Annotated in this window: 54 protein-coding genes and 1 pseudogene (1 of these 55 running past the window's edge); 35 read left to right on the top strand and 20 right to left on the bottom strand. The window is 59.6% G+C overall.

All coding sequences use genetic code 11. The features are described from left to right. Positions 1-70: 70 nt before the first annotated feature. Positions 71-1,717 carry a calcium-binding protein gene (locus tag RD1_RS18295; RefSeq protein ID WP_011570059.1) on the bottom strand — a complete coding sequence of 549 codons (1,647 nt, stop codon included), beginning with the start codon at positions 1,715-1,717 and terminating at the stop codon, positions 71-73. Positions 1,718-1,975: 258 nt separating this feature from the next. Next, on the bottom strand, positions 1,976-2,662 hold the full coding sequence (locus tag RD1_RS18290; protein ID WP_011570058.1) for a GntR family transcriptional regulator: 687 nt from the start codon (positions 2,660-2,662) through the stop codon (positions 1,976-1,978). Positions 2,663-2,843: 181 nt separating this feature from the next. Here RD1_RS18290 and RD1_RS18285 point away from each other — a divergent pair, with 181 nt between their 5' ends. From RD1_RS18285 to RD1_RS18265, 5 genes are all read left to right on the top strand, one after another. Further along, the gene (locus RD1_RS18285) at positions 2,844-3,587 is read left to right on the top strand and encodes an SDR family NAD(P)-dependent oxidoreductase (protein WP_011570057.1); all 744 of its coding nucleotides are present in this window, start codon (positions 2,844-2,846) and stop codon (positions 3,585-3,587) included. Positions 3,588-3,607: 20 nt separating this feature from the next. Beyond that, a complete protein-coding gene (locus tag RD1_RS18280) occupies positions 3,608-3,919 on the top strand; it encodes a cupin domain-containing protein (protein WP_011570056.1) in 312 nt (103 codons plus the stop codon). A gap of 273 nt (positions 3,920-4,192) precedes the next feature. After that, a complete protein-coding gene (locus RD1_RS18275) occupies positions 4,193-5,173 on the top strand; it encodes a TRAP transporter substrate-binding protein (protein WP_011570055.1) in 981 nt (326 codons plus the stop codon). A gap of 77 nt (positions 5,174-5,250) precedes the next feature. Then, a complete protein-coding gene (locus tag RD1_RS18270; RefSeq protein WP_011570054.1) occupies positions 5,251-5,778 on the top strand; it encodes a TRAP transporter small permease in 528 nt (175 codons plus the stop codon). 9 nt (positions 5,779-5,787) lie between these two features. Beyond that, positions 5,788-7,071 carry a TRAP transporter large permease gene (locus RD1_RS18265; RefSeq protein WP_011570053.1) on the top strand — a complete coding sequence of 428 codons (1,284 nt, stop codon included), beginning with the start codon at positions 5,788-5,790 and terminating at the stop codon, positions 7,069-7,071. 43 nt (positions 7,072-7,114) lie between these two features. Here the strand turns inward: RD1_RS18265 and glyA are convergent, their stop codons facing one another. After that, entirely contained in the window at positions 7,115-8,410 is a 1,296-nt protein-coding gene (gene glyA / locus RD1_RS18260) for a serine hydroxymethyltransferase (RefSeq protein ID WP_011570052.1), read from the bottom strand. Between the two features lie 223 nt (positions 8,411-8,633). Between glyA and RD1_RS18255 the strand changes: the two genes are divergently transcribed. The 3 genes from RD1_RS18255 to RD1_RS18245 all read left to right on the top strand — a co-directional run bounded on the left by RD1_RS18255 (position 8,634) and on the right by RD1_RS18245 (position 11,027). Beyond that, entirely contained in the window at positions 8,634-9,395 is a 762-nt protein-coding gene (locus RD1_RS18255) for an NAD kinase (RefSeq protein WP_011570051.1), read from the top strand. Then, positions 9,395-10,603: a Coenzyme F420 hydrogenase/dehydrogenase, beta subunit C-terminal domain gene (locus RD1_RS18250; RefSeq protein ID WP_011570050.1), complete on the top strand. Its 1,209-nt coding sequence runs from the start codon at positions 9,395-9,397 to the stop codon at positions 10,601-10,603. The genes RD1_RS18255 and RD1_RS18250 overlap by 1 nt, the downstream gene beginning before the upstream one ends. Positions 10,604-10,817: 214 nt before the next feature. Then, positions 10,818-11,027 (top strand): CsbD family protein, encoded by a 210-nt coding sequence (locus tag RD1_RS18245; protein WP_011570049.1) that lies wholly within the window; start codon positions 10,818-10,820, stop codon positions 11,025-11,027. A 170-nt stretch (positions 11,028-11,197) separates the two neighbouring features. On the opposite strand, the gene RD1_RS18240 is transcribed toward RD1_RS18245, so the two are convergent. From RD1_RS18240 to RD1_RS18230, 4 genes and pseudogenes are all read right to left on the bottom strand, one after another. Beyond that, a complete protein-coding gene (locus RD1_RS18240; RefSeq protein WP_011570048.1) occupies positions 11,198-13,090 on the bottom strand; it encodes a propionyl-CoA synthetase in 1,893 nt (630 codons plus the stop codon). A 97-nt stretch (positions 13,091-13,187) separates the two neighbouring features. After that, positions 13,188-13,445: a hypothetical protein gene (locus RD1_RS21020; protein WP_143090270.1), complete on the bottom strand. Its 258-nt coding sequence runs from the start codon at positions 13,443-13,445 to the stop codon at positions 13,188-13,190. A gap of 75 nt (positions 13,446-13,520) precedes the next feature. Beyond that, a complete protein-coding gene (locus RD1_RS21015; protein ID WP_105880282.1) occupies positions 13,521-13,772 on the bottom strand; it encodes a hypothetical protein in 252 nt (83 codons plus the stop codon). 109 nt (positions 13,773-13,881) lie between these two features. Next, positions 13,882-16,153, bottom strand: a pseudogene (locus tag RD1_RS18230) (NADP-dependent malic enzyme). 173 nt (positions 16,154-16,326) lie between these two features. On the opposite strand from RD1_RS18230, the gene RD1_RS18225 reads away from it, so the two are divergent. From RD1_RS18225 to upp, 6 genes are all read left to right on the top strand, one after another. Continuing rightward, complete coding sequence (locus RD1_RS18225) at positions 16,327-16,995, top strand: hypothetical protein (protein WP_245897319.1); 669 nt, start codon at positions 16,327-16,329, stop codon at positions 16,993-16,995. After that, positions 16,992-18,083 carry a cupin domain-containing protein gene (locus RD1_RS18220; RefSeq protein ID WP_011570045.1) on the top strand — a complete coding sequence of 364 codons (1,092 nt, stop codon included), beginning with the start codon at positions 16,992-16,994 and terminating at the stop codon, positions 18,081-18,083. Before RD1_RS18225 ends, RD1_RS18220 begins: the two co-directional genes overlap by 4 nt. A gap of 78 nt (positions 18,084-18,161) precedes the next feature. Then, entirely contained in the window at positions 18,162-18,551 is a 390-nt protein-coding gene (locus RD1_RS18215; protein WP_011570044.1) for a cytidine deaminase, read from the top strand. 1 nt (position 18,552) lies between these two features. Next, a complete protein-coding gene (locus RD1_RS18210) occupies positions 18,553-19,863 on the top strand; it encodes a thymidine phosphorylase (protein WP_011570043.1) in 1,311 nt (436 codons plus the stop codon). Then, on the top strand, positions 19,863-21,086 hold the full coding sequence (locus tag RD1_RS18205; RefSeq protein ID WP_011570042.1) for a phosphopentomutase: 1,224 nt from the start codon (positions 19,863-19,865) through the stop codon (positions 21,084-21,086). The genes RD1_RS18210 and RD1_RS18205 overlap by 1 nt, the downstream gene beginning before the upstream one ends. Before the next feature lie 24 nt (positions 21,087-21,110). After that, positions 21,111-21,743 (top strand): uracil phosphoribosyltransferase, encoded by a 633-nt coding sequence (gene upp / locus RD1_RS18200; protein ID WP_011570041.1) that lies wholly within the window; start codon positions 21,111-21,113, stop codon positions 21,741-21,743. A gap of 7 nt (positions 21,744-21,750) precedes the next feature. Here the strand turns inward: upp and RD1_RS18195 are convergent, their stop codons facing one another. The 8 genes from RD1_RS18195 to RD1_RS18160 form a co-directional block, all read right to left on the bottom strand. After that, the gene (locus RD1_RS18195; protein WP_044033253.1) at positions 21,751-22,764 is read right to left on the bottom strand and encodes a hypothetical protein; all 1,014 of its coding nucleotides are present in this window, start codon (positions 22,762-22,764) and stop codon (positions 21,751-21,753) included. Between the two features lie 107 nt (positions 22,765-22,871). Further along, the gene (locus tag RD1_RS18190; RefSeq protein WP_011570039.1) at positions 22,872-24,494 is read right to left on the bottom strand and encodes an AMP-binding protein; all 1,623 of its coding nucleotides are present in this window, start codon (positions 24,492-24,494) and stop codon (positions 22,872-22,874) included. Positions 24,495-24,736: 242 nt separating this feature from the next. Further along, complete coding sequence (locus RD1_RS18185; protein ID WP_011570038.1) at positions 24,737-26,935, bottom strand: 3-hydroxyacyl-CoA dehydrogenase NAD-binding domain-containing protein; 2,199 nt, start codon at positions 26,933-26,935, stop codon at positions 24,737-24,739. A gap of 32 nt (positions 26,936-26,967) precedes the next feature. Beyond that, positions 26,968-28,179, bottom strand: coding sequence for an acetyl-CoA C-acetyltransferase (locus tag RD1_RS18180; protein ID WP_011570037.1), 1,212 nt, complete (start codon positions 28,177-28,179; stop codon positions 26,968-26,970). A 40-nt stretch (positions 28,180-28,219) separates the two neighbouring features. Continuing rightward, positions 28,220-28,858 (bottom strand): glutathione S-transferase family protein, encoded by a 639-nt coding sequence (locus RD1_RS18175; RefSeq protein ID WP_011570036.1) that lies wholly within the window; start codon positions 28,856-28,858, stop codon positions 28,220-28,222. Positions 28,859-28,899: 41 nt separating this feature from the next. Continuing rightward, positions 28,900-30,048, bottom strand: coding sequence for an acyl-CoA dehydrogenase family protein (locus tag RD1_RS18170; RefSeq protein WP_011570035.1), 1,149 nt, complete (start codon positions 30,046-30,048; stop codon positions 28,900-28,902). A gap of 125 nt (positions 30,049-30,173) precedes the next feature. Next, complete coding sequence (locus tag RD1_RS18165) at positions 30,174-31,955, bottom strand: acyl-CoA dehydrogenase C-terminal domain-containing protein (RefSeq protein ID WP_011570034.1); 1,782 nt, start codon at positions 31,953-31,955, stop codon at positions 30,174-30,176. A gap of 40 nt (positions 31,956-31,995) precedes the next feature. Next, positions 31,996-32,397 carry a MerR family transcriptional regulator gene (locus RD1_RS18160; RefSeq protein WP_044033531.1) on the bottom strand — a complete coding sequence of 134 codons (402 nt, stop codon included), beginning with the start codon at positions 32,395-32,397 and terminating at the stop codon, positions 31,996-31,998. Between the two features lie 219 nt (positions 32,398-32,616). Between RD1_RS18160 and RD1_RS18155 the strand changes: the two genes are divergently transcribed. Then, positions 32,617-33,363, top strand: a complete 747-nt coding sequence (locus tag RD1_RS18155; protein WP_011570032.1) for a LuxR family transcriptional regulator — start codon at positions 32,617-32,619, stop codon at positions 33,361-33,363. A 75-nt stretch (positions 33,364-33,438) separates the two neighbouring features. Continuing rightward, the gene (locus RD1_RS18150) at positions 33,439-33,684 is read left to right on the top strand and encodes a hypothetical protein (RefSeq protein WP_011570031.1); all 246 of its coding nucleotides are present in this window, start codon (positions 33,439-33,441) and stop codon (positions 33,682-33,684) included. Here RD1_RS18150 and RD1_RS18145 read toward each other — a convergent pair. Continuing rightward, a complete protein-coding gene (locus RD1_RS18145) occupies positions 33,681-34,052 on the bottom strand; it encodes a MerR family transcriptional regulator (RefSeq protein WP_011570030.1) in 372 nt (123 codons plus the stop codon). The genes RD1_RS18150 and RD1_RS18145 overlap by 4 nt on opposite strands. 129 nt (positions 34,053-34,181) lie before the next feature. Between RD1_RS18145 and RD1_RS18140 the strand changes: the two genes are divergently transcribed. From RD1_RS18140 to RD1_RS18130, 3 genes are read left to right on the top strand one after another with little or no spacing between them, the layout of a single operon-like run. Continuing rightward, a complete protein-coding gene (locus tag RD1_RS18140) occupies positions 34,182-34,604 on the top strand; it encodes a PaaI family thioesterase (protein ID WP_011570029.1) in 423 nt (140 codons plus the stop codon). Then, positions 34,601-35,119 (top strand): PaaI family thioesterase, encoded by a 519-nt coding sequence (locus RD1_RS18135; protein WP_011570028.1) that lies wholly within the window; start codon positions 34,601-34,603, stop codon positions 35,117-35,119. Before RD1_RS18140 ends, RD1_RS18135 begins: the two co-directional genes overlap by 4 nt. Further along, positions 35,109-36,449 carry an MATE family efflux transporter gene (locus tag RD1_RS18130; RefSeq protein ID WP_011570027.1) on the top strand — a complete coding sequence of 447 codons (1,341 nt, stop codon included), beginning with the start codon at positions 35,109-35,111 and terminating at the stop codon, positions 36,447-36,449. Before RD1_RS18135 ends, RD1_RS18130 begins: the two co-directional genes overlap by 11 nt. Here the strand turns inward: RD1_RS18130 and RD1_RS18125 are convergent. Then, positions 36,446-37,498, bottom strand: a complete 1,053-nt coding sequence (locus RD1_RS18125) for a quinone-dependent dihydroorotate dehydrogenase (RefSeq protein ID WP_011570026.1) — start codon at positions 37,496-37,498, stop codon at positions 36,446-36,448. The two genes, RD1_RS18130 and RD1_RS18125, sit on opposite strands and share 4 nt — an antisense overlap. Continuing rightward, positions 37,495-37,845: a DUF952 domain-containing protein gene (locus RD1_RS18120; RefSeq protein ID WP_011570025.1), complete on the bottom strand. Its 351-nt coding sequence runs from the start codon at positions 37,843-37,845 to the stop codon at positions 37,495-37,497. Before RD1_RS18120 ends, RD1_RS18125 begins: the two co-directional genes overlap by 4 nt. A 124-nt stretch (positions 37,846-37,969) precedes the next feature. Between RD1_RS18120 and RD1_RS18115 the strand changes: the two genes are divergently transcribed. Next, the gene (locus RD1_RS18115) at positions 37,970-39,526 is read left to right on the top strand and encodes a bifunctional metallophosphatase/5'-nucleotidase (protein ID WP_011570024.1); all 1,557 of its coding nucleotides are present in this window, start codon (positions 37,970-37,972) and stop codon (positions 39,524-39,526) included. A 103-nt stretch (positions 39,527-39,629) separates the two neighbouring features. Continuing rightward, on the top strand, positions 39,630-40,295 hold the full coding sequence (locus RD1_RS18110; protein WP_011570023.1) for an SOS response-associated peptidase: 666 nt from the start codon (positions 39,630-39,632) through the stop codon (positions 40,293-40,295). Between the two features lie 254 nt (positions 40,296-40,549). Here the strand turns inward: RD1_RS18110 and RD1_RS18105 are convergent, their stop codons facing one another. Then, positions 40,550-41,437 carry a LysR substrate-binding domain-containing protein gene (locus RD1_RS18105; protein ID WP_011570022.1) on the bottom strand — a complete coding sequence of 296 codons (888 nt, stop codon included), beginning with the start codon at positions 41,435-41,437 and terminating at the stop codon, positions 40,550-40,552. Positions 41,438-41,544: 107 nt separating this feature from the next. Between RD1_RS18105 and RD1_RS18100 the strand changes: the two genes are divergently transcribed. The 14 genes from RD1_RS18100 to RD1_RS18035 all read left to right on the top strand — a co-directional run bounded on the left by RD1_RS18100 (position 41,545) and on the right by RD1_RS18035 (position 56,473). After that, positions 41,545-42,768, top strand: a complete 1,224-nt coding sequence (locus RD1_RS18100; protein ID WP_011570021.1) for an acyl-CoA dehydrogenase — start codon at positions 41,545-41,547, stop codon at positions 42,766-42,768. Between the two features lie 298 nt (positions 42,769-43,066). Beyond that, positions 43,067-44,122, top strand: a complete 1,056-nt coding sequence (locus RD1_RS18095; protein ID WP_011570019.1) for an ABC transporter ATP-binding protein — start codon at positions 43,067-43,069, stop codon at positions 44,120-44,122. Between the two features lie 84 nt (positions 44,123-44,206). After that, positions 44,207-45,427 (top strand): ABC transporter substrate-binding protein, encoded by a 1,221-nt coding sequence (locus tag RD1_RS18090; protein ID WP_011570018.1) that lies wholly within the window; start codon positions 44,207-44,209, stop codon positions 45,425-45,427. Positions 45,428-45,551: 124 nt separating this feature from the next. Further along, on the top strand, positions 45,552-46,577 hold the full coding sequence (locus tag RD1_RS18085) for a carbohydrate ABC transporter permease (RefSeq protein ID WP_011570017.1): 1,026 nt from the start codon (positions 45,552-45,554) through the stop codon (positions 46,575-46,577). After that, a complete protein-coding gene (locus RD1_RS18080) occupies positions 46,577-47,734 on the top strand; it encodes a carbohydrate ABC transporter permease (protein ID WP_011570016.1) in 1,158 nt (385 codons plus the stop codon). The genes RD1_RS18085 and RD1_RS18080 overlap by 1 nt, the downstream gene beginning before the upstream one ends. A gap of 28 nt (positions 47,735-47,762) precedes the next feature. Beyond that, complete coding sequence (locus RD1_RS18075; protein ID WP_011570015.1) at positions 47,763-48,293, top strand: ester cyclase; 531 nt, start codon at positions 47,763-47,765, stop codon at positions 48,291-48,293. Positions 48,294-48,305: 12 nt separating this feature from the next. Continuing rightward, complete coding sequence (gene hisD / locus RD1_RS18070) at positions 48,306-49,634, top strand: histidinol dehydrogenase (RefSeq protein WP_011570014.1); 1,329 nt, start codon at positions 48,306-48,308, stop codon at positions 49,632-49,634. Positions 49,635-49,791: 157 nt separating this feature from the next. Next, positions 49,792-50,841 carry an ester cyclase gene (locus tag RD1_RS18065; RefSeq protein WP_011570012.1) on the top strand — a complete coding sequence of 350 codons (1,050 nt, stop codon included), beginning with the start codon at positions 49,792-49,794 and terminating at the stop codon, positions 50,839-50,841. Then, entirely contained in the window at positions 50,838-51,599 is a 762-nt protein-coding gene (locus RD1_RS18060; RefSeq protein WP_011570011.1) for an SDR family NAD(P)-dependent oxidoreductase, read from the top strand. The genes RD1_RS18065 and RD1_RS18060 overlap by 4 nt, the downstream gene beginning before the upstream one ends. Positions 51,600-51,615: 16 nt before the next feature. Then, positions 51,616-52,632 (top strand): LacI family DNA-binding transcriptional regulator, encoded by a 1,017-nt coding sequence (locus RD1_RS18055; protein ID WP_011570010.1) that lies wholly within the window; start codon positions 51,616-51,618, stop codon positions 52,630-52,632. After that, on the top strand, positions 52,629-53,597 hold the full coding sequence (locus tag RD1_RS18050; RefSeq protein WP_011570009.1) for an ester cyclase: 969 nt from the start codon (positions 52,629-52,631) through the stop codon (positions 53,595-53,597). Before RD1_RS18055 ends, RD1_RS18050 begins: the two co-directional genes overlap by 4 nt. A 36-nt stretch (positions 53,598-53,633) precedes the next feature. Continuing rightward, complete coding sequence (locus tag RD1_RS18045) at positions 53,634-54,608, top strand: cupin domain-containing protein (protein WP_011570008.1); 975 nt, start codon at positions 53,634-53,636, stop codon at positions 54,606-54,608. 45 nt (positions 54,609-54,653) lie between these two features. Next, a complete protein-coding gene (locus RD1_RS18040; RefSeq protein ID WP_011570007.1) occupies positions 54,654-55,778 on the top strand; it encodes a cobalamin-independent methionine synthase II family protein in 1,125 nt (374 codons plus the stop codon). Then, positions 55,778-56,473 (top strand): RraA family protein, encoded by a 696-nt coding sequence (locus RD1_RS18035; RefSeq protein WP_011570006.1) that lies wholly within the window; start codon positions 55,778-55,780, stop codon positions 56,471-56,473. The genes RD1_RS18040 and RD1_RS18035 overlap by 1 nt, the downstream gene beginning before the upstream one ends. Before the next feature lie 8 nt (positions 56,474-56,481). Here RD1_RS18035 and RD1_RS18030 read toward each other — a convergent pair whose 3' ends face one another. Continuing rightward, positions 56,482-57,077, bottom strand: the 3' end of a protein-coding gene (locus tag RD1_RS18030) for a mandelate racemase/muconate lactonizing enzyme family protein (RefSeq protein WP_011570005.1). Its footprint extends 646 nt past the window's final position; the window shows 596 of its 1,242 coding nt (coding positions 647-1,242); the start codon falls outside the window, past its right edge; the stop codon is at positions 56,482-56,484.

Raw genomic sequence — 57,077 nt, 5'->3', positions numbered from 1 at the left:
GGCCGGGCAGATAACGTAACCCCGCCAGCCAAAAGCTGACGGGGCCACTCGCCTCGGAAGTACTGGTTAACTATACAATCATGAAATCGTCGGCGTTAAAGTCGGAAACCACAGTGTCTTCGAATGTGATCACCTTGTTGTTGAAGGCCAGTTCCACGTCGTCCCCGGTCTGCGTCAGGTTCGACAGCAGGCTGTCGGTTGTGACCTCCGGATCGTTGGTGAGGAACAGAAGGCTGTCCACGCCGATCTCGAAATCGAGGATGATGTCGACGCCCGCGTCTTCTTCGAAGAAGACGAACGTATCTGCACCCGCACCGCCTGACATCACATCATTTCCGGCACCACCGCGGATCACGTTGTCCTGATCGTTGCCGATGATCGTGTCGTTGAAATCGGTGCCGGTGACGTTCTCGAAATTGATCGCGGTGGATGTGTTCGCCCCGTCGGTGATGGTGCCTGCCGCAAGATCAACAGTGACCGCCGATGCTGCGTCGCTGAGGTCGAGAAGGTCCACGCCATCGCCGCCATCCAGTTCAAGTTCGATCCGCTTGAGGATGTTGTCCTTGATCACGGCCGCGTCGTCGCCGCCGCCAAAGTTCGTCTCCAACACTTCAATGTTGCGCACGTCGAGTTGGAACAGGCCAGCCTCTGACTGATCATTCACCTCGGTACGCGCAAATTGCAGCCCGATGTCCGCCACGGAAAACTCGGCGACATCCTTGTTTTGCAGATCGTCATTCACAAGGTCCGTGTCAAAGTTGACCTGCAAGCGGTCATATCCGTTGCCGCCGTGCATCAGGTCCGACCCGTCGCCATTGTTCCAGATCAGCAGATCATCGCCGTCCCCGCCAAAGACCTTGTCGTTGCCCTTGTTGCCGATCAACGTGTCATTGCCGGCCCGACCGCCAAGCTGGTCATCGCCGCCAAGGCCCGAAATGACATTGTCCTGCGCATCGCCCCTGAGCAGATCCTGATACTCGGTGCCAATGACGTTTTCGAAGTTTTCGGCCTTGGAATGCGCCAGTTTGCCAGCGGCAAGGTCCACCTTGATGCCCGAATCAACCTGGGACAGATCGAGCGTGTCGATGCCGTCCCCGCCATCAAGGTCCAGAGCGATCTTTTCAAGCACATCGCCCTTGATCACTGCGGTATCATCACCGCCGCCGAAATTCGTCTCCAGCACTTCGGTTTCGCGAATGTCGAGTTGGAACAGACCGCGTTCGGATTGGTCATTCACTTCGGTGCGGGCGAACTGGACGCCTGTTTCAGTCGTCTCAAATTCAGCGACGTCCTTGTTTTGCAGATCATCATCCACAAGGTCGGTGTCGAAATTCACCTGTACCTTATCATACCCGCTGCCGCCGTTCATCAGGTCCGACCCGTCGCCGTTGTTCCAGACCAGCTTGTCGTTGCCGGATCCGCCGAACATCTTGTCGTTGCCTCTGTTGCCGACGATCACGTCATTGCCGTTGTTGCCATAAAGGGCATCTTCGCCCTCGCCGCCTTCGACGATGTCACGGCCTGCACCTGCAAAGATCCTGTCGTCGCCCAGACCACCGGACATCTTGTCATTGCCAAACAGACCGAACATCAAATCATCACCACCGTTTCCGGCGATCTTGTCATTGCCAAAGGAACCGATGATCAGGTCACTCTTGTTTGAGCCCTTGATGTCGAGGCCGTTGGAAAAAAGGTTGAAAAGATTAAAAATCGACATTGGATTCTCCATGCTAATATCATCGTTGTTTTCAATTTCACCGCCGCCTGTCCGAAGCCTGCCCAAGGTGTTCTGGCCTTGTGTCAGTGCCCCGCAACTGGCGAGATACCCATTGGTCGCGCCACTGCCGCGTTGGGTTCAAAAAAAGAAACAGAAAATGAAAAAGCCCGTGCTGCGCCTGACTGCAGCCGCATCGTCATACGCCGTTTGATGGTTTGAAAGACGGTGCGCGAAGCGCGGCCTGATCAGGTTGCGGGATTATTCGCGCTCGAAGTAATTCGCATTTGTGATCGAAATCTGTTCGATCGTTGCATCCAGCCGGGAAAGGTGGCGCATGCCGTTTTCCATCGCACTTTGCGCATCATGGGTTTTGACAGCTTGCGCGATACGCCGGTGATCGGCCACAAGATCAGGCATCCGATCCCCTTTTGACAGGCTCAGAATGCACAGACGGTCGACGTTTGATTTCTCTTTGCGGATGACGTCAAAGGCGAAATCCACCTGTGCGATCTGGCACAGGGTCTCATGGAACGCGTAATCCAGCGCCCCGAATGTTTCGAGGTCATCCTGTTTTATTGCCCGTTCCTGTGCCGCAAGTGCCGCGTCGAGGTCTGCTGCGCCGCTTGCATCACAGTAGCACGCCGCGCGGCGCAGAACTTCCTGTTCCACGGCGGCGCGCACAAAACGTGACTTGGCAATCTCACGCGCTGAAAACCGTTTCACTTCGGTGGCGCGTTGCGGGCGGATCACCAACAGGTCGAGCGTGGCCAGCCGGTTGAAAGCGTCCCGCACCGGCTGTCTGGACACGCCGAACCGGGCGGCGATATCCGCTTCGGAAATCTTGTCACCCGGTCGCAGGCGCAAGGACAGGATTTCCGCGTGAAGGTGGTCAAATATGTCGTCAACGCTGGTGCGCCGCTCGCCAAGTTGTGTGGCCTGAGCCATAGCATCACCTCCTTCGTCTTTCTGCGCCTCAGGGGTCCTGCCAGAAATGGTTTCGCCGCAGGGCAGGGTGGGACTCATGCGCAACCCCGTTGCGATCCTTGGGCGCGCCGTGGACTTGACACTGGTATACCAGTTAAATGACTAGTATACCAGTATGACGTAGCAGCGGAAAGGGCGGGCCATGAAACTTGCAGGGCAAACGGCAATTATAACAGGTGGGGGGCGTGACATCGGTCAGGCCGCAGCGCTCAAGCTGGCATCGGAAGGGGCCAAGGTGGCCATCAATTACTTTTCCAGCAGTACCGGTGCGGATGCCGCCGTGGCGCAGATCAAGGCGCAGGGCGGACAGGCCTTTGCCCTGAAAGGTGATTTGACCAATCCTAAAGACGTCGCGGCATTGGTTTCGAAAACCGTCGCTGAATTTGGCGGAATTGATGTTCTGGTCAATAACGCGGGCGGCCTGATCGCGCGTAAAACAATCGCCGAGATGCCGCTGGAACATTGGAACGCCGTTATGGATCTGAACCTGACCAGTACGTTCCTGATGACCAAAGCCTGTCTTGAGCATATGAAGACGGGCGCAATCGTGAACCTCGCCAGTCAGGCGGGGCGCGATGGCGGCGGTGCCGGTGCGGTGGCCTATGCCACGTCCAAGGGTGCGGTCATGACCATGACGCGCGGTCTTGCGAAAGAACTAGGGCCGGACATCCGTGTGAACGCCCTGTGCCCCGGCATGATTGATACTGATTTCCACAACGTACACACACCTGATGCCGGTCGGCGCGGTTTTGAGGCGGCGGCCCCCGTCAAAAGGCAGGGCACGACCGAGGACACGGCCAATCTGATCCTGTTTCTCGCCTGTTCGGATTCCGCCTTCATCACCGGTGCGAATATCGACATCAACGGCGGCATGGTGTTTTCCTGATTGTCCTGAAAGGGTCCGATATGTCTGATTTTCCAATTGTATCAACCGGCGAAAACGTTACCCGCCAGGTGCTTTCGGACCACCCGGATCTGATGGTGGTGGCCTTTCGTTTTGCCAAGGAAGGTGCCACGGGCGCACTGCATCATCACCCACATGTTCAGTCGACCTATGTCGAAAGCGGGCGTTTCCGCTTTACCCTTGGTGACAGCACGCGCGAGGTCGGGCCGGGCGACAGCTTTGTCGTCGCATCCAATCAGGAACATGGCTGCGTCTGTCTGGAACCCGGCACCCTTGTCGATTGCTTCACGCCGCGCCGGGATGATTTTCTGTAAAGAACGCCACCTGTGGATGGACAACCGCGCTCCGTCACGCGTGGTTGTGCCTGCTGCAACGACCGTTTTCAGCCTTTGCGTTCTCGTCGTTTCTGGCACGCATGTGTTGCCTGTGCTGGATGCATTCAGAGTTGACAATTCTGGTATACTAGTCTTCCTTTACGTATCGAACCACGACACCTGATCAGGGAGGGGAGCCGTGCGCTGCATTTTACATGCATATGCGCGAGGTATACCGGCAGGGTCGCACAGATAAAACCAAGGGAGGACATCATGTTCAACAGAATAACCAAAACACTCGCGGGCGCCGTGGCGCTGGCCGCACTGGCAAGCGTGGCAAGTGCCGACAACTGGCGTGGCTGGAACATCCATGTTGACGGCTATCCAAACACCGTCGCCATGGATAAATTCGCAGAACTGCTCGCGGTCAAGACCGGCGGGGAATACACGCTGCAGATGTTCCACGGCGGCACCCTCGGCAGCCAGCCCGACGCCATTGAACAGGTGCGTGCCGGCGCGCTGGAGATTGGAAACTTCAACCTTGGGCCCATCGGGCCGCTGGTGCCGGCGGCCAATGTGGTTTCATTGCCCTTCATCTTCAAGGATGTACCGCACATGTTCCGCGTTCTGGATGGCGAAGCGGGCAAGATCATTGCCGCAGGCATGGCCGAAAAAGGCATCCAGCCCCTTGCGTGGTATGATGCGGGCGCGCGGTCCTTTTACAACGGCGAAAAACCGATCAACACGCCAGCCGACGTCGAAGGCATGAAGGTGCGTGTGATGAACAACGAATTGTTCACGGGCATGATCGCGGAACTGGGTGGCAATCCGTCGCCCATGGCCTTTGCCGAGGTCTATCAGGCGCTGAAAACCGGTGTTGTGGATGGGGCCGAAAATAACTGGCCTTCCTATGAATCCACTGGTCACTTTGAAGTCGCAGGTTTCTATTCCCTGTCGCAGCACCTGATCATTCCGGAGTGTATCTGCATCAATATCGGCACGTTCAATGCGCTGTCGGATGAAATGAAAACCGCCGTGCTCGAAGCGGCACAGGAATCTGCACTCTATCAGCGTGACCTCTGGAACAAGCGCGAAGCGGCCAGCCGTGCCGCAGTTGAAGCCGCAGGCGTGGTTGTGAACGAAATCGCCGACAAGGCGCCGTTCCAGGCCGCGATGGCCCCGGTGTACGAAGCCTATTTCGAGGCCAACCCGGACCTGCGCCCACTGGTCGAGCTTATTCAGGCCACAGAGTAATCTCTGGTGCTGATCCATGCTGAAAACGTCTGGTGCCCGATCTCGGGGGCCAGACACGTCCACGGTGGGGATTTCAGGTGATTGACGCGCGTCCGCTTCCCATATTTGTCAAACGCATGGTGGCGGTTCTGGATGCGCTGGCCCTGATCTGCCGCGTCCTGACCGGTGTTGCACTGGTTGTTCTGACGATCATATTCGGCTGGCTGGTATTCGGGCGTTACGTGCTGAACGCGACACCCACATGGGTGGAACAGGCGGCGCTGTTGCTCGTCATGCTGATCGCCTTTCTGGGGGCCGCTGTCGGGGTGCATGAAAACACCCACCTCTCCGTATCGCTGTTGCGCAGTTCTGTCCCGCCAAAGGTCCGCAGCTTTTTCGTGGTGATCTCGGATGTGCTTATGGCTGGCTTCGGCGCGCTGATGCTCTGGTTTGGCGCACAGCTTACAATGTTCAAATGGGGATCCCTGATCCCGTTGATCCAATTGCCCGAAGGGCTGCGATCATTGCCGCTGACAATTGGCGGCGGGCTGATACTGCTGTTTTCGGTTGGTCACCTCATCCGCCTGTTTCTGGGCGTGGATGACCGCAGTGACACCATAGAATAAGGATATAGCGTGGGCATTTTGTTTCTGCTGGGGGTCTTCGCGTTCTGCGTCGTGATCGGTACGCCCGTCGCTTTCGCGCTTGGTATTTCCGCCCTTGCCGCCTTCTGGTTCGAAGGGCTGCCCCTGATGATCGGCTTTCAGCGCATCGTGAGCGGGATCAATGTTTTTGCCCTGATGGCCATCCCGTTCTTCATCTTTGCAGGCGAGTTGATGTTCCACGGTGGCATTGCCATGCGGCTGGTCAAATTCGCCTCTGCCGCTGTTGGCGCGGTGCGCGGCGGTCTGGGGATCGTCAATGTGTTTTCCTCCATGCTGTTTGGTGGCATCTCCGGCTCGGCGATTGCCGATATCTCCGCGCTCGGCTCCATTCTGGTCCCTGTGATGAAGGAAAAGGGCTATGATGCGGATTACGCTGTCAACGTCACCGTGACCTCCTCCATCGCGGGCATCATCATCCCGCCCAGCCACAACATGATCATCTTTGCCATTGCGGCGGGGGGCGGCATTTCCATCTCAAAGCTGTTTCTGGCCGGTGTGGTACCCGGCATCCTGATGTGCATCTGCCTTGCACTGGCGGCCTATCTTGTGGCGGTAAGACGTGGCTATCAGGCCGAAGCCTTTCCCGGCTGGACAGCACTTGTCATCGCGTTCTTCGGCGCGATCCCGGGGCTTCTGACGGCGGTCATCATCGTTGGTGGCGTGTTGTCCGGTGTCTTTACGGTCACTGAGTCCGGGGCTTTCGGAGCGCTTTATGCCTTCTTTGTGACCCTGTTGGTCTACCGTTCGATCACCTGGCTCAAATTCCGCACGGCGGTGACGCAGGCGGTCAGGACCACGGCCATGGTGATGATCCTGATCGCCTGTGCCGGGGCCTTTGCCTATATGCTGACGTTTTATCAGGTGCCGCTCAAGACCGTGGACCTTTTGACCGGCATGACGGAAAACCCGATCCTGATATTGCTGATGATCAACCTGATCTTGCTGGTGCTTGGCATGATCATGGACATGGCGGCGCTGATCCTGATCTGCACGCCGATCTTTTTGCCGGTGGCCCACAGCCTCGGGATAGACCCGATACAGTTTGGCATGATCCTGCTTGTCAATCTGGGGCTTGGTCTGTGCACGCCGCCGGTCGGGTCCTGCCTTTTTGTCGGCTGTGCGGTCGGTAAACTGCCGATGGAGAAAGCCGTGCGTACGATCTGGCCGTTTTACATCGCGATCTTTATCGCGCTGATGCTGATTACCTTTGTGCCCGCCATCTCGCTGACCTTGCCAAACTGGGTTGCGGGCTGAACCGGTCCGGCCCCGCATGTGATCATGCGGGGCCGTGAGGTGCTTAGAGGTTCGGATACATTGGGAATCTTGCGCAGAGTTGTGCGACTTCTGCTTTGACCTTGGCTTCGACGGCGCTGTTGTTGTCTTCGCCGTTGGCGGCGAGGCCGTCGACCACTTCGATGATCCAGTCGGCGATCTGGCGGAACTCCGGCTCGCCGAACCCGCGCGTCGTCCCGGCAGGGCTGCCCAGACGGATGCCGGAGGTCACCATCGGCTTTTCCGGATCAAAGGGCACGCCGTTCTTGTTGCAGGTGATATGCGCACGCCCCAGCGCCTTTTCGGTCGCATTGCCCTTCACGCCCTTGGGGCGCAGGTCGACCAGCACCACATGGGTGTCGGTGCCATGCGTGATCGTGTCCAGCCCGCCCTTGATCAGCTGGTCGCTCAGGGCCTGCGCGTTGGCGATGACCTGCTTGGTGTAGGATTTGAAATCGGGCCGCAGCGCCTCGCCAAAGGCCACGGCCTTGGCAGCGATCACATGCATCAGCGGGCCGCCCTGAATGCCGGGGAAGATGGCGGAGTTGAACTTTTTCGCCAGCGCCTCGTCGTTCGTCAGGATCATGCCGCCGCGCGGGCCGCGCAGGGTCTTATGCGTCGTGGTGGTGGCCACATGGGCGTGCGGGAAGGGGCTTGGGTGTTCGCCCGCCGCCACGAGGCCTGCGAAATGCGCCATGTCCACGTGCAGATACGCCCCGACCATATCGGCGATTTCGCGCATGCGGGCAAAGTCGATCTGGCGCGGGATGGCCGAGCCGCCGGCGATGATCAGCTTGGGCTGGTGCTCCTTGGCGAGCGCTTCGACCTGGTCATAATCCAGCAGGTTGTCTTCGCGGCGCACACCGTATTGCACGGCGTTGAACCACTTGCCGGACTGGTTGGGCTTGGCGCCATGCGTCAGGTGCCCGCCCGCATCAAGGCTCATGCCGAGGATGGTGTCGCCGGGCTGCAAGAGGGCAGTGAACACGCCCTGATTGGCCTGGCTGCCGGAATTGGGCTGCACATTGGCAAAGCCGCAACCAAAGAGTTTGCAGGCGCGCTCGATGGCGAGGTTTTCGGCCACATCGACGAACTGGCAGCCGCCATAATAGCGCCGTCCGGGATAGCCTTCGGCGTATTTGTTGGTCATGATCGAGCCCTGCGCCTCAAGCACGGCGGCAGAAACGATGTTTTCCGACGCGATCAACTCGATCTCGTCACGCTGGCGGCCCAGCTCATCCGTGATCGAGCCGAAAAGCTCAGGATCGCTGTCAGCCAGCGATTGCGTGAAAAAGCCAGGGGCGCGGTGGGGGGCGTTCATGAGGGCATCTCCCTTGAATGATGAGGTTTCGATCGGTTTCGTATCGGAAACTAGAGCGCGGGCAAAGCCGGTAAAGCGACGCTCGAGCAGAAATATGCGTCGTGTCTAGTGATCCTGCCTGCGCCTTGCAATCACGCAGCGCATAAATTCAAGCGGCCATGCTGGTCAAGCGAACAGAGATGTGGTTGTTTTGAGGTCCAAAGACCCCGATCGGAAACCTGCCATGACCAGCAAGATCGCCTTTACTGCCAGCCGTGCGGATGTTGCGCAGACGGCCCGTGCAGCGCTTGTGACCCGCTATGGCAATGTCGATGTTCAAGAGGCGGATGTCATTGTCGCATTGGGGGGTGATGGTTTCATGTTGCAAACCTTGCATGCGACGCAGGATCACCCCGCGCCGGTCTACGGCATGAACCGGGGCACCATCGGCTTTTTGATGAATGCCTATGCTGAAAGCGATTTGCCCGCGCGTCTGGCCGCCGCCGAAGAAGAGGTCATCAACCCGCTGGTCATGACCGCGACCTGCGCGGATGGATCGACCACCAAGGCGCTGGCGATCAACGAGGTTTCCCTGCTGCGGACCGGCCCGCAGGCGGCCAAGTTGCGGGTGACGATTGATGGCCGTTTGCGCATGGCCGAACTGGTCTGCGATGGCGCCTTGTTGAGCACGCCCGCAGGTTCCACCGCCTATAACTACTCGGCGCACGGGCCGATTTTGCCCATCGGGTCGGCGGTGCTGGCGCTGACTGCGATGAGCGCCTTTCGCCCGCGCCGCTGGCGGGGGGCCCTGCTGCCGCAGGATGCAACGGTGCGCTTTGATGTGCTGGAGCATGACAAGCGCCCGGTGATGGCCGAAGCGGATGCGCAATCGGTGATGGATGTGACCTCGGTCGAAATCCGCTCCGAGCCATCGGTGGCACATCGCATTCTGTTTGATCCGGGCCACGGTCTTGAGGAGCGCCTGATCAATGAGCAGTTTACCTGATGCTGACGCCTGAGTTTCGCGACCCCGCCCCGCGTGGGCTGTGTACGGATTGCGGTGTTTCGCGCCTGAAGGACCCGCGCGCCTGCGGTAAGGCCTGCCAGTTTATTGCGCCGGATTATCCCGCACTGGAAAAGGCCGTGCATGGGCGCGCGCGCGGCACAGGCGATGAAACCTTTTTCGGCCCGTTCAAGGCAATGCACCGCGCGCGCATGGTGGCCCCTGCGGAGGGTGCGCAATGGACGGGTATCACGACCGCGCTGGCCGCGGATTTGCTGACGCGGGGTCGTGTCGATGCGGTGCTGACGATGGTGCCGGATGATGCCGACCGCTGGCGGCCCAAACCTGCGTTGATTACCGAGGCCAGCGATATGGCGCGCGCGCGCGGCATGCGTATGGGATATGCGCCGCTGCTGGCTTTGCTCGAAGAGGCACAGGCACAGGGGTTCAACCGGCTCGCTGTGATTGGCATCCCCTGCCAGATTTACGCCCTGCGCGCGCTGGAGGCGGATCTGGGGTTGGAGCGTCTCTATGTCATTGGCACGCCCTGTTCTGACAATACTACGACCGAAAACTTCCACAGGTTTCTGGCGCTGCTGGATGAGGCCCCTGAAACGATCACCTATCTTGAGTTCCGCGCGGATTATCAGGTGGAGTTGCGGTTTACGGATGGACGTCAGCGGCTCATCCCCTTTTTGTCGCTGCCGATTTCTGATTTGCCACGTGACTTCTTTCCGCTGACCTGCCGCACCTGCGTTGATTACACCAACAGTCTGGCGGACATCACGGTGGGTTATATGGGCGGTGAGGGGGGTCAATGGCTGCTCGTGCGCAACGCGCGCGGGGCCGAAATGCTGGCAGGACTGGGCGATCGTATCCAGTTGCAGACCCCCGGTTCTGCGGGCAAGCGGGCCAATGCCGTGAAAGGGTTCATTGCCAACACGGCGCGCGCAGCGGGCGGGTTGCCCTTGCGCCGTATGCCCGATTGGCTGCGCCCAATTGTCAGTTGGCTGCAACCGCGCATCGGCCCACGCGGCCTTGAATTTGCGCGCACGCGGATCGAGATGAAAGCGGCCGAAACAATCCTGCATCTGCGCCGCGAAGAACCGGCAAAGATGAAGAACATGATCCCTGATCACGTCTGGAAAGTGGCAGCACCCTACGATCTGACACCGCAGGACGGTGAACGCGCCTCGAAAACGGACGACTAAAACGTCTGACGAAATATCTGAAACACTATGTATCACGTAGCGCGTTGAAATTATTGATTTCAGGCCGCGGTGCGTGGTTCAGAATTTTCGTATGACGCCTAAAAATCTGTCCGGGATGGAACCAATGGCGGATTGGTACGTTGATGCAGTGAAGGACGCATGATGCGCATGCGTTTTACTCAACTGAGACTGTTACAGACGAAGGAGAGACACCATGAATTGGGACGTAATCAAAGGCAACTGGTCGAAGATGACTGGCGAGATCAAATCGCAGTGGGGGGATCTGACGGATGACGAGATCCAGCAAGCCGCCGGTGAGCGGGAACGCTTCGTGGGTTTGATCCAGGAACGCTATGGCATGGCGAAATCGGATGCGGAAACGCAGGTCGACAAGTTCTTTGCCAACCTGAAAGATGCCGCCTGATCCTTTGGCGCCATAAGCGGAAAGCGAAATCCTGAGGTGTATCAAGCTGCCTGAAATGACAGATTTCTGTGCCTTGAGTAGTACGCGATGCCTCAGGTATTTCGTCAAACGCGATAAGTCAAAGCAGTCCCATTCGGGGCTGCTTTTTTCGTTCAACCCGGCAAAAGCTATCAGCCCTTGGCGTATCCGATCGTTTGCAGGGCGTCTCTGATTTCGTCCAGAATGGCCGGGTCATCTATGGTGGCGGGCAGTTTGAACTCCTGATTGTCCGCAATCTTGACAACGGTTGCCCGCAGGATTTTGCCCGACCGGGTCTTGGGCAGGCGATCCACAACCAGCGCATTCTTGAACGCCGCGACGGGGCCAATCTTGTCCCGGATCAGCTTGACGCATTCGGAGGTAATTTCGCCGTGGGGTCGGTTGACGCCTTTGGTCAGGCAGACAAGACCAAGGGGAGATTGCCCTTTTAGCTGGTCACTCACACCGACGACCGCGCATTCCGCCACATCGGGGTGGCTGGCGAGCACCTCTTCCATGGCACCCGTGGACAGGCGGTGGCCTGCGACGTTGATCACATCATCGGTGCGCGCCATGATATAGAGATATCCGTCCTCGTCGATCATGCCCGCATCGCCGGTTTCATAATATCCGGGAAAAGCGTTGAGGTAGCTTTTCTTGTAGCGATCCGCAGCGTTCCACAGGGTGGGTAATGTGCCGGGTGGCAGCGGCAGTTTGATCGCGATGGCCCCCAACTCACCGGGCTTTTGCGGATGGCCTGCTTCGTCAAGGATTTGCACGTCATATCCCGGCATCGCGACCGTGGGGGAGCCGATCTTGACCGGCAGCGCCTCAAGACCCGCTGGATTGCCCGCGATCGTCCAACCCGTTTCGGTCTGCCACCAATGGTCATAGACGGGGACGTTCAGGATATCCTGCGCCCATTGGATCGTATCAGGGTCAGCCCGCTCGCCCGCCAGATAGAGGGACCGCAGGCAAGATAGGTCATATTTTTCCCGCTCCAGCCCCTTGGGGTCTTCGCGTTTTACCGCGCGGATCGCTGTCGGGGCGGTGAAAAAGCTGCGCACGTTATGTTCAGAGATCACACGCCAGAAGGTGCCTGCGTCCGGCGTGCCCACGGGTTTGCCTTCGAACACCACGGTTGTATTGCCATGGATCAGAGGCCCGTAGCAAATGTAGCTGTGGCCCACGACCCAACCCACATCCGAGGCCGCCCAGAAGACATCCCCGGGGTCCACGTCATAGATGTTTTTCATCGTCCAATTCAGCGCGACCAGATGACCGCCGGTCGGTCTGACCACACCTTTGGGCGCGCCCGTCGTGCCGGACGTATAGAGGATATAAGCCGGGTGGTTGCCCTCGACCGGGACACAGTCGGCGGGCGGCACACCGTTTTGGGCGTCGTGCCAGTCAAGATCACGACCGGGGGTCAACTCGGCCATTTCCTGTTCCCGTTGCAGGATCAGGCAAAAGTCAGGTTTATGGTCGGCCAGTTCGATGGCCCCATCCAGCAGCGGTTTGTAATGGACCACGCGCCCCGGTTCCAACCCGCAAGAGGCAGCCAGTATCGCCTTGGGCTGGCAATCATCAATGCGCACGGCCAACTCGTTCGCGGCAAAGCCGCCAAAGACGACAGAATGCACCGCACCGATGCGCGCACAGGCCAGCATCGCCTCCAGCGCTTCGGGGATCATCGGCATGTAGATGATGACCCGGTCGCCCTTGCCAACACCTTGGGCAACCATCGCACCGGCCAAGGACGCCACCTTGGTTTGCAGATCGGCATAGCTGAGCGTAGATTTCGTCCCTGTAACGGGGCTGTCGTATATGATCGCCGCCTGCCCACCGCGCCCGGCGGTCACGTGACGGTCAACCGCGTTGTAACAGCCGTTGACGAGCCCGTCCGCGTACCACTCATAGATATGTTCGCCGCGGTCAAACAGCGCTTTGGAGGGTTTGCGGTCCCAGTCTATCGCTTCCGCTGCCTGCATCCAAAAGCGTTCCGGATCTTCCAGACTTGCCCGGTAAACGTCTTTATATGTCATTTCTGGCACCCCTAAGCTTGGCAATTGCTTATGGTTACGCCCACGTTAAAGCGAGGGCAAGCCTTGGCGGAACATGTATCTGTCTTGCTTTGAAAGGTTAGCGACGGCCGTTGTTGCTCAGCGCATTCTTTACAGCGGCACGGCAATCGCCCGGACTATCTGGCAGGCAGGTTTGCGGCGCATTTCGGACAATGACGCTCGTGTGCGTATAGGTTCCGTTGCGGCCGTCCATCACACGATTACGCACTTCATAGGTCTGCCCGTCCACTACAATGCTACCGTAGCTTTCCTCGATAACCTCGGCGCAGCCTCCCAGAACCACTACAGCAACCAACACCCACTTCCATGTTTGCATGATACGTCTCTCCTTGTATTGCTGCGCGCGGTGACGTGTCACACGTACGGTTTCATTTGTCGCTCCAAGCCGTTGTCAGCGGTTAAAGCCGCGATCATCATAACCATTTATGAGGTGTTGTGCAGCTTTTTCACAGTCACCGGGACTGTCAATACGGCAAACCAGAGTGGCCCCTTTGAAAACGGCGCTCGAGTGCTCGAACGGGCCATCGCGCCCTTGCAGGGTGCGCGTACGGATTTCGTATTCCTCGCCCTGATAAACGCCAGTTGTTATGCGTTCGTCTATGACAGTCGTGCAGGCGCTCAGCATCACGCCGACTGCCGTCATGAGAATTTTCCTTTTCACGCATCTTCCTTTCGTCGCTGATCAATACGTGGGACATGGGTTAAACTTGGAAAGGCTATTTCACCGCTCATTACGTGGAATTGATCAAAGGTCATCCATATTGAGCGACCGGCGTGCCCGCGATGGCGGAGACGTTCAGCAGCCCGCGTGCCGTAATCGAGGGCGATACGATATGCGCCTTGTTGCCCATGCCCATCAAGATCGGCCCGACCTCAAGCCCGCCGCCTTTCATTTTCAGGATGTTGCGCACGCCCGAGGCAGCATCGGCATGGGCAAAGATCAGCACATTCGCGGCCCCCTCCATGCGATTGCCGGGCAGGATGCGCGCGCGCAGCTCTGCGTCGAGCGCTGTGTCGATGTTCATCTCGCCCTCATAGCAGAAGTCATGGTTGCCGCGGTCGAGCAACGCAATGGCACCGCGCAGCCGCCCGCCGGTGCCTTCGCCCTTGTTGCCGAACTGTGATTGCGAGCAAAAGGCAATCTTTGGCTCAACGCCGAAACGACGCACATGGCGTGCAGCCCCGATGGCGATTTCGGCGATTTCTTCGTGGGTGGGATGAAGGTGCACCTGCGTGTCCGCGATGAACAGCGGCCCGTCTTCGAGGATCATCATCGAAAGCGCGCCGACGGGGTGTAGGTTCTTTCTGCCCAGAATCTGGGTGATGTAATTGAGATGCCAGCTGAATTCGCCAAAAGTACCGCATATCATGCTGTCGGCCTCTTCCCGGTGGACCATAACCGCACCGATGGCCGTCGTGTTGGTGCGCATGATGGCCCGCGCAAGGTCTGGTGTTACACCGCTGCGCGCGCAATTCGTGATAGCTTTCCCAGTAGTCGCGATAACGCGGGTCATTTTCCGGGTTCACCAGATCGACGTCGCGACCAAGCTGGATCGTCAGCCCCGCCTTTTCAATGCGCATTTCGATGACCTCGGGACGCCCGATGAGGATAGGACGCTCGTTGGTTTCCTCCAGCATGGCCTGACTGGCGCGCAGCACCCTTTCGTCTTCGCCTTCGGCAAAAACGATGCGGCGCGGGGACTGCCTTGCCGCCTGAAACACCGGGCGCATAAGCAAAGCCGATTTGAACACCGACCCTTTGAGTTTTTCGCGATATGCACCAAGGTCGTCAATCGGGCGGCTGGCTACGCCTGTGTCCATCGCGGCCTTGGCAACCGCCGAGGACACGACCGCCACAAGGCGCGGATCAAAGGGTTTCGGAATCAGATATTCGCTGCCGAATGTCATCGCTTCGCCCTGATAGGCTGCCGCCGCCTCAGCCGACGTGGTCGCGCGGGCGAGTTCTGCGATACCTTCAATGCAGGCCAGTTGCATTTCATCGTTGATCGTGGTGGCCCCGACGTCCAATGCGCCGCGGAAAATAAATGGAAAGCACAGGACATTGTTGACCTGATTTGGAAAGTCGGAGCGCCCTGTCGCGATGATCGCATCCGGCGCTACGGAGCGCACCTCACTGGGCAGGATCTCCGGTGTCGGGTTCGCAAGCGCAAAAACGATGGGTTTTTTCGCCATACGCTGAACCATTTCAGGTTTCAGAACCCCCGGCCCGGACAGCCCCAGAAACAGGTCGGCGCCATCAATCACGTCGTCGAGCGTGCGCAGATCAGAGCGCTGCGCAAACTCGGATTTGATCGGGTTCATGTCGACTTCGCGGCCCTCATACACAAGGCCATGAATATCGCAGAGCCAGACGTTCTCGCGTTTTACCCCCAGTTTCAGCAACATGTTCAAGCAGGCGATGCCCGCAGCACCGCCACCGGTTGAGACGATCTTGATGTCTTCAAAGCGCTTGCCCGCCACAAAAAGAGCATTCTTTGCAGCCGCACCGACAACGATGGCCGTCCCGTGCTGATCGTCATGAAAGACCGGGATTTTCATCCGCTCGCGGCAAATCCGTTCAACGGTGAAACAATCAGGGGCCTTGATGTCTTCGAGGTTGATCGCGCCGAAGGTGGGTTCCAGCGCGCAGACGATGTCCGCCAGCTTTTCCGGGTCCGACTGGTCCACCTCGATGTCAAAACAGTCGATGCTGGCAAATTTCTTGAACAGCACCGCTTTGCCTTCCATGACCGGCTTTGAGGCCAGCGCGCCGATGTTGCCAAGACCCAGGACCGCCGTGCCGTTGGTAACTACCGCCACAAGGTTCGCGCGGGAGGTATAGCGTGCAGCGGTGGCAGGGTCCTTTTGGATTTCAATGCAGGCTTCGGCCACACCGGGCGAATAGGCCCGTGCCAGATCGCGCCCGTTGGCCAGCGGCTTGGTTGCGCGAATTTCCAGTTTTCCGGGCTTGGGGTGTTCATGATAATCCAACGCGGCCTGGCGCAGGTTCGGTGTGTCTGACATGTGAGGTTCCCTCCCGTGGGCGTGGTAGTTTAACGCTAAACTATCTGCAAAATGGCTACCGACGGTTCATTACTTGACCCAAGGGCAGGAGTACAGCAGATGTTTACAACCGACCTTCGGCAAGCTTAATGATCGTGCCAACAAAATCGACCCTAAAAGCGATGCGGTATCGAATGACAGATCAGGCAAGCAAGAGAGCCACTCCAGAAAGGTGGCCCGGACTGACCAGCGCCGCTGTGCTCAGCCTCGGTTTGCTTGCGGCCTTCGTGGGCGTAGATCTGTTGTTCTTTGCCCAAGGTGAGAGCTTCAAGCGAGAGGGTGGCGGTCTGGAAACGGCCTCTGCGGTTCTGTATATCTGCGCGGTGGTGGTATTCTTTCTCAAGGCGCCGGTATCTGATTGGCCGCGCCTGTTTCATGTGCCCGCTCTGATGGCGCTTTTCGCGGCCAGGGAGTTGGATTTTGACAAGGCGTTTACCGACTCGGGCATCCTGTCCCTGCGCCTTTACAGTGGTGACACGCCGCTCGGGACAAAGCTGGTCGCGGGGGCCGTGGCGCTCTTTGTGATCTATGTCATCCTGCGCACGGCGTGGCGCGGCGGCTTTGCGGGTTTGCGTGCCTTGCGCGACGGTGCGCTGTGGCCGTGGTTTGCGGTGCTCGCCTGTGCTTTGGTTGTCGGTACGAAGTCTATTGATGGGCTGGGGCGTAAACTGTTGGATTTCGGGATCGTCATTACGCAAGATTTGGACGCGACGGCTGCCCTGATCGAAGAGGTCGGCGAAGCCTTCATTCCCGTCTGTGCCATTCTGGCCATCGCCGCGTGCTGGCGAGGGCGCAAGGCATGAGCACCATTCAGGCAGAGGTGCGATTGCCGACGCAAGAATTGCGTCACGACATCCCGTTTTTCACCAAGGTGCTGCGGATGCGGATGGATATGATTTATCCCGCTGATGACCCGTCAGTGGCGGTTTTTTCCGGCCATGGGCTGCGCGTCCGTATCGAAAAGGGCGCATCCGAACCCGCAGGGACATTGCGCATTCTCACGGATGATCCACACGGTTTCGCAGATGGACAGACGGTGCTGATGGCCCCGAACGGCACGAGGATCGAGATTGCAGCGCTGAACGATCCGCTGATCCTGCCGGAAACGGTGCATCGTTTCGTAGTGCGCAGGCTTGCGGATCAGGCCCCGTGGATCATCGGGCGTGCTGGCATGCAGTACCGTGATCTGATCCCGGACCGCCTCGGCGGGTCGATCATCGCCAGTCATATCCGCATCCCCGACGGCGGGCCGGTGCCGGATATGGTGCATTATCACACGGTCGGTTTTCAGCTGATCTTTTGTTATCGGGGCTGGGTTGATCTGGTCTACGAGGATCAGGGCGAGCCTTTCCGTTTGCATGCGGGCAACTGCGTGATCCAGCCGCCGCAAATCCGCCACAGGGTGCTTTATGCCTCCGACAATATCGAGGTGATCGAAATCGGCGTCCCGGCGGAACATGTCACGACCATAGACCACGACATGACGCTGCCCAACGGCCCGGCCAACCCGGACCGTGTGTTTGACGGGCAGCGGTTTGTGCACCACCGCGCCGAGCAGGCAACATGGGCGCCCTTTCGGATTCCGGGGTTTCAAAGCCGGGACACCACCATTGCCGAACATACCAATGATGTGGCCGGTGTGCATGTGGTGCGCCCCGGTGAGGGCAACGCGGTCTGGACAGAACACAACAGCGATATCCTCTTCACCTTTGTGATGGAGGGGCAGGTGACATTGCAGGGCGACGGGCGCGATGCGTCTTTGCTGACGGCAGGGGATGCGTTTGTGATCCCGCCGCGGATGGCCTACCGCCTCAGCGATGCTTCGCCCGATCTGGAGCTTTTGGAAGTCTCATTGCCCGGTGCATTTGACACGAAAGTCGTGGCGCGCTGAAATATCCCTGCGGCCCCTTGCAATATGATGCGCGGGCAGACACGCTATGATTGAGTGGTATGAATTGATGAGGCGCGAATGTCCCTGAAAGATGCAGCAACAGCCGTGCGGGAAAATGCCCATGTTCCCTATTCCAATTTCAAGGTCGGGGCGGCTTTGCGCGGTGCATCCGGCGCGGTCTACGTGGGCTGCAACGTGGAAAACGTGGCCTACCCGGAAGGCACCTGCGCCGAAGCGGGTGCAATCGCGGCCATGGTGGCAGCGGGGGAGACGGTGATCACCGAAGCCTATGTGATCGCCGGATCGCCCATGCCGGTCAGCCCCTGTGGCGGCTGTCGGCAAAAACTTGCGGAATTTGCCGGGGCCGATGTGCCTGTGACGATGGCCACGACATCCGGTATTGAACAGAAAACGACCGTGGGTGCGCTTTTGCCCGGGGTGTTCAACACTGAACATATGAGCCTTTAGCATGGCAGATGCGCGTTCCGTTCTTGCGCGGCTGCGCCATGGTGCGGCCCTGACCACGACAGATATGCAATGGGTTGCACAGGCGCTTGCGGATCACGGGATGAGTGATGCGCAGGCCGGTGCCTTTGCCATGGGGATTTGTGCCCGGGGCCTGCGCGATCCTGAGCGGGTCGCCCTGACGCTGGCGATGCGTGACAGCGGCAAGGTGTTGCGGTGGGATATGCCGGGGCCTGTGCTTGATAAACACTCCACCGGCGGCGTGGGCGATTGCATTTCTCTGGTGCTTGCGCCTGCACTGGCGGCCTGCGGGGCCTATGTGCCGATGATATCCGGTCGCGGCCTCGGGCATACCGGCGGAACACTGGATAAGCTGGAGGCGATACCGGGTCTTGTCACCCAACTGGACGAGGGCCGGTTTCGCGCCGTCGTGGCTGAGGCAGGTTGCGCGATCGTAGGGGCCAGCGCCGATATCGCGCCGGCGGATCGCAGGCTTTATGCAGTACGAGATGTGACCTCGACGGTTGATAGTCTTGATCTGATCACCGCGTCGATCCTGTCCAAGAAGCTTGCAGCGGGCCTTGAGGGTCTGGTGCTGGATGTCAAGATCGGCAGCGGCGCATTCATGAAAGATGCCCAGGCCGCACGCGCCCTGGCACAGGCACTGGTCAGCACGGCGAATGCTGCGGAGTGCAAAACCACCGCGCTGATCAGCGACATGAGCCAACCGCTGGCCCCGAGCCTTGGCAATGCGCTTGAGGTGGCCGAAGTCATGCGCGTTCTGACAGGTGCCGCTGATGGCCCGCTGGTTGAACTGTCGGTCGCGCTGGGCGGGGTGCTCTTGGCCAATGCAGGTTCTGTCAACGACGTGCAGGCCGGGGCGGATGCCATCCGGGCCGCGATCAGGGAGGGCCGCGCCGCGACCCAGTTCGGGCGGATGGTTGCCGCCATGGGAGGGCCGGTGCATTTCGTGGAAAACTGGCAACGCTTCCTGCCTGAAGCGACCGTGATCCGCGAGGTGTCGGCCCTGCAATCAGGTCGCATCGCTGCGATTGACGGTGAAGCCTTGGGGCTGGCGGTGGTCAACCTCGGCGGTGGTCGGCGCATTGAGACAGACAAGATCGACCGCCGCGTGGGCCTGACGCAGGTGGTGCGGCTTGGTGCGGCAGTGCGCAAGGGTCAGCCTTTGGCGGTTGTGCATGCCAGCCGACCCGATGATGCGGACCGGGCGGTAGCTGCTGTGCGCGCCGCGATTTCGCTGACGGACAGCGCGACAGTGGCTGTGCCGGACCTGATACATGAAAGGGTTGGATGATGGCGCGTGCCTTTCTGGTCGTCATGGATTCCGTCGGCATCGGGGGCGCGCCCGATGCGGCGGCCTATTTCAACGGCGGCATTCCCGACACCGGCGCCAATACCGTCGGCAATATCGCGCAGCACTGTGCGCGCGGACTTGCGTCGATCGGGCGTGAGGGGCCACTAAAAGTGCCCAATCTCGACAGGCTGGGCCTTGGTCGCGCGGTACATCTGGCCAGCGGCGCGCTGGCCCCGGGGTTGGGGCGCGAACCCGCTGGGGTCTGGGGCGCGGCGACCGAAACATCCACCGGTAAGGATACGCCATCCGGGCATTGGGAACTGGCGGGCCTGCCGGTCCCCTGGGCGTGGCATCATTTTACGCAAACCACAGACTCCTTTCCACCCGAAGTGATCCAGCGGGTGTGTGATCTTGCCCAGACGGACGGTATCCTCGGCAACTGCCACGCGCCGGGAACCGAGATCGTGGCCAAGTTCGGGCAAGAGCATATGCGCACAGGCAAGCCCATTTGCTATACTTCCGCGGACTCGGTTTTTCAGATTGCGGCGCATGAGGACAGTTTCGGACTGCAACGCCTGCTCGATCTGTGCGCGGATCTTGCGCCGTTTTTGCACCGCATGAAAGTGGGCCGTGTCATCGCGCGGCCCTTTACGGGATCGGCGGGCATCGGATTCCAACGCACGGGAAACCGCCGCGATTTCGCGATTGCGCCGCCGGGCCCTGTGCTGACCAATTGGGTGCAGGACGCGGGCCGTCGTATCTATGCCGTGGGCAAGATCGGCGATATTTTCTCCATGCAGGGCATTGACAAGGTTTTCAAAGGCAGTGACCGGGAATTGATGCTGCATCTGCAATCGCTGCTGGCCACAGCCGAAGAAGGCAGCCTGACATTCGCCAATTTCGTCGAATTCGACAGCCTTTACGGGCACCGTCGCGATGTGTCGGGCTATGCCTCGGCGCTGGAATGGTTCGATGTCTGTCTGGGGCGGTTGCTGGCCCGATTGCTGCCAAGTGATATGCTGATCATCACGGCGGACCATGGCAATGACCCCACATGGCACGGCACGGATCACACGCGCGAACGCGTGCCGGTGCTGATTGCCGGGAAAGGGGTGGGGCAGCTGGGCCACATCGGGTTCAGGGATGTGGCCGCACTGGTCGCACAGCACCTTGATGTGCCTGTGCCCGAGATGCTTTATACGCAGGCTGACCCAAAGCAATGATGCAAACCGCGAAAGAAAATACCTATGTCTGATCATGTGACAATCGTCGACCACCCTTTGGTGCAGCACAAGCTGACCATCATGCGGGACCAGAAAACGCCGACCGCCGTCTTTCGCCAGTTGCTGCGCGAGATCAGCCAGTTGCTGGCCTATGAGGTGACGCGGGGGCTGCCCATGACCACCAAGACGATTGAAACGCCGATGCAGCAGATGCAGGCGCCAACGCTTGCAGGCAAGAAACTTGCGCTGATCTCGGTCCTGCGCGCAGGCAACGGGCTGTTGGATGGCGTGTTGGAGTTGATCCCCTCGGCCCGTGTGGGTTTTGTCGGGCTTTATCGGGATGAGGAAACACTGCAGCCGGTTCAGTATTATTTCAAGGTCCCCGAAGCGCTGGAGGATCGCCTCGTGATCGCGGTTGACCCGATGCTCGCGACGGGCAATTCTTCTGTGGCGGCGATTGACCTTTTGAAGCGGGCCGGGGCAACCAACATCCGGTTTTTATGCCTGCTGGCCGCCCCCGAAGGCATCAAACGTATGAAAGAAGCCCATCCGGATGTCCCCATCGTGACCGCCGCCGTGGATGCGCAGCTGAATGATGTGGGCTATATCGTGCCGGGGCTGGGCGACGCGGGTGACCGGATGTTCGGGACGAAGTAAACCCCGCCTATCCGCCGCAGATATTCTGCAATCGAAGCCAATCCGCATCGCTCAGCAGGGGCGGGGCGGTGCGTCCGGCCATCGGGTCAGCCTCGATCAGGGTCAGCACGCTTTCCCCGGTGATGTCGCGCGCATAGGCGTAGGGCGTGCTGCGCAGGTTGCGCTCGTCAAAGGCCTGCAGCAAGGGTGCATCGGGGGGGAAACGGCGGGGCTGCGTAAGCAGATATTCGGCGTAGCTGTCCAATGTCTCGCCATCAAGCGTGCCGGTGGTCAACAGCTGAAAACTCACGGCGGTGCCCATGGTTTCGAGCAAGGCGCGCAGCGGGTCTGATCCTGCCATCAGGGTCTTTTCCGCAAGGATGAAGCCGGCGGCAACGTCGGGTTCTTCGTAATCCTCGACGAGGGCACGGTCGATCAGGATGCGCCCGCCGGGCAGGTGCAGGCTGCTTGCCACGGCGCTTGGCATGATGCTGATCGGGCCGCTGCCCAATTTGGCCCGCAGCACCTGCGCGGTACGCACCCCGGCAGGTGCGGCGCAGGCGGGACCGGTCATGCGTTCGATCCGCGTCAGCAGCGCCGCCCCGATCTCGGCGCGTTTTACCTCCGGCACGACTGAGACCGTGTGCGTGACCAAGGCACCGGGCAGCCAGAACACCGCCGCCGCTGCAACCAGCGCAATAGACACCGCCATGCCAAGCCAGCGCAGCCGTCCGGGGCGCGGGCGCCTGCGTTCCACCGCGCGGCGCAGTTTTTCGATGGCGTCAATCATCTCGGCTTCATCTTCGGCAAGCTCGATGGTTTCGCCAGTGTCACCTTCGGGGTGAAAAATGGCAGGGCGCACGCCCGGGTTCGCCCGCTGTACCGCTGCCAGCGACCAATGCGTGATCGCCTGATCGCGCAAGTCGGAAATCACCAGTGTCGCATCACCGACGGAAAGCACGACCTCGCGTCGCTGATCATCAGGCGATGCGCGCCACAAAGCGCTCGCTTCCAGTCGCGCGTATTTTTTCAGGGCCGTCATGGCTGTGATGTTCTGCTCGGATTTGCCTCGGCGCAGTCTAGCATTGCCGCGCACAAGCGGGCAATGGGCGAGGTCGCGGTTCTATGCCCTGACACGCCGGGGCGGCGCTAGATTTCTGCGGCCAGCTTGCGCAATTCGAACTTCTGTATCTTGCCGGTCGAGGTCTTGGGCAATTCCTGAAACACCACCTTTTTGGGCGCTTTGAACCCCGCAAGCGTTTCACGCGAGAAAGCGATCAACCCGGCCTCATCCACCGTGGCCTCCGGTTTCAGCTCCACAAAGGCGCAGGGCACCTCGCCCCATTTGTCATCCGGTTTGGCGACCACAGCGGCCAGCATCACATCGTCATGGGCCATCAACACGCCCTCGACCTCCACCGAAGAGATGTTTTCACCGCCTGAGATGATGATGTCCTTGGCGCGATCCGCGATCTGGATGTAGCTGTCGTCATGCTGCACCGCGATGTCGCCGGAATGGAAATAGCCACCCGCAAAGGCTTCTGACGTGGCCTGCGGGTTCTTGTAATACCCCTTCATCACCGAATTGCCACGGATCATGATCTCGCCCTGCGTGCTGGCATCGGTGGGTACAGGCGTCATATCGGCATCCATCACCACGATGTCTTCCATCATCGGAAAGGGAACGCCCTGACGCGATTTGATCGCCGCTTTGGCTTCCGCTTCATGCCCGTCCCATTCGCTGCGCCACAGGCACTCGGTCACATGACCGTAGGTTTCCGTCAGCCCGTAGACCTGTGTTACGTTGAAACCCAGTGCTTCGACCTTGGCGAGGGTTGCCGGGGCAGGGGGCGCGCCGGCGGTAAAGATTTCAACCGGGTGTTCAATCGTGCGGCGCTCTTCTGATGGGGCGTTCACCAGCATGTTCAGAACAATCGGCGCACCGCCGAAATGCGTCACCTTTTCATCCGCGATGGCGTTGAAGATCGCCGGTGCGGTGATATCGCGACAACAGACCAGCGTGCCGCCAATGAGCGGCATCATCCATGCGTGGTTCCAGCCGTTGCAATGAAACAGCGGAACGATCTGCATAAACGTCGGGTGCAGGGTCATGCGCCAGCTGATCACCGTGCCCATGGTCATCAGATAGGCCCCGCGATGGTGATAGACCACGCCTTTCGGCCTGCCGGTCGTGCCGGAGGTATAATTCAACGCGAGGCTTTCCCATTCATCCTGCGGCATGATCCAGTCGAAATCCGTCGTGCCGGCAGCGATGAGGTCTTCGTAGGTCTGATGGCGGCCCGACGCTTCGATACCCGCAACGGCGTCCGGCACCTCGATCAGCGTGGGAGGGGATGCAAGCGTGGCACAGGCCGCTTCGGCGAGATCCAGAAACTGGGAGTCGACCAGTACCATCCTGGCTTCGCCATGTTCAAGGATGTAGGCGACAGTATCCACGTCCAGCCGCGTGTTGATGGTATTGAGCACGGCCCCACAGGCGGGCACGCCAAAATGCGCTTCGACCTGTGCGGGCACATTGGGCAGCAGCGTTGCAACGACATCACCCGGTGCGACACCCTTTGCCGCCAATGCCGAGGCCAGCCGCGTTGCGCGCGCTGCATGTTCGCCGTAGCTGCGTCGCACATCGCCGTAGACAATCGCGGTGTGGTTGGCAAAAACCACGGCTGCGCGTTTCAGATGGGACAAGGGCGTCAGCGGCACATGGTTTGCGGCACATTTATCCAGTCCCGTTTCGTTTGACATCCATCCCATGAAACACTCCCCACTCTGGTTTCGTGGCGTCTGCGCGCCGCGACGCGTAAGATATGGTATTTCTTCCAATTGAAAAGCGGAATGTCAGACAATTGGGATGTTTGCGATAACTGCGCTCGTCGCTCCCGTTTCGCGGCTGGGTCGATGGGGCAAGTGCGGTTTTTCATGTGGCGGCGACACTGCCATGGCGCATGAAAAAGGGGGCGATCTGCCCCCTTTCTGGTTCTGACGGGCGGCGCGCGTCAGGCGGCTTTGGGCTTTTGGACGAACCGGCTGTAAAAATTCTGGTTCTTGGTAGCCATCTCGCGCAGCAGATCGGGGCAGGCGAAACGCTCCCCGAAGCTTTGCGTCAGCTGATCGCAGCGCTCAGCCGCATAGGCCGCGCCCAGCATGTCGAGCCAGCTGAGCGGTCCGCCGGACCATGGTGCAAAGCCCCAGCCCAAAATCGCGCCGACGTCCCCTTCGCGGATGTCCATCAACACGCCTTCTTCGAGCGCGCGCACCGCTTCGAGCGTTTGCGAAAACAACAGGCGGTGCTGCACGTCAATCAGATCGGGCTGTGTATCTGAAACAGGATATTGCACGGCAAGACCGTCCCAAAGATCCTGACGTTTGCCCTTTTCGTCATAGGCGTAAAACCCGGCACTGGTCTTGCGGCCCAGACGGTTTTCACCTTCCATCCAGAAGATTACCTCATCCACCGCCGCATCGGGATAGGCATCGCCCATGGCGGCCTTGGTGGCACGCGCGATTTTGGCGCCCAGATCAATCGAGGTTTCATCCACCAGTTGCAGCGGGCCAAGTGGCATACCGACCAGTTTGGCCGCGTTTTCGATCAGCGCGGGTTCAACACCCTCGGCAACCATGCGGATGCCTTCGTTGATGTAGGGAATGATGCAGCGGTTGGCATAAAAGAACCGCGCGTCATTCACAACGATGGGCGTTTTGCGAATCTGGCGCACGTAATCCAGCGCCTTGGCTACAGCCCGGTCGCCCGTACCCTTGCCCTTGATAATCTCCACCAGCAGCATTTTCTCGACGGGCGAGAAGAAGTGGATGCCGATGAACTGATCCGGGCGCGACGAGGCTTTGGCCAGTTCGGTGATTGGCAGGGTAGAGGTGTTGGAGGCGAAGACACAATCCTGCGGGATCACGGCTTCGACCTTCCGGGTCATTTCGGCCTTGACTTTCGGGTCCTCGAACACCGCCTCGATGATCAGATCACAGTCTTTGAGGTGTTCAAGCTCAGTGGTCGCCGTGATCAGGTTGAGCAGTTGTTCTTTCTTTTCAGGCGTTGTCTTTTTGCGCGCAATGCCTTTGTCAGCAAAGCTGGCGGTATAGGCCTTGCCACGATCTGCGGCCTCTTGCGTCTGGTCAATCAGCACAACCTCGATCCCGGCCTGCGCGGAGACCAGCGAGATACCAGCCCCCATCATGCCCGCGCCCAGCACGCCGAGCTTTTTGACGCGTTGGTCTGCGACATCATTCGGGCGCACCGCGCCTTTCTCCAGCGCTTCCTTGTTGACGAAAAGCGAGCGGATCATCGCGGATGATGACGGATTCATGAGCACATTCGTGAACCAGCGCGCTTCAACCTTGAGGGCGGTGTCAAAAGGCACAAGCGCGCCCTCATAGACAGCTGACAACAACGCCTTGGCCGCCGGATACACCCCTTGGGTCTTGCCGTTCACCATCGCAGATGCACCGACGAAGGTCATGAAACCCGCCGGATGATAGGGCGCACCGCCGGGCATTTTATAACCCTTGGCATCCCACGGTTTGACGAGGTCCGCGTCCTTTGCATTCAACACCCAGTCGCGGGCAGCGGCCATCGGATCATCGGCCACTTCGTCGATCAACCCGGCGGCCTTGGCGCGCGCGGGGTCAACCAGTTTGCCTTCCAGCAGGAACGGCGATGCGGCCATCGCCCCCATCTTGCGCGTCAGGCGGGTCGTGCCCCCGGCACCGGGAAAGATACCGACCATGATCTCGGGCAGGCCGATCTTGGCCTTGGGATTGGGTGCGGCAAAGATGCGATGCGTGCACAGCGGAATTTCAAGCCCGATGCCAAGGGCCGTACCGGGCAGTACAGTTGCAATGGGCTTGCCACCTTTCAGCGTCTTGGGGTCCATGCCCGCGCGTTCGATTTTGCGCATGATGCGATGGGCGTTCATGATCCCGTCAAACAAACCTTTTGCCGGGTCATCGCCTGCCATCTCTTTCATGCGGGCAATCACGTTGAGGTCCATCCCACCTGCAAAGCTGTCCTTGCCCGAGGTGATGATCACGCCTTTCACGGCCTCATCGCCCAGTGCAGCGTCGATCAGCCCGTCCAGTACATCCCATGCCTCAAGGGTCATCACATTCATGGATTTGTCTTTCACATCCCATGTGATCGTCGCGATGCCTTGTCCATCGGTGTCCATTGTAAAATCAGTCATGTCTCGTTTCCCTTTTTCCGGGGTTTCGGCGGTTAAACGCGCTCGATGATGGTCGCGGCACCCATGCCGGAGGCGATGCAGAGCGTAGCCAGACCGACCTCTTTGTCGTCGCGCTCCAACTCATCCAGCAGCGTGCCGATGATGATGGCCCCGGTCGCGCCAAGCGGATGGCCCATGGCGATCGAGCCGCCGTTGACGTTCACCTTCGCATCATCGACATCAAACGCCTGCAAAAACCGCAGCACCACGGCGGCAAAGGCCTCGTTCACCTCAAAAAGATCAATGTCCTTGATGTCCATCCCACTGTCGGCGAGGATTTTTTCGGTCACCGGCACAGGACCGGTCAGCATGATCGTGGGGTCGGTGCCGATTTTCGCCGTGGCGCGGATGCGGGCGCGCGGCTTCAGTCCGTGCTCTTCGCCGAACTCTTTGTTGCCGATCAGAACGGCTGCCGCCCCATCGACGATACCCGATGAGTTGCCCGCGTGGTGGATATGGTTGATCCGCTCAAGATGCGGGTATTTCATCAGCGCGACCTTGTCGAAGCCGGGCATGACCTCTCCCATCGCCTGAAAGGCGGGGTTCAGCGCGCCAAGGCTTTGCATGTCGGTTTGCGGGCGCATGTATTCGTCGTGATCCAGAATCTTCAGCCCGTTCTGGTCGCGCACCTCGATGACCGATTTGTCAAAACGCCCCTCATCCCATGCCTGTTTTGCGCGACGCTGGGATTCGACCGCCAGCGTGTCCGCATCATCGCGGCTAAAGCCATATTCGGTCGCGATGATATCCGCGCTGATGCCTTGGGGGACGAAGTGTTTTTCCATTGCGAGCGTCGGATCAACCGCGATGGCCGCCCCGTCACTGCCCATGGCCACACGGCCCATCATCTCGACCCCGCCCGCGATGTAGGCCTGACCGGCACCACCGCGCACCTGATTGGCGGCGAGGTTGACCGCCTCCATGCCAGAGGCGCAAAAGCGGTTAATCGCCAGACCGGGGATGCGTTCATCCAGATCGGACGCCAACACGGCAGAGCGCGCAAGGCAGCCGCCCTGTTCCATCACCTGTGTCACATTTCCCCAGATCACATCCTCAACAGCGTGGCCCTCAAGGTTGTTGCGGTCCTTCAGCGCGTTCAGCGTCAGCGCGGACAGGCGCAGGGATGTCACCTCGTGCAGGCTGCCGTCCTTGCGGCCCTTGCCACGCGGGGTGCGCAGCGCGTCATAGATATAGGCGTCGGTCATCGTCGTCTCCTTTTGGGGCCAGCCATCGGTCCCGATTGGTTTATGTGCGATCAGCGGGCGAGCCGGGCATCAGATCATAGGGGGATTTCCACCCCGGGACCTGTGACAGCCGGGTCAGCCATGCGTCGATATGGGGCCAGTCGGCGCGGTCAAATCCAAAGGGTTCGGGATAGTAGAGATATCCGCAGCAGGACAGATCGGCGTTTGTAATGCCATCCCCCACGATCCATTCGCGCCCCTCAAGGTGATCGTTCAGCACCGTGTAGGCCGCCTTGAGCCGCCCTTGATGAAAGGCGATCACCTCGGCGGGGCGTTTGTCTTCGGGCAGGAAATTCATCAGGAAACGGGTCATGCCAGCGCCGGAACTGAGTTTGTGGTTGTCCCAGAGCACCCAGCGCAGGATCTCGCGCCGCTCGAAAGCATTTGCGCCGCCGAATTTGCCCGATTTTTCCGAGACATAATCCTGTATGACACCGGATTGCGTGAGTTTGACGTCTCCGTCCACCATCACAGGCGCTTCGCCCATTTCATTGATGGAGGCGCGAAACTCTGGCGTGCGCGTCTCGCCACCAAAGAAATCCACCTTCACGGCTTCCCAGTCCAGACCGGACAGTTGTAAAGCGAGGGCGGCCTTATAGGCGTTTCCGCTTTCCCCAAAACAATAGAGTTTGATTGTCATATCTCATCGCCCCTCCCAAGGCGCTCTAAGCTGCATGCTGCTCATAAGGAGCGCGCAATCAACTCTTTCATGATTTCGTTTGTACCGCCGTAGATGCGTTGCACCCGCGCGTCTGCCCACATTTCGGCAATCGCATATTCCTGCATGAAACCATATCCGCCATGCAGTTGCACACATTCGTCCAGAACCTCGCCCTGCGTGTCCGTGATCCAGTATTTGGCCATCGCGGCCTTTTCGACGCTCAACTCCCCGCGCAGATGCGCGACCATGCAGTCATCCAGAAAGGCGCGCGCGACAGCGGCCTTGGTCTTGCATTCGGCCAGCTTGAACCTTGTGTTCTGAAACTGTGTGAGCGGCCCGCCGAAGGCTTCACGCTCCTTGCAATAGGTAATCGTGCGCTCGACAGCGCCCTCGATGGCACCCACCGCCCCGCAGGCGATGATCAGCCGTTCCTGCGGCAACTGCTGCATCATCTGGTAAAATCCCTGCCCCTCGGCACCGCCAAGAATGTTCTCGGGCGGGATTTCCACGTCATCGAAAAACAGTTCTGACGTGTCAGAGGCATGCAGCCCGACCTTTTCAAGGTTACGCCCCCGTTTGAACCCGTCGGCGCCCTCGGTTTCGACAACCACGAGCGACACGCCTTTGGACCCTTCGGCAGGGTCGGTTTTTGCCGCGACGATGATCAGATTGGCATGCTGGCCATTGGTGATAAAGGTTTTCTGGCCCGACAGCTTGTAGGCGTTGCCGTCCTTGACCGCCTTGGTCTTGATGCTTTGCACGTCCGACCCGGTGGAGGGTTCAGTCATGGCAAGCGCGCCGACCATCTCGCCCGACACCATCTTCGGCAGCCAGCGGTTTTTCTGATCCTCAGTGCCGTAGGCGAGCAGGTAATGCGCCACGATGCCTGAGTGGATGCCATGCCCCCAACTTGCGAGGTTTGCGCGTGCCGCTTCGATCAGGATCGCGGCCTCATGGCCGAAATCGCCGCCTGCGCCGCCATATTCCTCGGGGATGGAGGGACACAGCAAACCTAATTCGCCTGCCTGCGCCCATGTTTCGCGGTCCATCTGGCCCTGCTTGCGCCATTTCTCGAATTTCGGGGACCATTCGTTGGTGATGAACTGCGCCGTCATATCCGCAATCATCAGATGCTCATCCGTCATCCATGTGGAGGTGTGCTGGTTCATCTCAAGATACCCTCTTTCGATATGGCGACGCCAAAACGACGTGTTGCAAAGATGCGTATGGGCGCGGTTTTGACCTTGCGGGCAGGCCCGGCGGGGAAGCCAGCATGGCCCGCCCGCCGCCGGTCTCAGAAATTCGCCGCATCCAGCGCCATGACTGTATCCGCCCCGGATTGGATGCGACTGAGGTGCAGCGCCGTGGCTGGCAGTTGGCGCACCATATAGTAGCGGCCGGTCGCCAGTTTCGTTTCATAAAACGCGGTGTCCGATGCGCCGGCGGCCAGTGCATCCCGTGCCGCCTTGCCCATTTTTGCCCACATCAGACCGAGGCAGACATGGCCGAACATATGCATGAAATCATACGATCCCGAGAGCGCGTTGTTAGGGTTTTTCATCCCGTTCTGCATGAAATACATGCCCGCTGCCTGCAAATCCTTTGACGCCGCTTTCAGCGGTTCCAGAAACGCGCGATCATATTCCGCATCCTGTCCCGCGTTGTCCTTGATGAAGGTTTTTACCAGATCAAAAAACGCCATCACATGCTTGCCACCGTCCTGGGCCAGCTTGCGCCCGACGAGATCAAGTGCCTGCACGCCGTTGGCTCCCTCATAGATCATGGCGATCCGCGCATCACGGGTGAACTGGGACATGCCCCACTCCTCGATGTAGCCGTGCCCGCCATAGACCTGCTGCGCCTTGATGGTCATGTCATAGCCCTGATCGGTCAGGAACCCCTTGATCACGGGCGTCAGCAGCGAAACGAGACCGTCTGCATCCTTGTCATGTGATCGATGTGCCGCGTCGATCATTGTGGCCCCCCAGAGCATGAAAGCGCGCGCGCCTTCGACAAAGCTCTTTTGATCCATGAGCGAGCGACGAATATCTGGATGCACGATCAGCGGATCGGCAGGGCCGTCCGGGTTCTTTACACCGGTCACATCGCGCCCCTGCAGCCGATCCTTGGCGTATTCCAGCGCGTTTTGATAGGCGGCTTCGGCTTGGCTCATGCCCTGCATGCCCACGCCCAGACGCGCCTCGTTCATCATGGTGAACATGGCGCGCATACCCTTGTGCTCTTCGCCCAGCAGGTAGCCCGTCGCACCATCATAGTTCATCACGCAGGTGGAGTTGCCGTGGATGCCCATCTTTTCTTCGATCTTGCCCACCGACACGCCATTGCGTTCACCGAGGGTGCCGTCTTCCTTGACGAGGAATTTGGGCACGATGAACAGCGACACGCCTTTGATGCCCTCGGGGCCGCCGGGTATCTTGGCCAGCACAAGGTGAATGATGTTGCTGGACATGTCATGTTCACCTGCCGAGATGAAGATCTTCTGGCCCGTGATGCGGTAGCTGCCATCGGCCTGCGGTTCCGCCTTGGTGCGCATCAGGCCCAGATCCGTGCCGCAATGCGGCTCGGTCAGGTTCATCGTGCCGGTCCATTCGCACGATACCATGTTCGGCAGGTAGGTTTCCTTCTGCGCCTGCGACCCATGCGCCAGAATGGCCGAGGCAGCACCATGGGTCAGGCCGTGATACATTGTGAAGGCCATGTTCGACGATGAAAACATCTCTCCCACGGCGGTGCCGATGACACAGGGCATGTTCTGCCCGCCGTATTCCTCGGGCATATCAAGGCCCGGCCACCCACCTTCGCGGATCTGATCAAACGCAGCCTTGAAGCCGGTGGGCGTGCGCACGACGCCGTTTTCCAGCGTGCAGCCTTCTGTGTCACCCACCGTGTTCAGCGGCGCGAGAACGCTCGTCGCGAGTTTCCCGGCCTCTTCCAGAATGGCAGAAGTGAAATCCGCCTCGAGGTCTTCGTACCCGGGGATGGATTTTTCAGTGACTTTCAACACATCGTGCAGCACGAACTGCATGTCTTTGGTCGGTGCGGTATAGCTTGGCATTTTCTCTCTCCCTGAAACCTGCGGGCATTAGTTCTGTTGTTTACTGAGCGGCGTCTTGGTGTTTGAGCATGGAGGCAACCATGTCCTCGCCCCATTTCAACTGATCCGTCAGATCAGCGATTGCGTCATTCAATTCATCACGGCGCTGGATCAACTCATCGAGGCGGTCGCGCGCCACTTCGACGGCGCGGCTCAACTGCGTCTGCTGCTGATCGCCCATATCATAAAGATCAAGCAACTGGCGGAGCTCTTCAAGGCTGAAGCCAAAGCGCTTTCCGCGCAGAATGAGTTTGAGCCGCGCGCGATCACGGCGCGTGAACAAGCGCTTTTGCCCCTCACGGATCGGGAACAAAAGCTCTTTTGATTCATAAAACCGCAATGTGCGGGGTGTGACATCAAAGGTGTCGCACATCTGGCGGATTGTCATAATTTCCTGTGTCATCTTTACCATCATCTATCTTGAGAATGATCCAAACCTAAGAACATGAGACGGTGCTACAATAGGATCGCAGGTTTACGTAACCAAGACGTTGCGTCACTTTCAGGACAGCTTCAGATTCCCGCCAAACGGCATTTCTTTGCAGTTTTTTCTATTATGTGTTGAAATGACGTATTGAAAACGGCGATTCAACAACCTCTGGTTTGTGAAGGAAAAGCGTCAATGGCTGAATTTCGGACGTTGAATGATTTTGTATCCTGCTGCCGCGACACCAAAAGCGTTACCGAGCTCTGGCGCAATGGGTTGGATTTCTTTTATGCGCGCAAGATCAAGATGGTCAGCTATCACAGCGATGATGCGCAACTGCCGGGCTCCAAACCGTTGGGTATCGTTTCGGATGGATATCCCGAAGGCTGGGTGTGCGAATATCTGCAGTCAGAGTTGTTCCGGGTTGATCCAATTCCACAGCTTGCGTCGATATTGTCACGCCCCTTTCGCTGGTCAGAAGCGCCCAAACTCATGCGCCTGTCCCCGGAAGGGGAGCGATACATGCAAACCCTTGCGCAGTCCGGTCTGGGCGACGGGGTGGCCATGCAGGTCTACGGGCCAAATATGCGCAATGCCTATGTGGGACTTGGTTTCGGAAAACAGGATCCGGATTTGACAGCCGACGAAATCTTCGAACTGCAATGCGCGGCACAGATCGCACATATCCGGTATTGCGAGTTGACCGAATTCCGCCAGCGTGTTGCGGAAAGCCTCTCGCCGCGTGAAGTTGAGATCCTGCAATGGATCGCGCGTGGAAAGAGCAATTCGGTGATTGCGGAAATCCTTGGCATATCGCGCCACACGGTGGATACGATCACGCGGCGCATCTTTGAAAAACTCGACGTGAACGACAGAACAACAGCGGCCATTCGCGGTTTGGGATCCGGTTTGGTGCGGCACAGACGAGGTGCCGTGGTGTAACGTAGTTGCGTGACAGACGCAGAAATTCCATCGGTATAGTGAGGCGGCTCTAGTATAGGGTGATTGGAATTAACTATGAAAACCGAAAGAAAAATAGTTCAGATGGTGTTCTGTACTGCGGACTCGGTCACCGGGGCCAACATCCCCGAAGCGCCGGATGAGGGGCCTGCGAAACTGCGTCAGGCGGCAAAACTGGTCGAATCTACGGCCTATGCGTCTGCGGGTGAACATCCGACATCGGTCGTGTCTCAATTGATCATGGCTGCCGCCAATCTGGAGAGACTGGCACAATTTCTGGAGCGTAAGGGCGAGCACCCTTAGCTTTTCAAAGCGGCTGCCGTGGTATCGCGCAGCCGCTTTAATTCCGCAATTGCATCGTCCAGCTGGGCGCGTTCTTCTGCCAGTTGCTCCAATTGACCATCGGCAAGTGCGACCCATTTGCGCATCTGTGCATCGGTGCCCTCATTCTCATAGATCAACAGCCACTGGCGGATATCTTCGAGCTGAAAGCCGAACTTCCGACCACGCAGGATCAGCTTCATCCGTGCGCGTTCGCGCGGCCCGTAAAACCGCGCGCGCCCCTCGCGGTCCGGCTGCAGCAATTCAATGTATTCGTAATAGCGCAGCGTGCGCGGTGTGACGTCGAATTCGGCGCACATCTCTTTGAACGTCAATCGGTCCGATGTCATTGCGGCTCTCTCCCTTGGGCTCAGGCTAGGACGCAAAAGACGCGAGCGCAACACTCCCCCTTGCTCTTGGCGACACAGTGCTGTGATAAAGGGGGCCAGACACACAGCAGCAATGAGGCGCAGCCGACAATGGTGCAGAAAGATGTAATCGCAAGGCAATTCGTCGAAGCGCTTCCGCACAGCAAGGCTCTGGGCATGCGGCTGACGGAGATGGGCGACGGGATGGCGGCGATTGAGATGCCATATGATCCCAAACTGGTGGGCGATCCTGAAACCGGTGTTATCCATGGCGGCGCGGTCTCGGCGCTGATGGATACCTGCTGCGGCGCAGCGGTGATGTGCCATCCCGACAACGGGGGCGGCACGGCAACGATTGATCTGCGGATCGACTACATGCGGGCCGCGACGCCGGGTCAGAAAATCATCGCGCAGGCGGTGTGTTATCACATGACGCGCACCGTGGCCTTTGTCAGGGCCACCGCGACGGATGAAGATACAGACAACCCCGTTGCAGCCGCCACAGGGGCCTTCACGCTGGAGAGCAGGCGATGAGAACCCCGCGGCGTGCCCCCGAACCGGTTCAGGTCGTCAAGCAAAGGCGGGATGCGACGTTGCGCGCGCTGGTGGACGGTGTGCCCTACATCCAGTTTCTGGGCATCGAATTCGAGCGGCGCGGGGATGAGTTGACGGGCATCTTGCCCTTTGACCAAAAGCTTATCGGTAATCCGTTGTTGCCCGCGATCCATGGGGGCGTGACAGCGGCGTTCCTCGAAGTGACGGCGATCATTACCCTGAGCTGGACCTACCTTTGGGAAGATATGGAATCAGGGGCAATAGATGCCAAGGGTCTGGCCAGCGGCGGCATGCCACGCCTGCCCAAGACGATTGATATATCAACGGACTATCTGCGCTCGGGTCTGCCGCGGGACGCCTACGCGCGCGCGCGCATCGTTCGGTCAGGTCGGCGTTATGCCTCGGTGCATGTTGAGGCCTGGCAAGACAACCGCGACCGACTTTTCGCGCAGGCAACGGGTCACTTTCTGATGCCGGACCGTCGTGACAGCTGACCCTGCCGCCGCCCTGCGCGAAGAAATCAGCCACAGACGGGTTCTGAAAATCGCCCTGCCGATTGTGCTGTCCAATGCCACGGTTCCCATTCTGGGCGCGGTGGACGTGGGCGTTGTCGGGCAGATGGGCGAGGCGGCCCCGATCGGGGCTGTGGCACTGGGGGCGGTTATCCTGTCGACCATGTACTGGATATTCGGGTTCTTGCGGATGGGCACGGTCGGTCTGGTGGGGCAGGCCGAGGGCGCGGGCGATCGGGCCGAAGTTTCTGCATGGCTGACCCGCGCGCTGGTCGTGGCGCTTGTGGGTGGTTTTCTGATGATCGTGATGCAGCCGCTGATCTTCTGGAGTGCCTTCCGGCTCGCCCCTGCCAGTGACGAGGTGGAGGGCCTTGCGCGGCAATATCTTGCGATCCGCATCTGGACAGCGCCGGCAGCGATTGCGGTTTTCGCCCTGACCGGCTGGCTGGTCGCCATGGAAAAGACGGCGGGCGTGTTTTGGGTTCAGTTGGTGATGAACGGCGTGAACATCGTGCTGGATCTGGTATTCGTGCTGGTGCTTGACTGGGGCGTTCCGGGGGTGGCTGCGGCGACCGTCATTGCCGAAATCACCGGTTGCGCCCTTGCGCTCTGGTTTTGCCGTGCGGCCTTTCAGCGTCCGGACTGGCGCGACTGGCCCCGCATATTCGACCGCGCCAAACTGATCCGCATGGCGCTTTTGAACACGGATATCTTCCTGCGCTCGCTGATGCTGATGATCATCTTTTCATCCTTTGTCTTCATCGGTGCGCGTTTCGGGGATGTAACGCTGGCCGCCAATCAGGTGCTCATTCAGTTCATGTATATCACGGTCTATGCGATGGATGGCTTTGCCTTTACGGCCGAGAGCCTGATCGCGCGTGCCTACGGTCTTGGCAAGCGCAGCCATGTGCGGCGCAGCGTGATCGTCACGTCCTTCTGGGGACTTGTGGTCTGTGTCACCAGCGCCCTGGCTTTTGCGCTGGCGGGGGGCTGGATCATTGATGTGATGGCCAAAGACCCCGACGTGCAGCAAGCGGCGCGCGCGTTCCTCCCCTATATGGTGGCCGCGCCCGTTGTAGGGTGTGCGGCGTGGATGCTGGATGGTATCTTTATCGGGGCCACGCGCGGGCGCGACATGCGCAATATGATGGCCTTGAGTTTCGCGTCGTATTGGCTGGCGATACTGGTGCTCTTGCCGATCTGGGGCAATCACGGGCTGTGGGTGGCTTTGCTGATCTCTTTTGCCGTGCGTGGCATTACGTTGGGCGCGCGGTACCCGGCCCTTGAACGCCACGCGAGCAAGGCAGGTTAGGCCGCGTTGAGCCAGCGGTCGCGATCCGTGCCGCAGGCTTCGGCCACCGACGCAAAGCCGTCCCGTTCCAGCAGATCACCCAGGTCACGGATGATGTCGCCCACCAGTGACAGCCCGCCATAGACCAACCCTGTGTAAAGCTGCACCGCCGTGGCACCCGCGCGGATTTTGGCATAGGCCTGCGCGCCACTGGCGACACCGCCCACACCGATCAGCGGCAGGTCGGTTGCTGCGGAAAGCTGCGCGAGCACGCGCGTTGATTTCTCAAACAGAGGCTGGCCGGACAGCCCGCCCGCCTGCGTCTTATGGGGCCCATGCAACCCATCACGATCCAGCGTGGTATTGGTTGCGATGATCCCGTCCACGCCAGCATTCTGCGCGACCGTGGCAATATCGCTGATCTCGGGCAGGGTCAGGTCCGGCGCGATTTTCAGAAACACCGGTGTGTTGCCCCGCACCTGCATCACGCCGTCAAGCAGCGCGGCAAGGGCGGCGGGCCCTTGCAGGTCGCGCAGTTTTTCGGTGTTGGGCGAGGAGACATTGACCGTCGCGAAAGACACATGCCCTTTGAAGCGCTGCATCACAACGGCGAAATCGGCGGCGCGGTCCTCGCTGGTCTTGTTCGCGCCGAGATTGATGCCTACAGGCACCGCGCACGCCGCCCCTGCCAGTCGCCCGGCGATGGCGTCCATACCGTCGTTGTTGAACCCGAACCGGTTGATGGCGGCGGCGTCTTGCTTGAGGCGGAACAGGCGTGGCTTTGGGTTGCCGGGTTGGGGCAGGGGCGTGGCCGCGCCCACCTCAATGAACCCGAAACCAGCCTTGCCAAGCGGGCCAACGGCTTGGGCATTCTTGTCAAAGCCCGCCGCCAGCCCGACCGGATTTGCCAGATCCATGCCTGCCAAGCGCACGCGCAAACGGTCCGATTTGATCGGCCCCGGTTGACCGGCAAGCCCCGCATTGAGCGCTGCAAGCGCAAGGCCGTGTGCCCTTTCCGGGTCCATGCTTTGCAAAACCGCGAGGCCTGCCTTTTCGGCAAGCCGTTTCATGCGCAGGCCTCGTCCAGCCCGGCCGGAAACTGGTGTACACCATCCACGAGGGGCAGCGGCACCGCCCAGAGGACATCATCAAGGCGCAGCTTGCGATAGAGATGTGGGAAAAGCTGATCGCCCCGCGACAATTCCCACTTCAGGTCTTCGCCCAGTTTTTCAGCATCCACGCCCAATAAAAACAAATCCGACGCACCCGCAAAGTGTTTCGCGGCCGTTTCCCCTGCCTGTTGTGCGGTCGAGAAATGCACATATCCATCCGCGATATCTATGGGCGCGCCAGCGGTTTCGCCCTGCTTTCGCAACGCTTCCCATTCAGAGGCGCGGAATATTTTCAAAATGATCATATGCGCCTGATGCCCCGGCACCGGCGCGCGGTCAAGACCATGCGCGCGCCCGCGCCGATTGAGCCTTTGACACGTCGCGGCCTGCAGGTCACGATATGGCAATTGTCCATCTAGGGGGAAAATGATGAAACGATTCCTGAGTGCGACCGCTGCACTTGCCGTGACCACCGGTATGGCGGCGGCGGAATACAACCTGACCATTCTGCACACCAATGATTTCCACGCACGGTTCGAGCCGATCAGTCGTTTTGACAGCGGCTGCTCTGCCGAGGATGACGCCGAGGGCAAGTGCTTTGGTGGTTCTGCCCGCCTCGTGACGGCGATCGCGGATGCCCGGGCGCGCAGCGACAACTCGATCCTCGTGGATGGGGGCGACCAGTTTCAGGGCACGTTGTTCTACACCTATTACAAGGGCGCACTTGCGGCCGAGATGATGAACAAGATGGGCTATGACGCAATGACCGTGGGCAACCACGAATTCGATGACGGACCCGAGGTTTTGCGCGGCTTTATCGATGCTGTGGACTTTCCTGTGCTGATGTCGAATGCGGATGTCACGCGTGAACCGCTGCTGGCGGAAACCCTGCCCAAGTCTGTGGTGATCGAACGCGGCGGTGAGCGTCTGGGCCTGATCGGACTGACCCCACAGGACACGGATGAACTGGCCTCGCCGGGGGATAACATCACCTTCTCCGATCCGGTGGCCGCCGTTCAGGAACAGGTTGACCTGCTGACCGCAGACGGTGTGAACAAGATCATCGTGCTGAGCCATTCGGGCTACGGCGTGGATCAGCGCGTGGCCGCTGAAACAACCGGTGTTGATGTGATCGTCGGGGGGCATTCCAACAGCCTTTTGTCCAACACGAATGAAGACGCCGTTGGTCCCTACCCAACGATGGTGGGGGATACGGCGATCGTGCAGGCCTATGCCTTTGGCAAGTTTCTGGGCGAATTGAATGTGACCTTTGATGATGAAGGCACCCTTGTCCGTGCCGTGGGCGAACCGCTGATCATGGATGCGACCGTGACAGCGGATGAAGCGACCGTTGCGCGTATCGTCGAGGCGGCACTGCCGCTGGATGAAATTAGAAACACCGTTGTCGCCGATGCGGCGGAGGCGATTGTCGGTGAACGGGATGCCTGTCGTGCTCGCGAGTGCGAAATGGGCAACCTGATTGCGGATGCGATGCTGGCCCGGGTGCAGGATCAGGGCGTTGAGATTGCCTTGCAGAACGGCGGCGGTATTCGCGCCAGCATTGACGCTGGTGAGGTGACCAAGGGCGAAGTGCTGACGGTGCTGCCGTTTCAGAACACGCTGAGTACCTTCAAGGTCACCGGTGCCACCATCGTCGCGGCGCTGGAAAACGCGGTCAGCCAGCACGAGGAGGGCGCGGGTCGTTTCCTGCAGGTCGCCGGGATGAGCTATGCCTTTGACGTGTCACAGCCCGCAGGCAGCCGGATCAGCGACGTGATGGTGGGCGGTGCGCCGATTGATCTGGAAAAACTCTATGGCGTGGTTTCAAACGATTACGTGCGCAACGGCGGCGACGGGTTTGATATGTTCAAGACCGCGCAGGATGCCTATGACTTCGGCCCTGATCTTGCGGATGTCACGGCGGAATATATGGCGGCGAACGCCCCCTACACGCCCTATCTGGACGGTCGCATTACGGCCAAGTAATGCACGCCGTTGCCCGAATTGATCCATGCGCCCGGGTATTTCTCGGGCGTATGCCTTTGCAACTCAGCCCATTTTGACCCGAACCGCGTAACAGGTAGCACGCATGTGTGGACGTTTTTCCATTACCCTGCCCACTGACGCGATGGCGCAATTGTTCGCGGCCCAGCCGGACAATGACCTGCCGGATGTGCCCAACTACAATGTGTGTCCGACCAACAACATCCACGTCATTACGGGCGATGCTTCAGGGCAAAGGCGGCTGTCGTCCATGCGTTGGGGGTTTTTGCCCCATTGGTACAAGAAAACCAACGATGGCCCGCTGCTGATCAACGCGCGGGCCGAGACGATTGCAGAAAAACCTGCATTTCGCGCGGCTGTGCGTCAGCGGCGCGCATTGGTTGTCACGACTGGTTTTTATGAGTGGACCAAGTCAGAGGACGGGGCGCGTGATCCGTGGTATATCGCGCCGCCGGGGGGTGGGGTCTGCGTCATGGCGGCCGTTTGGCAAAACTGGACGCAGCCGGATGGTGCGGTGTTGCGCACAGTGGCACTCGTCACCACGGCTGCGAATGAAACGATGGCGCGCATACATCACCGGATGCCGGTGATCCTCGGGCCTGACGACTGGCCGCTGTGGCTCGGAGAGGCGGGTCACGGTGCGGCGACCCTGATGCGGGCCGCCCCCGAAGACGCGCTGGAGATGTTTCGCGTGGACCGCGCGGTCAATTCCAACCGCGCATCCGGCCCACAACTGATCGCGCCGATCTAGCTGATACCAATCCGCCTTTGAACCATCGGTTCCGGCTGTATCCTTTGGCACACCGCTGAGTGGGACGTCGCAAGGGGTCACTAAAAACGCGTGAACTGGTTAAATATCAAACACCCTCGGTCCGTCCCACCCAAGGAGTGGATAGACGTTACTTAAAAGTGGATTGCGACAGAAACGAGCCACATCCGTGGCGCAGGAACGGCATGGCGCGGCGAGGTATTCGAGCGGGCATGACCGGCACGTCCAACCGTGGTTCAGCCTCGGGCCTGATCGCGCAGCCAGGTGCGAAAAGACGTCAGGCTATGGCTCTCTTCGCGGTCTTTAGGCCACACGAGATAATAGCTGCCGATGCTCTGGTTGGCGTGGGGCGAGGCCAGCACCAACTGACCACTGTTCAGGAACGGGTCCGCGACAAAGGTTGGCAGCAGCGCGACCCCTAAGCCGTGCACCGCCGCCTGCGCCATGGTGGAAAACTGATCGAAAACCATGCCGGGGGGCAGCGAGGCGTCAATATCGAGCGATCGCAACCACCGCACCCAACCGCGTGGCCGGGTTTCCAGATGCATCAGGTCATGGGACAGAATACCGCGCGCATCGCTTAACGGCGTTGGAATCAGGGAGGGCGCACAGACCGCAACCACGGTCTCTGGCATGAGCGGCAGGTAGTCCGCCGCCGGCCAGTCCTCGCGCCCGAAATGGATGGCGGCATCAAACTGCGTATCGCGAAAATCAAACGGGGCCAGACGGGTGGACAGATTGACGGTGACCTCCGGGTGGGTCTGGGCAAAGTCCTGCAGCCGGGGTGCCAGCCAATGCATGCCAAAAGCGGGCAGGATCGACAGGTTGAGCGCACCCGCGCGCGCGTCGGTACGCACTGCAACGGAGGCGCGCGTCAGGCGCTGCAGGATGTCGCGGATATCCGAAACATATGCCGCACCGCGCGATGTCAGGATCAATTGTCGTCCGCGCCGTTCAAAAAGCGTGATGCCCAACTGCCCCTCCAGCGCCTTGATCTGTCGGCTCACCGCGCTTTGGGTCAGCGACAGTTCAGCCGCTGCATCCGTGGCGCTGCCTAAACGGGCGACCGCCTCGAAACAGGTCAGCGCGGTGATGGAGGGGAGCAAACGGCGCGCAGGTTGCATATGATTTTTTCTCATGAATGACAGGACAAAGCCTCGTTAGCCTTTTGCCCCGTAACTTGCAATAATGGGCGCAACCTAATGCCGATATGACGCCGAAAGGATAAAAGATGAACGTTGAGACGCCGATACTCAAAGCCAAGGATGCCCCTGATCTGGCCGGATTTGACTGGTCTGATCCCTTCCGTCTTGCCGAGCAATTGCACGAAGACGAGCGGATGATTCAGGAAAGCGCCAAGGCCTATGCGCAGGAAAAGCTGCAGCCGCGCGTGATTGATGCCTATGAGAACGAAGCAGTGGCGCCTGAGATTTTCAAGGAAATGGGCGACATGGGCCTTCTTGGGATCACCCTGCCCGAGGAATATGGCGGCTTGGGTGGCTCCTATGTGGCCTACGGGCTTGTCGCGCGCGAGATTGAGCGTGTCGATTCGGGGTATCGGTCGATGATGTCCGTGCAATCCTCTTTGGTGATCTATCCGATTTACGCATATGGCACTGAGGCACAGCGGCAGAAATACCTTCCCAAACTGTGCTCAGGGGAATCAATTGGCTGTTTTGGCCTGACAGAGCCGGACGCCGGGTCCGACCCGGCGGGCATGAAGACGCGCGCTGAAAAGACGCCAACCGGGTACAAGTTGACCGGGTCGAAAATGTGGATTTCGAACTCACCGATTGCCGATGTGTTCGTCGTCTGGGCGAAGTCCGAGGCCCATGGCGGCAAGATCCGTGGCTTTATCCTTGAAAAGGGCATGAAAGGCCTGTCGGCGCCAAAAGTGGGCAACAAGCTCAGCCTGCGTGCGTCGGTCACTGGCGAAATTGTCATGGATGGCGTTGAGGTTGGCGAAGACGCGCTGTTGCCGAATGTGCAGGGTCTGAAAGGACCGTTCGGGTGCCTGAACCGTGCACGCTACGGCATCAGCTGGGGCGTGATGGGGGCGGCGGAATTCTGCTGGCATGCCGCGCGGCAATACGGCCTTGACCGTCACCAGTTCGGCAAACCGATCGCGGGCACGCAGTTGTTCCAGAAAAAACTGGCGGATATGCAAACCGAAATCGCACTTGGCCTGCAAGGCTCCTTGCAAGTCGGGCGTTTGATGGACAGCGCGCAGGCAGCCCCTGAAATGATCAGCATCATGAAGCGGAACAACTGCGGCAAGGCGCTGGATGTTGCGCGTATGTCCCGTGACATGCATGGCGGCAATGGCATCAGCGGAGAGTTTCAGGTCATCCGCCACATGATGAACCTTGAGACCGTCAATACCTATGAAGGCACGCATGACATTCATGCGTTGATCCTTGGGCGGGCGCAGACAGGTGTGCAGGCGTTCTTCTAGGTAAAAAGCCGTCTGGTTTGTTCGTTTGACGTCAGCCAGCGCTCATTGATTCGCTTTTAACGAGTGCTTTGATGTCGTTCACCGGGGTGAGCGGCATCATTTTTTCGTGCCATGCTTTTGCAGTTGGTTGCCACGTGCAATCGGAACATCCATGGGTAAAGTATTGTAAAAATTATAGGAAATCCAATTCTCGCCCGATTTTGCACACGTGTGCAAAAAATCCTTGCCAAAGATGGGGTCCGGTGACTAGCGTCACAAAGCAACCGGTTTCGGTTCGCGACGTCATCAGGGGGGCAAGATGGCAGAGATACAACTGCGCAACGTGAACAAGCGGTGGGGAAGCTTCGTCGGTGTTGATAATTTCAACCTGACCATCGCCGATCAGGAGTTTCTGGTGCTCCTTGGGCCTTCCGGCTGCGGCAAGACCACAACCATGCGCATGATTGCGGGACTCGAAGACGCCACGGAGGGCGAGATTGCGATTGACGGGCGGGTGGTGAATGACCTCGACCCCAAGGATCGTGATGTGGCCATGGTGTTCCAGTCCTACGGGCTTTACCCGAACATGAACGTTTATGAGAATATCCGCTTCCCGCTGAAGGTGCGCAAGGTGCCCGAGGGGGAGCATGATGAACGCGTGCGCCGCGCCTCCGCCATGGTGGAACTCGATGATTTCCTGCACCGCAAACCCGCCGAGCTGTCTGGGGGGCAGCGGCAACGCGTGGCCCTTGCACGGGCGATTGTCCGGGAACCGAATGTCTTTCTGATGGATGAGCCGCTGTCCAATCTGGATGCGAAACTCAGGGTATCGACGCGGGCGCAGATCAAGAACCTCAGCCACGAGTTGAAGGTGACGACCGTCTACGTCACCCATGATCAGATCGAGGCGATGACGCTGGCGGACCGTGTCGTCGTGATGAAGCAGGGCAAGGTGCAGCAGGTCGGCACGCCCACGGAAATCTATGACAATCCGGCCAATACCTTTGTGGCCAGCTTCATCGGCAGCCCGGCGATGAACCTGATGGAGGGTGAGATGGCCGGCGGTACGTTCAAGGGCACGCATGTGGAAATCGGCGGGCTTTCCGGCCCGGATGGCCCTGCGACACTGGGCTTCCGGGCCGAGGATGCAACCTTGTCCGAGGACGGATCGGGCCAGATCAATGCGCCGATCTACACGATTGAACTGCTGGGGGATGCGACGATGCTGACCGTCCGGGCAGGTGGGCAGCTTGTGTCGGTCAAGGCGCATAAGGAATTCCGGGCAGAGATTGGTGACATGATTTCTTTTGTTGTGCCGCCCACGATTTGCCATCTGTTCGACACGCAAACCGGGACGCGGCGTGCCGCAACCTGACGAAAACGCCCGTTTGAAAGGGCCAAACAGAGGGTGCAGCCTTGCAAGATGCACCCCACCACAATTGCAACAGGGAGTTTGCATATGTTTCTGAAGAGAATTGTTCTGGCGGGTGCCGTCTCGTTGATGGGAAGCGCTGCGGTCGCAGCCTGCTCGTTCGAGAACGACGTGCCGATCAAGTCGCTGAGTGCGGGTTTTGAAGCATGGAAAGCCGTCACGGACGCGATGGCCGAGTGTGGGAATTTTCAGGCGGAACTGGATCAGGAATTCCGCACGAAACAGCCCGCCGCATTTGAGGCAAACCCGGCGCTCTACCAGATCGGCGGCGTGTCCAACGGGACAATCACGCCGCTTTTGAATTCGGGCACGATCCGCCCGCTGGACGATCTGGTTGAAAAATATGGTCAGAACCTCAGCCCGAACCAATTGATCCGCGTGAACGGTCAGATCATGGCGATCGCGATGATGGTGAACACGCAGCACCTTATGTACCGCGCGGATATTCTGGCCGACCTTGGCATCGAAACGCCCACATCATGGGATGAGGTTTACGCTGCAGCCGAAAAGATCAAGGCCGCAGGCGTCGTTGACTACCCCCTGGGGGCAACAATGAAATCGGGCTGGAACCTCGCGCAGGAATTCGTGAACATGTATCCCGGTTTCGGCGGCGTTTTCTTTAACGACGACAACTCCGCCGCGGTCAATTCCGAAGCCGGGATGAAAGCGCTTGCGACCATGAAGCGCGCGCTTGAGTATACCGACCCCGAAGTCCTCGTCAGCGACAGCACCTATGTGCAGCAGCAATTCCAGCAGGGCAAGATTGCCATGGCAAACCTCTGGGCAAGCCGCGCCGGTGCCATGAATGATGAAGCGGAAAGCCAGGTCGTGGGCAAGGTGGCCATGGCCGCCGCACCCGTTGCCATGCAAGGCGGTGCACCGGCCACGACGCTGTGGTGGGACGGGATTGTCATCGCCAGGAACATCTCTGACGAGGAGGCGGATGCAGCCTTCCGCGTTGCGATGGAGGGTCTGGATGCCGAAACGGTGCAGGGTGCGAATGATGCAGCCATCTGGCTGATCCCGGGCTATGAGCCGACCGAGATCGCCGCAGGTGCCATTGCGACGGCTACGGCAAATCCCGCACCGCCCGCATATCCATCAACCACGCAGATGGGCCTGTTGCACACCGCTCTGGGCAATGAGCTGCCTGCGTTTCTGACCGGCGAGCTTGATGCGCAGGCGACCCTTGAAGCCATCGAGGAAGCCTACACGATCTCGGCCCGAGAAGCGAACGTACTCGAATGATCCAACGCGGCTGGCCGGGACCGCTTCGGCCAGCCACCCCCGCATCAGTTTCGCTGAACAGAGATTTTCTGCCTGACCAGGCTGATCGCGCTGAAACCGTGGGACCCGCAGTGAGGAAAATGCCATGAAGTTCAAGACATTTGCAGCCTTTGTCGGCCCCTCCATATTCATGATGCTGCTGTTTATCGCAGCACCACTGGTATCGGTGTTCATCCAGAGTTTTCAGGAAACGATCACAATTCAGGAACAGGTCGAGGTTGAAACCTGCACGCCCGGTTTTGTGACCCAGACCTGCACGACCGAGATCAAGACCGTGCCGGTTCTGGATGAGAACGGCAAAACCATCACAGAGACCCGCTGGGTCGGGCTGCAAAGCTATCAGAACGTGCTGCAAATGGACAAGCTCTGGGAAGCGGTCGGCGCGGGCAGCTGGAACGACATCATGCAGATCGACTTCTGGCGCGCGCTGCGGTTCACGCTCACCTATACCTTGCTGACCCTGCCGTTGGTGCTTGGGGTAGGTCTGGCGATTGCGATCACGGTCAATAATGCGACCCGTTCGATCCGGGGCCCGATTATCTTTGTCTCGCTGTTGCCTTTCATCATCACCCCCGTCATCGGCGCGTTGTCGATTTACTGGCTCTTTGTCGGGGACGGCATTCTCACGGCTTTGCTGGAGCGCTGGACGGGGAACAACATTTCGATGTTCGCGCAGGGCTGGACGGTTGAATTGCTGATGTATCTCTACAAGGTGTGGAGTTCGGCACCCTTCGCCTTCGTCATTTTCTATGCGGGGCTGCAGACGGTGAACATGGACACGTTGGAGTCTGCCGTGATTGATGGCGCCAGCCGTTGGGAGCGGTTGCGCCATGTGATCATTCCCCACCTGATGCCGCTGATTGTCTTCATCGCGCTGATCCACCTGATGGACACATACCGCGAATTTGAAGCCATCGTGGGCTTTCGCAGTCAGGCGCATGTGATTTCACTGCAATGGCTGACCTATGACTTCATGACGCCGGATGATGCGGGCAACCGCGCGATCAGCCGCGCGTCAGCCTCAGCCATGCTGACCATGATCGGGATTGTTTTCTTGCTGATCTGGCCACTGCGCCGCACATGGCGCGACCACAAAGGGAGTGCGCACTGATGTCTACCTCCAAGGCCATGCAGCAGTCTTTCGCGCTGCGTTTTTCTTCAGGTGCCTTTCTGGCATTCTGGTGCCTGCTCGCGGCGTTTCCGATCTTCTGGATCGCGATCATGAGCTTCAAATCCCCCGTTGATGCCTTTGCGGCCAGCCCGTGGGATGTCATCACGGGACCGGCCACGCGGGGCAACGGCGATGGCCTGTCGGTGCTGGACATCGTGGTCGGGCTGGCGGTTTTGTATTTCGCCATCCGCTGGGCCTTTACCCGACTGCCGGGTCTGGTGCGGCAATACTGCCCACCGGGCATGATTGCCCTAGGCTGGATTTTCGGCGCGGTGATCTATGGGGTTGCCTTTGTGCTGGTTTTCTTTGGGCTGCTGCCGTTGATCCTCGGGGGGGTGAACGGGCTGCTGGGGCCGCTGGGCACGCCGGTTCTCGGGCTGACGACAGAGCACTATGTGGCCGTTTGGGCCGAGAACGAATTCTACCGCAATTTCCTGAACTCCATGCTGGTCACGGCAGGGGTTGTGACCGTGTCGCTGACGGTCGGCACGCTGGCGGGCTACGGGCTGGCGCGCTCGGGCTCTGATCTGGCCTTCTGGCTGCTGATCCTTGCGCTGATCTTTCGCGCGCTGCCGCACTCGGTGCTGGTGGCGGGGTATTTGCCGGTGTTCATCAATTCATCCGAAATCCTGCGCCCGATTTTCGGTGAAGGTGCCCCGACGCTTTATGGCCAGCCCTGGGCGGTGATTGCGGTTCTGGTGGCGATCAACCAGCCGTTCACCATCTGGATGCTGCGCTCCTTCTTTCAGAACATCCCGGCCGAACTGGACGAGGCGGCGCGCGTCGATGGGTGTTCGCATTTTCAGGCGTTTCGCCGTGTGATCATGCCGGTGATGTGGCCCGGCGTCATCACAACGGGTCTGTTTTCATTCCTGCTGGGGTACAATGACTTTCTGGTGACATCGCTGCTGCTGGATGCCCAGAACCAGACGATGGTTCCGGCCATTGCGGGCTATTTCAACCGTGAGACGACAACCACCGATCAGGTCGAGGCGGTCGCCGCTGCGGTCTCGATCACCGCGCCCCTCTTCCTGCTGGTCATGGTGTTCCAGCGCCAGATCGTTTCGGGCCTGACCGCCGGGGCCGTGAAAGGATGACCCTATGCCCATATCAAAGAGGTGACAAATGAAGGGTTCACGCCCCGAGCAGGCCGTTCTGAGCCGCGACACGGATATGTCCAAAACAGAAACAACCCGCGCCGTGATCGAAGGCATGGTGGATGGTCTGAACGACCACCGCATTGACGACATCGGAGCCTTTTTTGCCGAGAACTTTCGGTGGATGGGCAATCAGGGTTGCGGCACAAAGAACGGCCTGCGCGCGTTTCAGGACAACTGGCAACGCCCGTTTCAAGCGGCCTTTTCCGACAAGGTCTGCGTGGATGAAGCGCGGCTTTACATGGGCGAATGGGCCGCCGCCTTTGGTCGTCAGGAGGCGACACATTCAGGTCCCTTCATGGGGATTGCGGCCACAGGCAAACGCGTGGAAATCCGGTATATGGACTTCTGGAAGGTCGAAGAGGGCAAGATCACTGACAATTGGGTAATGGTCGATTTTCCCCATGTGCTGGCCCAGTTGGGCAAGGACGTCTTTGACGGTGAGGGTTGGGAGGCGTTCGATCGCGGTGAAAAAACACCGCCGCGGCCCGAACAGTGAGGAGAGAGAGATATGGCGATTGAGTATCTGAAACGCGGCAAACCGGACGCGGAGCGCGCCGACGATGATGCCAAAACCCGTGCGGCTGTTGAAGCGATACTGGCGGATATCGAAGCGCGTGGTGATGCCGCCGTGCGGGAGTTGAGCGAGAAATTCGACGGCTATTCACCGGCTGCGTTCCGCTTGAGCGCTGTGGAAATTGACGATCTGATCGCACAGCTCAGCCCCCGCGAGATGGAAGACATACGCTTTGCGCAGGAGCAGGTGCGCAACTTTGCGCAGGCGCAACGTGACAGCATGCGCGACATCGAAATCGAAACGATGCCGGGTGTCATTCTGGGTCACAAGAACATCCCGGTTCAATCGGTCGGCTGCTATGTGCCGGGTGGTAAGTTCCCGATGGTCGCCTCCGCGCATATGTCGGTGGCCACGGCGAGCGTGGCAAAAGTGCCGCGCATCATCGCCTGCACGCCGCCCTTCAAGGGCAAGCCGAACCCGGCGGTGATTGCGGCCATGCATCTGGGTGGTGCCCATGAGATTTACGTCATGGGTGGCATTCAGGCGGTGGGGGCCATGGCCATCGGGACTGACACGATTGATCCTGTGCATATGATTGTCGGCCCCGGCAATGCCTTTGTTGCCGAAGCGAAACGCCAGCTATTTGGCCGCGTGGGCATCGATCTCTTTGCCGGGCCGACCGAAACGATGGTGATTGCCGATGACACGGTGGATGCCGAGATGTGCGCGACAGACCTTTTGGGGCAGGCGGAACATGGCTATAATTCACCTGCGGTTTTGCTGACGAATTCGCGCAAGCTGGCCGAAGCGACATTGGCCGAGATTGAGCGTATCCTGACCATCCTGCCCACAGCGGACACCGCGCGGGTCAGTTGGGAAGACTACGGCGAGGTCATCCTGTGCGACACCTATGACGAAATGCTGACGGTGGCCGATGATATCGCCTCGGAACACGTGCAGGTCATGACCGACCGCGATGACTGGTTTCTGGACAAGATGACCTGCTATGGCGCGCTGTTTCTGGGACCGCGCACGAATGTGGCAAATGGCGACAAGGTCATCGGCACCAATCACACCCTGCCGACGAAAAAGGCGGGGCGCTACACGGGCGGTCTTTGGGTCGGCAAGTTCCTCAAGACGCATAGCTATCAAAAGATCCTCACCGATGAGGCGGCAGCTGAAATCGGGGCCTATGGGTCACGCCTGTGCATGCTCGAAGGCTTCGTAGGTCACGCGGAGCAGTGCAACCTGCGTGTCCGGCGCTATGGCGGCCAGAATGTGCCCTATGGGACGGGCGCGCCTGCAAAGGAAGCGGCGGAATAAGACCGAATGAACCGCACTCAGGCAACCATCGCAAAGGCGCTGCATCTCATCTGCCGGGTGTCGTCAGGTGTCGGCCTGTTGCGACCCGGCCGCGCGAAATCCGTTTTTGCGCTCAGGCGGGTCATACCCAGTTCAAACGGATGAGGATTCAAGCCCGGTGAGCGACACGCACAGCGATAACAAAGCACGCCTCGCGCCGGTTCGGGCTGCGATGTATGATTTTGATGTTGAGAGCCTGCGCGCGGCGCTGCACGCGATATGCGCAAGCGACGCCGTGTTCCGGCTGGCCTTTCCGTTTGAAACGACGCCCGGTGTCGACGCCTTCATCGACAAAGCCTATCTGCCGTTGCTGCGCGCAGTGCCCGATCTGGAGCGGCGTGACACTATCGTGATGGCGGGGCCAACACCGGAAGGGGCGGATTGGGTCGGCTGCGGGGGCTATTACACCGGCACCTTCAGCGCGCCGTGGATGGATATCCCGGCGACAGGGCATATGATGCACATGCGGTTTCACGAATTCTACCGGATAGAAAACGGCCATGTCGTCGAGCTTCAGGCACTTTGGGATATACCGGAACTGATGATGCAGGCAGGGGCCTGGCCCTTGTCGCCCGCGCTCGGTCGGGAATGGCATGTGCCGGGGCCTGCCACCTGTGACGGAATCGTGCCGGGGCCTTACGACGAAGCGGCGGGCGCTGCGACCTGCCAGCATATCATCGACATGCTGGAACATTTGATGCGCCACCCCGGTCAGGGCGGACCCGAAGTGATGGAGATGGACCGTTTCTGGCACCCGAAGATGTCATGGTACGGCCCTGCCGGTATCGGGACGGGCCGTGGTCAGCGCGGGTTCAGGCATTGGCATCAAATCCCGTTCCTGAACGCCATGCCGGATCGCGGACGGCATGTTGATGAAATTGAATGTCACTTCTTTGGGGATCGGAACTATGCGGCTGTGACGGGCTGGCCGAACATGTATCAGTCGATCACCAACGCAGGGTGGCTGGGCATCGCCCCGACGGGCAAGAAGATCGCCATGCGCAGCCTTGATTTCTGGCGTGTGGAAAAGGGGCTGATCCGGGAGAATTGGGTTTTGGTTGACCTGTTGCACATGTACGATCAGATCGGCGTCGATGTCCTTGCGCGCATGCGGGAATTCAACAAGGCCCGCGCAGGCTTTGATCCGCAAACAGGAGTGGCGCTGTGACGAAACTACCGACAACCCCTGCCTTTGACCTCACGGGCAAACGTGCGTTGGTTACGGGCGCATCTTCCGGGATCGGTCTGGGCTGCGCTGTTGCTCTGGCAGAGGCGGGGGCGCATGTGGTTTGTGCCGCACGGCGGGTTGAGCCTTTGCAAAATGCGGTGACAGCGATCAAGGCGGCAGGTCTGTCGGCACAGGCCAGCCCACTCGATCAAACCGATCTGGAGGCGCTGGCGGGCGTGTTCAGTGACCCTTTTGATGTCGTGATCAATTCAGCCGGGCTTGCGCGACACGCACCGGCGGTTGAGACCACGCCCGAAGACTACGACGCGGTAATGAACATCAACCTGCGCAGTGCTTACTTTTTGTCAGCCTATGCGGCGCGGGCCTTGCAGGATGCGGGCAGGGCCGGGTCGATCATCCATATCTCCAGCCAGATGGGCCATGTGGGGGGCATTGATCGTGCAGTCTATTGTGCCTCCAAACACGCGCTGGAGGGGATGGTGAAATCCATGGCGATCGAATGGGGCAAATCCGACATCCGCATCAATACGATCTGCCCGACCTTCATCCGCACGCCGCTGACAAAGGTGACGTTCGATGATCCCGAACGCCTCGCGTGGATCATGGACAAGATCAAGCTGCCCCGCGTGGGCGAGGTCGAAGACGTCATGGGGGCTGCGGTCTTTCTGGCGTCTGATGCCTCTGCAATGGTGACGGGCACGTCGATGCTGATCGACGGGGGATGGACTGCAGGGTGAGGGGGGCGCGCGCATAATGGGCAAGGTGACCGCTCTGGATGTGGCGGAAAAAGCCGGTGTCAGCCGTTCCGCCGTAAGCCGCGTCTATACGCCGGGCGCATCGGTCAGTGCGGCAACCCGCGACAAGGTGCGCAAAGCCGCCTCTGATCTGGGATACCGGCCCAATGTGCTGGCGCGGGCGATGAACACGGGCCGCAGCCGCATCATCGGGCTGGTGGTGGCGTACCTCGAAAACCAGTTCTACCCCGAAGCCATTGAACGGCTGTCAAAGTCATTGCAGGGCGAAGGCTACCATGTGCTCGTTTTCATGGCGTCCAATGACAGCGCCGCAACGCAGGCGGTGATCGACGAGCTGCTGGATTATCAGGTCGATGGGATCATTGCCGCCTCGGTCGGCCTATCCAACGATCTTACGCAGCGCTGTGAGGGGTTGGGCATCCCGATCGTCCTGTTCAACCGACACCAGTATGACGCGCGGCTGACGTCGATAACGTCTGATAACATGGCGGGGGGGCGCAAACTGGCCGCGTTTCTCGTCGCCGGGGGCCACACGCGCATCGGTTATATTGCCGGCTGGGAAGGGGCCTCCACCCAGATCGACCGCGAGGCAGGTTTTGTCGAAGGGTTGAAGGAGGCCGGGCAGACCCTTTTTGCGCGCGGCATCGGCAATTTCAATTTTGAGCAGGCCAAAGATGCCGCACGGGCGATGTTTGACACGGCCGAGCGCCCTGATGCGGTCTTTGTGGCCAATGATCACATGGCCTTTGCGGTGATGGATGTGCTGCGTTTTGAACTTGGCTTGCGTATTCCCGACGACGTATCCGTTGTGGGCTATGACGACGTGACCCTCGCGCATTGGCCAAGTTACAGCCTTACAACGGTCCGCCAACCCGCAAACCGCATGGTGGCCGAGACAACGCAGGCCCTGCTGGACCGTTTGTCCGGTGCCGATGACGCCCCGCGTCGCATCGTGCTGGATGGCCCTTTAATGATCCGCGGCTCCGCCCGCAAACCCAAGGAAAATGCGCAATGAAAGGCTTCGATCCGAAGTTCAAGGACTTTCCCGATTACATCATCGGGATCACCAAGGAAATCTGGGAAGATCGTGGGATCGCGACGCTGCACCGGTATTATTCAGATGATATCGTCGTGCGCTCGCCCGCCTCAGTTGTGATTGGCAATCAAAACGTCATCGGTGCGACCATGGCGACGCTGGCCGAATTCCCGGACCGCACGCTGCTGGGCGAGGATGTGATCTGGTCCGGTACGCCGGAGGAGGGCATGTTGTCCTCCCACCGCCTGCTCAGCACGGCGACACATGTGCATGACGGTGTCTATGGCAAAGCGACAGGCAAAAAACTCACCTACCGGATTCTGGCGGATTGTCATGCGATCAACAACCAGATCAATGATGAATGGCTGATCCGGGATCAGGGCGCGATCGTGCGCCAGTTGGGCTGGGACCCCAAAGCCTATGCCGCTGATCTGATCGAAAGGGAAGGTGGGCCGCAGGCCTGCGTGCAGCCCCTGTCACCCGCGACGGACCAGCCCGGCCCCTATCAGGGGCGCGGCAATGACAACGCATGGGGCGCAAAATACGGCGATATCCTGACCCGCATCATGGGGGCGGATATGGCCGTGATCCCGCAGGTCTATGATCGTGCGGTGCAGGTGGAATACCCCGGCGGATATACCGGCCACAGCCACGGTGATGTGGATCAGTTCTGGATGGGGTTGCGTGCGTCTTTCCCTGATGCGGTGTTTCAGATCGACCATCAGATCGGGCGCGAAGACCCGCAGATGCCGCCGCGCGCTGCCCTGCGCTGGTCCCTGACGGGCAAGCATTCGGGCTGGGGCGCCTTTGGCGCGCCGACTGGTGCGGATGTCTATCTGCTTGGGATCTGCCACGCCGAATTCGGCCCTTGGGGTCTGCGCCGGGAATACGTGATCTACGACGAGACTAGCATCTGGAAACAGATATTGCTGCATACCGGATAGCGTGTCCGCAATTTTTACGATGAAAGAGAAAACGCCATGACCCCTGCTGAAATGGAACGCCGTATTGTCCGCTATGGTGATCTGAAACCCTGCAAGACGGCCTTTATCGACGCCCATACGCCCGGCTCTGACCAGAAAGAGAACTTCACCATCATCGGGGGGGGCGTGTCAGAATCCCCGGATCAGCATGTGCATATCTCCATCCCGCATGGGTTCAACATCGGCGCCGCAGGACAGCCGCCCAAATGCCGCAACAGTCTGCACAGCCACCGCACGGCCGAAGTGTTTTTCGTGCTGTCAGGGCGTTGGCGGTTTTTCTGGGGACGCTGGGGCGATGCGGGCGAGGTGACGCTGGAACCGGGCGATATCTTCAACATCCCCACCGGTATCTTTCGCGGGTTCGAGAACATCGGCAATGACTACGGGATGATCATGGCGATCCTCGGCGGGGATGATGCAGGCGGGGGGGTCATCTGGGCCCCGCAGGTGATCGAGGATGCAGCCGATCACGGGTTGGTCCTGTCGCAAGAGGGTAAGCTTTACGACACCAAAAGGGGCCAGTCACTGCCCGATGGCATAGACCCGATGCCGGTGCTGACGGCGCAGGAACTTGCCGCCTTTCCCGAACCGGAAAGCGCAGACGTGGTGCCAAACTATGTTGCACGGTATTGGGATATGGTGGCCCTCGCGGATCGCAGGCCAGCAAAAGTCATTGGTGAGACAGGCATGTTGCGGGACAAGCCGGGCTTTGAGGTTGATTTCGTCACCCGCGCCTCGGCGAGCGATGCGATGCATCAACATGACAAACCATCGGTCTTGATGCCGGTACGGGGGCATTGGCGCGTGGATTGGGACGGCGGCAGCGCGACGCTCGCGCCGGGCGACACGATGTCCGTGCCCGAAAACCTGATGCACCGCGCACAACCCTCCATGACGGGGGATGCCAGCCTCTTTCACGTGATCGCGACGGAGGATCAGGCGGGGCCAACGTGGGTGGCACAGGCCGGATAATCGCACAGCGCAGGTGCCCGCTGTGGCGCAAAAAGGGAGAGTAACGTGACCAAGACAACTCATGTGGGCAGCCTGCCGCGCAGTCAGGACGTGGTGGATTTCATCTTTGCCCGTGAGCGCGGCGAAACCTATGACGCCAGCGCTTTTGATGCTGCGATGACGCGGGCCGTGGCGGACACGGTGGCAAAACAGGTGCAAGCCGGGGTGGACATCGTCAGTGATGGTGAGACGTCAAAAATATCCTATGCGACTTATGTCAAGGACCGCTACACCGGGTTTTCCGGGGACAGTCCGCGTAACGCGCCGGCTGATCTCAAACAGTTTCCGACCTTTCTGAAGCGGCTCGCAGATGATGGCGGCACGCCGAAATACGCCCGACCCATGTGCACCGGTGAGGTGAAATCCAAAGGGCAGGGCGAGTTGCAGAAGGACATCGCAAACCTGAAATCTGCCATGGCGCAGCAGGGGGTAACGCACGGCTTCATGAATGCGGCCTCGCCCGGTGTGATTTCGCTGTTCTTGCAGAATGCGCATTATGCGACACGTGACGCCTATCTCGCGGCACTTGCCGATGCGATGCGCGACGAATACGAAACGATTGTCGCATCCGGTCTTGATCTGCAGCTGGATTGCCCGGACCTCGCGCTGTCGCGCCATATGCTGTTCAACGATCTGTCAGACGCGGAATTCGTCAAGATTGCCGCAAGCCACGTCGAGGCGCTGAACCATGCGCTGGCGAATGTGCCGCAGGACAGGGTGCGCATCCACATCTGTTGGGGCAATTACGAGGGCCCGCATATTTGCGATATCGGCATGGACAAGGTGTTTGATACCTTGATGTCCGCCAAGGCGAAATACCTGCTGTTTGAGACGTCAAACCCGCGTCATGCGCATGAATGGACGGTGTTTCGCGACCGCAAGTCCGACATACCGGACGACAAGGTGCTGGTGCCCGGGGTTGTCGATACCACAACCAATTTTGTCGAACATCCGGAGGTGGTCGCGCAGCGGATTGAGCGGTTTACGCCCATTGTGGGCGCGGATCGGGTGATTGCGGGGTCTGATTGCGGTTTTGGCACCTTCGCGGGGTTTGGGGCGGTGGACCCGGACATCGCTTTTGCGAAGCTGGCAGCCCTGTCAGAGGGGGCCGCGATTGCGGCAGCGCGCTGATGGATGCGGCACTGCACAAGCTGTTGACAGAGGTCGACACACCCACGGTCTGCAACGCTATCGAAGTGGCGCAGGGCAAGCGTGGGTTCAACGCGTTTACCCGGCAAACCATGATCGCCTCGCATCCGGATGCGCGGGCAATGGTCGGTTTTGCGCGCACGGCCCGCATCCAAGCGGTGGAACCGCCGACCGAAGCGCCCGAGGTGATCAAGGCGCGGCGCATGGCTTATTATCGGCATATGGCGACGGGGCCGCGGCCTGCAGTGGCTGTTGTGCAGGATCTGGATGTGCCAAATGCCATCGGAGCCTATTGGGGTGAGATCAACACGAATATCCACAAAAGCTTTGGCCTTGCGGGCACGCTGACCGACGGTGTGATGCGGGACCTTGGCGATATGCCGGACGGATATCCGGTGGTGGCAGGCTCCATCGGGCCAAGCCATGGGTTCGTGCATGTGGTCGATATCGCAGCGCCGGTGGAAATCTTTGGCCTGACAGTGACGGACGGCGATCTGGTGCATGCGGATCGTCATGGCGCGCTTGTCATCCCGCCGGATGTGATCCCTGATCTGGCAGGGGCGATTGCCACACTCATGCGCTCCGAGCGGATCATATTCGACGCGGTAAAAGGCAAGCGGTTGAGCTTTGAGGATTTCGAAGATGTCTGGGCCGCGTTCGAGGCGGCGCGCACCTGATCTGGCCCTCAATCCGTTTTGCCATCCGGCGCGGGCGCGCCCCCCTGAAAACTATTGCCATTCACGTAGTCACAGGCCGCTTCTTGCATTTCCAGATGCAACCCGTCCTGTGTGTATGGATGCGCGCGGGCCAGTTCTTCGTCAACGTCGATGCCCAGACCGGGCGTCTGCGGCGGCGTGACAAAGCCGTCTTCCACGCGGATCCAACCCTTGATCAGCGCGTCGTGAAATGGCGTTTCGATACACTCCGCCATCAGCACGTTTGGAATGGACGCCGCCAGATGGATGTTGGCGGCCCATTCAACCGGCCCTGCATAAAGATGCGGGGCCATTTGCGCATTATAGACTTCCGCCATGGCAGCGACCTTTTTCATCTCCCAGATGCCGCCTGCGCGCCCCAATGCGGGTTGCAGGATTGTCGCCGCACCCGCGCGCAGCACGGGGGCGAACTCGGCCTTGGTCGTCAGCCTTTCGCCGGTCGCCACGGGGATACGCACGGCGCGCGCGACTTTCGCCATCTCCTCAACAGCGTCAGGCGGTATCGGCTCTTCGAACCACAGCGGGCTATAGGGTTCCAGCGCCTGACCCAGACGGATCGCCCCGG

The sequence above is a fragment of the Roseobacter denitrificans OCh 114 genome (assembly GCF_000014045.1).
Lineage (GTDB): Bacteria > Pseudomonadota > Alphaproteobacteria > Rhodobacterales > Rhodobacteraceae > Roseobacter > Roseobacter denitrificans.
This window is presented reverse-complemented; position numbering and strand designations above follow the sequence as displayed.

Coding starts and splice junctions, on each gene's coding strand:
- RD1_RS18245 (WP_011570049.1), top strand. CDS start 10,818: ATGAATTGGGACGTAATCAAAGGCAACTGGTCGAAGATGACTGGCGAG.
- glyA (WP_011570052.1), bottom strand. CDS start 8,410: ATGAACGCCCCCCACCGCGCCCCTGGCTTTTTCACGCAATCGCTGGCT.
- RD1_RS18190 (WP_011570039.1), bottom strand. CDS start 24,494: ATGGGATGGATGTCAAACGAAACGGGACTGGATAAATGTGCCGCAAAC.
- RD1_RS18170 (WP_011570035.1), bottom strand. CDS start 30,048: ATGAACCAGCACACCTCCACATGGATGACGGATGAGCATCTGATGATT.
- RD1_RS18150 (WP_011570031.1), top strand. CDS start 33,439: ATGAAAACCGAAAGAAAAATAGTTCAGATGGTGTTCTGTACTGCGGAC.
- RD1_RS18175 (WP_011570036.1), bottom strand. CDS start 28,858: ATGACAATCAAACTCTATTGTTTTGGGGAAAGCGGAAACGCCTATAAG.
- RD1_RS18090 (WP_011570018.1), top strand. CDS start 44,207: ATGTTTCTGAAGAGAATTGTTCTGGCGGGTGCCGTCTCGTTGATGGGA.
- RD1_RS18115 (WP_011570024.1), top strand. CDS start 37,970: ATGAAACGATTCCTGAGTGCGACCGCTGCACTTGCCGTGACCACCGGT.
- RD1_RS18160 (WP_044033531.1), bottom strand. CDS start 32,397: ATGACACAGGAAATTATGACAATCCGCCAGATGTGCGACACCTTTGAT.
- RD1_RS18280 (WP_011570056.1), top strand. CDS start 3,608: ATGTCTGATTTTCCAATTGTATCAACCGGCGAAAACGTTACCCGCCAG.
- RD1_RS21020 (WP_143090270.1), bottom strand. CDS start 13,445: ATGCAAACATGGAAGTGGGTGTTGGTTGCTGTAGTGGTTCTGGGAGGC.
- RD1_RS18095 (WP_011570019.1), top strand. CDS start 43,067: ATGGCAGAGATACAACTGCGCAACGTGAACAAGCGGTGGGGAAGCTTC.
- RD1_RS18110 (WP_011570023.1), top strand. CDS start 39,630: ATGTGTGGACGTTTTTCCATTACCCTGCCCACTGACGCGATGGCGCAA.
- RD1_RS18185 (WP_011570038.1), bottom strand. CDS start 26,935: ATGACTGATTTTACAATGGACACCGATGGACAAGGCATCGCGACGATC.
- RD1_RS18035 (WP_011570006.1), top strand. CDS start 55,778: ATGGATGCGGCACTGCACAAGCTGTTGACAGAGGTCGACACACCCACG.
- RD1_RS18100 (WP_011570021.1), top strand. CDS start 41,545: ATGAACGTTGAGACGCCGATACTCAAAGCCAAGGATGCCCCTGATCTG.
- RD1_RS18275 (WP_011570055.1), top strand. CDS start 4,193: ATGTTCAACAGAATAACCAAAACACTCGCGGGCGCCGTGGCGCTGGCC.
- RD1_RS18205 (WP_011570042.1), top strand. CDS start 19,863: ATGGCGCGTGCCTTTCTGGTCGTCATGGATTCCGTCGGCATCGGGGGC.
- RD1_RS18240 (WP_011570048.1), bottom strand. CDS start 13,090: ATGACATATAAAGACGTTTACCGGGCAAGTCTGGAAGATCCGGAACGC.
- RD1_RS18210 (WP_011570043.1), top strand. CDS start 18,553: ATGGCAGATGCGCGTTCCGTTCTTGCGCGGCTGCGCCATGGTGCGGCC.
- RD1_RS18295 (WP_011570059.1), bottom strand. CDS start 1,717: ATGTCGATTTTTAATCTTTTCAACCTTTTTTCCAACGGCCTCGACATC.
- RD1_RS18050 (WP_011570009.1), top strand. CDS start 52,629: ATGAAAGGCTTCGATCCGAAGTTCAAGGACTTTCCCGATTACATCATC.
- RD1_RS18180 (WP_011570037.1), bottom strand. CDS start 28,179: ATGACCGACGCCTATATCTATGACGCGCTGCGCACCCCGCGTGGCAAG.
- RD1_RS18155 (WP_011570032.1), top strand. CDS start 32,617: ATGGCTGAATTTCGGACGTTGAATGATTTTGTATCCTGCTGCCGCGAC.
- RD1_RS18075 (WP_011570015.1), top strand. CDS start 47,763: ATGAAGGGTTCACGCCCCGAGCAGGCCGTTCTGAGCCGCGACACGGAT.
- RD1_RS18250 (WP_011570050.1), top strand. CDS start 9,395: ATGCTGACGCCTGAGTTTCGCGACCCCGCCCCGCGTGGGCTGTGTACG.
- RD1_RS21015 (WP_105880282.1), bottom strand. CDS start 13,772: ATGACGGCAGTCGGCGTGATGCTGAGCGCCTGCACGACTGTCATAGAC.
- RD1_RS18140 (WP_011570029.1), top strand. CDS start 34,182: ATGGTGCAGAAAGATGTAATCGCAAGGCAATTCGTCGAAGCGCTTCCG.
- RD1_RS18195 (WP_044033253.1), bottom strand. CDS start 22,764: ATGACGGCCCTGAAAAAATACGCGCGACTGGAAGCGAGCGCTTTGTGG.
- RD1_RS18085 (WP_011570017.1), top strand. CDS start 45,552: ATGAAGTTCAAGACATTTGCAGCCTTTGTCGGCCCCTCCATATTCATG.
- RD1_RS18045 (WP_011570008.1), top strand. CDS start 53,634: ATGACCCCTGCTGAAATGGAACGCCGTATTGTCCGCTATGGTGATCTG.
- RD1_RS18055 (WP_011570010.1), top strand. CDS start 51,616: ATGGGCAAGGTGACCGCTCTGGATGTGGCGGAAAAAGCCGGTGTCAGC.
- RD1_RS18255 (WP_011570051.1), top strand. CDS start 8,634: ATGACCAGCAAGATCGCCTTTACTGCCAGCCGTGCGGATGTTGCGCAG.
- upp (WP_011570041.1), top strand. CDS start 21,111: ATGTCTGATCATGTGACAATCGTCGACCACCCTTTGGTGCAGCACAAG.
- RD1_RS18145 (WP_011570030.1), bottom strand. CDS start 34,052: ATGACATCGGACCGATTGACGTTCAAAGAGATGTGCGCCGAATTCGAC.
- RD1_RS18215 (WP_011570044.1), top strand. CDS start 18,162: ATGTCCCTGAAAGATGCAGCAACAGCCGTGCGGGAAAATGCCCATGTT.
- RD1_RS18105 (WP_011570022.1), bottom strand. CDS start 41,437: ATGCAACCTGCGCGCCGTTTGCTCCCCTCCATCACCGCGCTGACCTGT.
- RD1_RS18285 (WP_011570057.1), top strand. CDS start 2,844: ATGAAACTTGCAGGGCAAACGGCAATTATAACAGGTGGGGGGCGTGAC.
- RD1_RS18225 (WP_245897319.1), top strand. CDS start 16,327: ATGACAGATCAGGCAAGCAAGAGAGCCACTCCAGAAAGGTGGCCCGGA.
- RD1_RS18080 (WP_011570016.1), top strand. CDS start 46,577: ATGTCTACCTCCAAGGCCATGCAGCAGTCTTTCGCGCTGCGTTTTTCT.
- RD1_RS18120 (WP_011570025.1), bottom strand. CDS start 37,845: ATGATCATTTTGAAAATATTCCGCGCCTCTGAATGGGAAGCGTTGCGA.
- hisD (WP_011570014.1), top strand. CDS start 48,306: ATGGCGATTGAGTATCTGAAACGCGGCAAACCGGACGCGGAGCGCGCC.
- RD1_RS18135 (WP_011570028.1), top strand. CDS start 34,601: ATGAGAACCCCGCGGCGTGCCCCCGAACCGGTTCAGGTCGTCAAGCAA.
- RD1_RS18290 (WP_011570058.1), bottom strand. CDS start 2,662: ATGGCTCAGGCCACACAACTTGGCGAGCGGCGCACCAGCGTTGACGAC.
- RD1_RS18165 (WP_011570034.1), bottom strand. CDS start 31,955: ATGCCAAGCTATACCGCACCGACCAAAGACATGCAGTTCGTGCTGCAC.
- RD1_RS18220 (WP_011570045.1), top strand. CDS start 16,992: ATGAGCACCATTCAGGCAGAGGTGCGATTGCCGACGCAAGAATTGCGT.
- RD1_RS18125 (WP_011570026.1), bottom strand. CDS start 37,498: ATGAAACGGCTTGCCGAAAAGGCAGGCCTCGCGGTTTTGCAAAGCATG.